The sequence below is a fragment of the Dyadobacter luticola genome (assembly GCF_005860805.1).
GTDB classification, from domain to species: Bacteria; Bacteroidota; Bacteroidia; order Cytophagales; family Spirosomataceae; genus Dyadobacter; species Dyadobacter luticola.
Window position 1 is genome coordinate 288,356 of record NZ_VCEJ01000002.1, and the last position, 57,671, is coordinate 346,026.

The 57,671-nt window shown below is 47.5% G+C and carries 46 protein-coding genes (2 of these 46 running past the window's edge); 35 read left to right on the top strand and 11 right to left on the bottom strand.

Annotation, left to right across the window (positions count from 1 at the left end; all coding sequences use genetic code 11):
• Nucleotides 1-320, top strand: the final stretch of a protein-coding gene (locus tag FEN17_RS01155; protein WP_138363487.1) for a hypothetical protein. 1,858 nt of this gene lie to the left of the window's left edge; only the last 320 of its 2,178 coding nucleotides appear in the window; its start codon lies off the left edge, out of view; the stop codon is at nucleotides 318-320.
• A gap of 21 nt (nucleotides 321-341) precedes the next feature.
• Nucleotides 342-1,997 carry a hypothetical protein gene (locus FEN17_RS01160; RefSeq protein ID WP_138363488.1) on the top strand — a complete coding sequence of 552 codons (1,656 nt, stop codon included), beginning with the start codon at nucleotides 342-344 and terminating at the stop codon, nucleotides 1,995-1,997.
• On the opposite strand, the gene FEN17_RS01165 is transcribed toward FEN17_RS01160, so the two are convergent.
• From FEN17_RS01165 to FEN17_RS01175, 3 genes are read right to left on the bottom strand one after another with little or no spacing between them, the layout of a single operon-like run.
• Entirely contained in the window at nucleotides 1,994-2,815 is an 822-nt protein-coding gene (locus FEN17_RS01165) for a tetratricopeptide repeat protein (protein WP_171037803.1), read from the bottom strand. The two genes, FEN17_RS01160 and FEN17_RS01165, sit on opposite strands and share 4 nt — an antisense overlap.
• Before the next feature lie 35 nt (nucleotides 2,816-2,850).
• Complete coding sequence (locus FEN17_RS01170; protein WP_138363490.1) at nucleotides 2,851-5,478, bottom strand: ABC transporter permease; 2,628 nt, start codon at nucleotides 5,476-5,478, stop codon at nucleotides 2,851-2,853.
• Between the two features lie 3 nt (nucleotides 5,479-5,481).
• On the bottom strand, nucleotides 5,482-5,826 hold the full coding sequence (locus FEN17_RS01175; protein WP_138363491.1) for a PadR family transcriptional regulator: 345 nt from the start codon (nucleotides 5,824-5,826) through the stop codon (nucleotides 5,482-5,484).
• A 201-nt stretch (nucleotides 5,827-6,027) separates the two neighbouring features.
• Here FEN17_RS01175 and FEN17_RS01180 point away from each other — a divergent pair, with 201 nt between their 5' ends.
• The 12 genes from FEN17_RS01180 (at nucleotide 6,028) to FEN17_RS01235 (ending at nucleotide 20,252) form a co-directional block, all read left to right on the top strand.
• Nucleotides 6,028-6,546, top strand: a complete 519-nt coding sequence (locus FEN17_RS01180; protein ID WP_138363492.1) for a GFO_1088 family ECF-type sigma factor — start codon at nucleotides 6,028-6,030, stop codon at nucleotides 6,544-6,546.
• Nucleotides 6,530-7,309, top strand: a complete 780-nt coding sequence (locus FEN17_RS01185) for a HEAT repeat domain-containing protein (protein ID WP_138363493.1) — start codon at nucleotides 6,530-6,532, stop codon at nucleotides 7,307-7,309. Before FEN17_RS01180 ends, FEN17_RS01185 begins: the two co-directional genes overlap by 17 nt.
• 35 nt (nucleotides 7,310-7,344) lie before the next feature.
• Nucleotides 7,345-8,130 carry a DUF4097 family beta strand repeat-containing protein gene (locus tag FEN17_RS01190; RefSeq protein WP_138363494.1) on the top strand — a complete coding sequence of 262 codons (786 nt, stop codon included), beginning with the start codon at nucleotides 7,345-7,347 and terminating at the stop codon, nucleotides 8,128-8,130.
• 23 nt (nucleotides 8,131-8,153) lie between these two features.
• Nucleotides 8,154-8,849, top strand: a complete 696-nt coding sequence (locus tag FEN17_RS01195; protein ID WP_138363495.1) for a DUF4097 family beta strand repeat-containing protein — start codon at nucleotides 8,154-8,156, stop codon at nucleotides 8,847-8,849.
• A gap of 88 nt (nucleotides 8,850-8,937) precedes the next feature.
• Nucleotides 8,938-9,324, top strand: coding sequence for a hypothetical protein (locus FEN17_RS01200; RefSeq protein ID WP_138363496.1), 387 nt, complete (start codon nucleotides 8,938-8,940; stop codon nucleotides 9,322-9,324).
• 410 nt (nucleotides 9,325-9,734) lie between these two features.
• Complete coding sequence (locus FEN17_RS01205; protein WP_138363497.1) at nucleotides 9,735-9,932, top strand: hypothetical protein; 198 nt, start codon at nucleotides 9,735-9,737, stop codon at nucleotides 9,930-9,932.
• A 491-nt stretch (nucleotides 9,933-10,423) separates the two neighbouring features.
• Nucleotides 10,424-11,761, top strand: a complete 1,338-nt coding sequence (locus tag FEN17_RS01210) for a sensor histidine kinase (protein WP_138363498.1) — start codon at nucleotides 10,424-10,426, stop codon at nucleotides 11,759-11,761.
• A 57-nt stretch (nucleotides 11,762-11,818) separates the two neighbouring features.
• Entirely contained in the window at nucleotides 11,819-12,469 is a 651-nt protein-coding gene (locus tag FEN17_RS01215; protein ID WP_138363499.1) for a response regulator, read from the top strand.
• Between the two features lie 430 nt (nucleotides 12,470-12,899).
• Nucleotides 12,900-15,878, top strand: a complete 2,979-nt coding sequence (locus FEN17_RS01220) for a glycosyltransferase family 117 protein (RefSeq protein WP_138363500.1) — start codon at nucleotides 12,900-12,902, stop codon at nucleotides 15,876-15,878.
• Between the two features lie 60 nt (nucleotides 15,879-15,938).
• On the top strand, nucleotides 15,939-17,567 hold the full coding sequence (locus FEN17_RS01225) for an alpha-amylase family protein (protein ID WP_138363501.1): 1,629 nt from the start codon (nucleotides 15,939-15,941) through the stop codon (nucleotides 17,565-17,567).
• A 315-nt stretch (nucleotides 17,568-17,882) separates the two neighbouring features.
• A complete protein-coding gene (locus FEN17_RS01230) occupies nucleotides 17,883-19,145 on the top strand; it encodes an ankyrin repeat domain-containing protein (protein WP_138363502.1) in 1,263 nt (420 codons plus the stop codon).
• A gap of 180 nt (nucleotides 19,146-19,325) precedes the next feature.
• On the top strand, nucleotides 19,326-20,252 hold the full coding sequence (locus tag FEN17_RS01235) for a hypothetical protein (RefSeq protein WP_229208636.1): 927 nt from the start codon (nucleotides 19,326-19,328) through the stop codon (nucleotides 20,250-20,252).
• Here the strand turns inward: FEN17_RS01235 and FEN17_RS01240 are convergent.
• Together FEN17_RS01240 and FEN17_RS01245 are read right to left on the bottom strand one after the other, a co-directional pair.
• Entirely contained in the window at nucleotides 20,227-20,631 is a 405-nt protein-coding gene (locus FEN17_RS01240) for a winged helix-turn-helix transcriptional regulator (RefSeq protein ID WP_138363503.1), read from the bottom strand. The two genes, FEN17_RS01235 and FEN17_RS01240, sit on opposite strands and share 26 nt — an antisense overlap.
• Before the next feature lie 112 nt (nucleotides 20,632-20,743).
• Nucleotides 20,744-21,520 (bottom strand): DUF899 domain-containing protein, encoded by a 777-nt coding sequence (locus FEN17_RS01245; RefSeq protein WP_138363504.1) that lies wholly within the window; start codon nucleotides 21,518-21,520, stop codon nucleotides 20,744-20,746.
• 948 nt (nucleotides 21,521-22,468) lie between these two features.
• On the opposite strand from FEN17_RS01245, the gene FEN17_RS01255 reads away from it, so the two are divergent.
• The 11 genes from FEN17_RS01255 to FEN17_RS01305 all read left to right on the top strand — a co-directional run bounded on the left by FEN17_RS01255 (nucleotide 22,469) and on the right by FEN17_RS01305 (nucleotide 41,522).
• On the top strand, nucleotides 22,469-24,742 hold the full coding sequence (locus FEN17_RS01255) for a M1 family metallopeptidase (RefSeq protein ID WP_138363505.1): 2,274 nt from the start codon (nucleotides 22,469-22,471) through the stop codon (nucleotides 24,740-24,742).
• A 99-nt stretch (nucleotides 24,743-24,841) separates the two neighbouring features.
• Entirely contained in the window at nucleotides 24,842-25,744 is a 903-nt protein-coding gene (locus tag FEN17_RS01260; RefSeq protein ID WP_138363506.1) for a ThuA domain-containing protein, read from the top strand.
• 138 nt (nucleotides 25,745-25,882) lie between these two features.
• Complete coding sequence (locus FEN17_RS01265; RefSeq protein ID WP_229208637.1) at nucleotides 25,883-26,869, top strand: type 2 periplasmic-binding domain-containing protein; 987 nt, start codon at nucleotides 25,883-25,885, stop codon at nucleotides 26,867-26,869.
• Between the two features lie 111 nt (nucleotides 26,870-26,980).
• Entirely contained in the window at nucleotides 26,981-30,010 is a 3,030-nt protein-coding gene (locus FEN17_RS01270; protein ID WP_138363507.1) for a SusC/RagA family TonB-linked outer membrane protein, read from the top strand.
• A 29-nt stretch (nucleotides 30,011-30,039) separates the two neighbouring features.
• Nucleotides 30,040-31,467, top strand: coding sequence for a RagB/SusD family nutrient uptake outer membrane protein (locus FEN17_RS01275; protein WP_138363508.1), 1,428 nt, complete (start codon nucleotides 30,040-30,042; stop codon nucleotides 31,465-31,467).
• Between the two features lie 237 nt (nucleotides 31,468-31,704).
• Nucleotides 31,705-33,129, top strand: coding sequence for a sulfatase (locus tag FEN17_RS01280; protein ID WP_138363509.1), 1,425 nt, complete (start codon nucleotides 31,705-31,707; stop codon nucleotides 33,127-33,129).
• Nucleotides 33,130-33,137: 8 nt separating this feature from the next.
• A complete protein-coding gene (locus FEN17_RS01285; protein WP_138363510.1) occupies nucleotides 33,138-35,480 on the top strand; it encodes an arylsulfatase in 2,343 nt (780 codons plus the stop codon).
• 187 nt (nucleotides 35,481-35,667) lie between these two features.
• Nucleotides 35,668-37,275, top strand: a complete 1,608-nt coding sequence (locus FEN17_RS01290) for an arylsulfatase (protein ID WP_138363511.1) — start codon at nucleotides 35,668-35,670, stop codon at nucleotides 37,273-37,275.
• Between the two features lie 31 nt (nucleotides 37,276-37,306).
• A complete protein-coding gene (locus FEN17_RS01295) occupies nucleotides 37,307-38,671 on the top strand; it encodes a sulfatase family protein (RefSeq protein ID WP_138363512.1) in 1,365 nt (454 codons plus the stop codon).
• Between the two features lie 21 nt (nucleotides 38,672-38,692).
• Nucleotides 38,693-40,075 (top strand): sulfatase, encoded by a 1,383-nt coding sequence (locus FEN17_RS01300; RefSeq protein ID WP_138363513.1) that lies wholly within the window; start codon nucleotides 38,693-38,695, stop codon nucleotides 40,073-40,075.
• A gap of 13 nt (nucleotides 40,076-40,088) precedes the next feature.
• Nucleotides 40,089-41,522, top strand: coding sequence for a sulfatase (locus FEN17_RS01305; RefSeq protein ID WP_138363514.1), 1,434 nt, complete (start codon nucleotides 40,089-40,091; stop codon nucleotides 41,520-41,522).
• Nucleotides 41,523-41,532: 10 nt separating this feature from the next.
• Here FEN17_RS01305 and hemW read toward each other — a convergent pair whose 3' ends face one another.
• A complete protein-coding gene (gene hemW / locus FEN17_RS01310) occupies nucleotides 41,533-42,657 on the bottom strand; it encodes a radical SAM family heme chaperone HemW (RefSeq protein ID WP_138363515.1) in 1,125 nt (374 codons plus the stop codon).
• Nucleotides 42,657-44,726: a TonB-dependent receptor gene (locus FEN17_RS01315; protein ID WP_138363516.1), complete on the bottom strand. Its 2,070-nt coding sequence runs from the start codon at nucleotides 44,724-44,726 to the stop codon at nucleotides 42,657-42,659. Before FEN17_RS01315 ends, hemW begins: the two co-directional genes overlap by 1 nt.
• A gap of 174 nt (nucleotides 44,727-44,900) precedes the next feature.
• Between FEN17_RS01315 and FEN17_RS01320 the strand changes: the two genes are divergently transcribed.
• A complete protein-coding gene (locus tag FEN17_RS01320) occupies nucleotides 44,901-45,413 on the top strand; it encodes a hypothetical protein (RefSeq protein WP_229208638.1) in 513 nt (170 codons plus the stop codon).
• A gap of 71 nt (nucleotides 45,414-45,484) precedes the next feature.
• On the opposite strand, the gene ctlX is transcribed toward FEN17_RS01320, so the two are convergent.
• Together ctlX and FEN17_RS01330 are read right to left on the bottom strand one after the other, a co-directional pair.
• The gene (ctlX, locus tag FEN17_RS01325) at nucleotides 45,485-46,441 is read right to left on the bottom strand and encodes a citrulline utilization hydrolase CtlX (protein ID WP_138363517.1); all 957 of its coding nucleotides are present in this window, start codon (nucleotides 46,439-46,441) and stop codon (nucleotides 45,485-45,487) included.
• A gap of 28 nt (nucleotides 46,442-46,469) precedes the next feature.
• Nucleotides 46,470-47,921, bottom strand: coding sequence for an arginine deiminase family protein (locus tag FEN17_RS01330; RefSeq protein WP_138363518.1), 1,452 nt, complete (start codon nucleotides 47,919-47,921; stop codon nucleotides 46,470-46,472).
• A gap of 258 nt (nucleotides 47,922-48,179) precedes the next feature.
• Between FEN17_RS01330 and sufC the strand changes: the two genes are divergently transcribed.
• The 8 genes from sufC (at nucleotide 48,180) to FEN17_RS01370 (ending at nucleotide 54,445) form a co-directional block, all read left to right on the top strand.
• Nucleotides 48,180-48,938 carry a Fe-S cluster assembly ATPase SufC gene (gene sufC, locus FEN17_RS01335; RefSeq protein ID WP_138363519.1) on the top strand — a complete coding sequence of 253 codons (759 nt, stop codon included), beginning with the start codon at nucleotides 48,180-48,182 and terminating at the stop codon, nucleotides 48,936-48,938.
• A 16-nt stretch (nucleotides 48,939-48,954) separates the two neighbouring features.
• Entirely contained in the window at nucleotides 48,955-50,271 is a 1,317-nt protein-coding gene (gene sufD, locus FEN17_RS01340; RefSeq protein WP_138363520.1) for a Fe-S cluster assembly protein SufD, read from the top strand.
• 98 nt (nucleotides 50,272-50,369) lie between these two features.
• Entirely contained in the window at nucleotides 50,370-51,596 is a 1,227-nt protein-coding gene (locus tag FEN17_RS01345; protein WP_138363521.1) for a cysteine desulfurase, read from the top strand.
• A 48-nt stretch (nucleotides 51,597-51,644) separates the two neighbouring features.
• On the top strand, nucleotides 51,645-52,025 hold the full coding sequence (locus FEN17_RS01350; protein WP_138363522.1) for a DUF5618 family protein: 381 nt from the start codon (nucleotides 51,645-51,647) through the stop codon (nucleotides 52,023-52,025).
• A 12-nt stretch (nucleotides 52,026-52,037) separates the two neighbouring features.
• Entirely contained in the window at nucleotides 52,038-52,466 is a 429-nt protein-coding gene (locus FEN17_RS01355; protein ID WP_138363523.1) for a SufE family protein, read from the top strand.
• A 20-nt stretch (nucleotides 52,467-52,486) separates the two neighbouring features.
• Nucleotides 52,487-52,798 (top strand): SUF system Fe-S cluster assembly protein, encoded by a 312-nt coding sequence (locus FEN17_RS01360; protein ID WP_138363524.1) that lies wholly within the window; start codon nucleotides 52,487-52,489, stop codon nucleotides 52,796-52,798.
• A 24-nt stretch (nucleotides 52,799-52,822) separates the two neighbouring features.
• On the top strand, nucleotides 52,823-53,251 hold the full coding sequence (locus tag FEN17_RS01365; RefSeq protein ID WP_138363525.1) for a BrxA/BrxB family bacilliredoxin: 429 nt from the start codon (nucleotides 52,823-52,825) through the stop codon (nucleotides 53,249-53,251).
• An 84-nt stretch (nucleotides 53,252-53,335) separates the two neighbouring features.
• Nucleotides 53,336-54,445: a vWA domain-containing protein gene (locus tag FEN17_RS01370; protein ID WP_138363526.1), complete on the top strand. Its 1,110-nt coding sequence runs from the start codon at nucleotides 53,336-53,338 to the stop codon at nucleotides 54,443-54,445.
• A gap of 4 nt (nucleotides 54,446-54,449) precedes the next feature.
• On the opposite strand, the gene FEN17_RS01375 is transcribed toward FEN17_RS01370, so the two are convergent.
• Together FEN17_RS01375 and FEN17_RS01380 are read right to left on the bottom strand one after the other, a co-directional pair.
• On the bottom strand, nucleotides 54,450-56,924 hold the full coding sequence (locus FEN17_RS01375) for a PIG-L family deacetylase (protein ID WP_138363527.1): 2,475 nt from the start codon (nucleotides 56,922-56,924) through the stop codon (nucleotides 54,450-54,452).
• 22 nt (nucleotides 56,925-56,946) lie between these two features.
• Nucleotides 56,947-57,516 carry a 4'-phosphopantetheinyl transferase family protein gene (locus FEN17_RS01380; protein WP_229208639.1) on the bottom strand — a complete coding sequence of 190 codons (570 nt, stop codon included), beginning with the start codon at nucleotides 57,514-57,516 and terminating at the stop codon, nucleotides 56,947-56,949.
• 110 nt (nucleotides 57,517-57,626) lie between these two features.
• Here FEN17_RS01380 and FEN17_RS01385 point away from each other — a divergent pair, with 110 nt between their 5' ends.
• On the top strand, nucleotides 57,627-57,671 hold the 5' end (the start) of the coding sequence (locus FEN17_RS01385; protein ID WP_138363529.1) for a C45 family autoproteolytic acyltransferase/hydrolase. 1,650 nt of this gene lie beyond the right edge of the window; 45 of the gene's 1,695 nt are visible here — the first part of the coding sequence; its start codon is at nucleotides 57,627-57,629; its stop codon lies beyond the right edge, outside the window.

Genomic DNA, 57,671 nt, shown 5'->3' on the forward strand with positions numbered 1-57,671 from the left:
AAACCCAGCAGCTTGTGGCTGAGGTACTTGGCTTTCTGGAATATCCGGTTTTAAATCCAGATCAGCGGTCACATTTACAGGGGGCGGGAAGTACATTAAGTCAGCGGATGGCGGAGAGCGGGCCTCTGAATGGTGGTTTGCAGAATTGGCCGGTGATCGCATCGCTGCAAAAATTGGTGAGCGGCAAGACATTAACCCCATTGGAAAAACAGGCTTTAAAAACAGAACTATATAAATATTCGGGCAAATCAATGCTGAGTAAGTCGGGACATTCCAGCGAACAGAAGCTGGAAGCGGCATTCTGGAAGCATTTGCGCTGATTTGTAAATTGAATAATACGAATGATCCATTTTGATTTCGACTGGTCGGATTTACTGAACAAACTGATTTTTGCAGTGGCTGTGTTCATACTGCCGCTGCAATTGTGGCTGCTGGTTTTCAGGAATCGGGCAGCTGGGAAAAATGGTTTTGATCGCAGGTTAACATTAAAATTAATCCTCAACATTATTCTGTGGATCAGCATTTTAGGATTTATTACACAGCCTTATCTGTCTTTGCCAGCTAGCTCAAAAAGCCGGATGCTGGTTGCGAAAGATGTGTCTTCTGACATTGTACAGAAAATTCGGGATAGCTTAAAGGTTGAAACCATTAATGTCGGCGCGCTGGCAAAATCATCTGCGGATACCTTGCTCATTGTCGGCCAAAACTTTGAGCCTGCATTCTTTGCTTCGATTCAACAATTGGAATATCAGCCTGTCCTTCAATGGAATCCGTTTTTTGCGACGGATCAATTTCAAAGTTTGAATTGGAAAGGAGTGGTAAGAAAAGGCGAAATGCAAAGTGTCCGGGGGAGCTTGTTTTCTTCAAAGCAGCAGGTCATTAAACTATTATTTGGTGGGCAAACGCTTGATAGTGTCGCACTGCACCCTGGCTTCCAGGATTTTAAGCTGGAAATTCCTGTCTTCGCACAAGGCCGAAATACTGTGGAGCTCTTGTTGGGCGATCAAATTTCAGATACGCTGCGTTTTTTCAGTCGGCCAGCAGAAAAACTCACTGTAAGTTTTCTTCTGGACAATCCGGATTTTGAAACCCGCGCGCTGGCGACCTGGCTGGGTAAAAATGGGCATGGCGTCCGATATGAAGCAAAGTTGTCGAAGGGGGTGCAATCGAGCCAGAACATCAATGCGGCGAAAGAGTCCGATTTGGTTGTGACGGATGCGGGAAATGCGGGGAATGTTTTGGTGAAAAAAGCCTTGAATGCAGGAAGGAGCATTCTTTTTGTAAATCTGACTAATCCCGGAACTGAAATAGCCACAATCAACCGGGCGCTCGGGACGCGGTTTCAAGTCAAAAAAATCTCCAACGAGCCGAATGTGAAAGTTACATCCGAGTTCAATGCGCTACCTTTCCAATTTTCGAAAGCGCCCTACCAACTGACCACACCTGGATATCCGGTCGTGATCGAAAAGCAAAAGGGGAAAGTGGGAGTCAGTCTGTTGAACGAAACATTTCCGATGCAGCTGACCGGGGATAGTGTTGCCTACGAGCGGGTTTGGAACTCGATTTTGGCTTTGGTTAGGCCGGTTTTGGGGAAAAACTTGGAAGTGCCAGCGCCAGTTTTTGCAGGTTTGCCGACCCGAATTGATCTGAACGGTTTCCCTGATTTGGGAAAGGAAATGCGGATTGGCACTGATACCGTTTATGTTGAGAAGTCCGCATTCAATGAGAAATCGGGCGCGGCTCTGTGGGTGCCACGCGAAAGCGGCTGGGTAACATTAAAAGATTCGATTCCCACCGAAATATTTGTCGAAAGCAACTCGCCTGGCTTCAAAATCGCCCAAATGCGTGACTTTGTAAATGCAAATCATGTCTCGGACACATTGAATCGTAAGGAACTTCGAACAGCCCAAAATGTTGATCGGAAATTGCCGGACTGGTTCTGGTTTTGCTGGTTAATGTTTTGTTTTGCAGTGCTTTGGGTTGAAGCAAAATTCTAGTTTTGTTCTGCTGTAATGCCCAGATCTGCGAGTGTAACCTGCCGCGGATAGGGCACCAGCCATGCATTGGGTTCATTAATTTTGTAGCCCTCCTGCACATACTGCCTGGCTTTTTCGAAATACTGGATTTGCTGCTTATCGCCGGTCGCCTTTTTGATCAGGCTCATATAATAATTGGCAGTGGGATGCTGCTCATATAGCTGCAAACATTCAATCAGTCGCCCCTCGGCGCGGTCCAGCTCGTTATTGAGGTAGTGCATGATGCCGAAGTACAGCAGCGTGTTGTAATGAATGTCATTCCTGCCTTCGCCGCGTTTTTGCGTAGCAATGTCTTTCAAAAAATAAGTTTCCGCCTTTTCATAGTTGCCCAAACCGGTGTAGGCCATCGCAATAAAAAATGAAAATGAGTGGTCCATCGTGAAAGCATTCGGCATAAGCTTTTCGGCTTCCTCAAAGTCTGCAATGGCTTTTTCATAATTCTGTGCAAAAATACAATGCAGATATCCCCGGTAAGGCAGCCACCGCTGCTGGTCCAGCTCGACGGCTTTGTCGATGTTTTGAAAAAGCTTTTCAGGGGCTCTCAATGCAATGTAAGCCAGCGCGCGCGCCTGGTACGCCTCCGCAATGTTGGGGCAAATCGCAATCAGCGAATCGTACGTTTGCAACCACTCTTTGTCGTTGAAAGCAAACTGATGCGCACGTTTGGAATATGCTTTAAAGAGGCTGTCCTGGTAAGTTTTGGAGATGCAGCTGGAATTGTTTTGAGAAAATGCCGAATGAGTAGTTGCTAGGAAAATTAGAATTAGTAGTGTTTTCATTGGCATCGAAATTCAAATGTTGTCACCAGTAAGTCTTACTCAGACCGCAAGCTCTTGATTGGATTCATCAAAGCGGCTTTGATGGCCTGGAAACTGACTGTGAGCAGCGTGATGAGCATGGTGCAGAGGCCGGTTATGATGAAAATCCACCAGGAAATGTTGGTGCGATACGTGTATTTTTCGAGCCAGCCGCTCAGAAAATAGTACGACACCGGCACGGCGATCAGAAAAGCGACACTTACCAGGATCACAAAATCTTTGGACAACATGCCCCAAACATTGGCAACTGTGGCACCGAGTACTTTTCGTACACCGATTTCCTTGGTACGCTGCTCGGCGATAAACGATGCTACGCCAAACAATCCCAGGCAGCTTATGAGTACAGCCAGGATGGCAAAGAAGGTTGTGAGTTTCGCGATTCTCATTTCTTCATAAAATTTGCCGGCATACTCCTCGTCCACAAAACTGTGCTCGAAAGGAACGCCCGGATCATATTTTTTGAAGGCAGCCTCGATTTTAGTTAATGCAGAACTGACGCTGGTAGCGGGGTTGATCCGCAGGCTTACCACACCAAAACCTTCTTTTCCGATCGTGAAAACCAGTGGTCGCACAGGCTCGTAGGGCGAGCCGGTGACCATATCTTTGATCACACCAATCACTTTAAAAGATTCGTCAAACCACTTCATATCTTGTCCGACGGGGTTTTTCAGGTTCATGAATTTGATAGCGGTCTCGTTGAATACCAGGCCGATTGAATCGGAAGCTAGCTGCTTGTCGAAATCGCGTCCGTCGACAAATTTCCAGCCGACCGTTTTTCCGTAATCGTAGGAAATTTCATTGTAATCGAAGTCGGACGACTGGGCCGGATCTTTTCCTTTCCAGACCAACCCGCTGGTACTGGACCAGGAATTGGTTGCCGGGCTGCTGGATGCGCCCATTTCCAGGATCGCGCCGCTGCTTTTGAGCTCATCGCGCACGGCTTCGAAATGATTGATAATGTCGGGCGTAGAGAGATAAACGGTAATTAAGCCTTCGCGGTTGTAGCCGACGGGCCGGTCTTTGGCAAACTGGATCTGCCGGTAGACTACGATGGTACCGACGATCAGAATAATAGAAACCGTAAACTGTACAACCACCAATGTCTTCCTTGGAAGTGCCGCCAGTCGTCCGGCTTTGAATGTTCCTTTTAAAACCTTAACCGGTTGAAATGAAGATAAATATAATGCTGGATAGCTTCCAGCGATGAGCGCTGTCACGGCACTGAACACGATGCTTATGAACCAGAATAAAGGTTTTGTCCACAGCATTGTAAGCTTTTTGTCGGCCACTTCATTGAAGAATGGGAGCATGAGCAGCACGAGCAGGATGGCAATGAAAAAAGCAAATGCGACGACCAGAAAAGATTCACTGAAAAACTGGGTAATAAGCTGTTTTCTGACCGAGCCGACCGCTTTACGGATACCTACTTCCTTAGCACGTTTTTCGGAACGCGCTGTGCTCAGGTTCATGAAATTAATGCAGGCCAGCAGCAGTACAAATGCGCCAATCACCCCAAAAAGCCAGACATTTTCGATCCTTCCGCCAACCCGTACGCCATTTTTAAATGTTGAATAGAGATACCATTTTGCCATCGGGTTCACGAAAACATCCGGCTTGAATTTCTGCTGCTCGGGGCGGATATGTTTCTTTTTCACATCTTTGATCCTTGCTGAAACCTGGTCAATGTTGACGTGGTCGTTCAGCTGCGCGAAAATCTGGTGGCTGTTTGGCCGCCAGGGATCTTCCATCGTTTTCAGGCTCGCATTGTTGGCTTCGTATAAAGTGTAGGGCATGATCACTTCGAGCTGCCGGAAAGAACTGTTGTAAGGCAGGTCTTCATAGACACCCGTCACTTTCAAATCCATTTTATTGTCGACCTTGACAATTTTATCCATCGGATCGGTATCACCGAAAACAGCTTTGGCGGCGCTTTCCGACAGCATGATCGAGTTGATATCTTTCAAACCGGCCCTGGTGCCGCGTATCATATTGAGGGACAGCATTTCAGGTGCCTGTTCGTCGATATAGTTTCCCAGCTTTTTGAGTTTTTTGTCGCCCACTGACAGTACGTGCGGGCTGGTCCAGGTCGACATCACGATTTGTTTAAAATCGCTGCCATAGGTCCGGCGCAGCTCTTCGCCGAGCGGGTAGGGCATCGCCTCCTGCGTCATGATCTCACCGTTGCGGGTCTGGTGCTGCATGACCTGCACAATGCTGTCATAGTTTTTGAAATTCTTGTTAAAGGAAATCTCATCATAAATCCACAAGCCGATGAGCATGGCCACGGCCATTCCCATCGCGAGACCGGTAATGTTGATAAAGCTGTACGCCTTGTTTTTGGCAAGGGTACGGAGCGCGATTTTAAAATAGTTCTTGATCATTTCAGAGCTAAACAGATAAGTGGATGAATAGGGACTTGGTTTTCTTCTAATAAAATAGGGACGAATGTAGCGCAGCGCCATCGCCAGATAGGTAATCCGGGCTTTCGCGTGGTTCTCGTGAGTTACACTTTTGGCATAAACTTCATGCAGGTCACCCAGCACGTCCTCAATGAAATGCGGGGCGATGACGGTGTTTAAAATGGCGTCAATCCAGCGTGGCGGTTGTTTTTCGTGATTTTTCATGGCTCAGGAAAAGCTCAGTTTCGGCTGCATTCTGTCATGCGGGATTGCTTTCCAGAGCTCTGCGCGTAAGTCCTGAATTTCATGTAGGGCGCGGTTGCCGAAATTGGTAATCTTGAAAAACCGTTTTCTCCTGCCGCCGCGCTCAGCCGTGGCGCCGCCCATCTCAGAGGTAAGGAATCCTTTTTCTTCGAGGCGGTATAAGGTGGCGTGCACCGCGCTCAATGTGATCGACCGGCCGGTGGTTTGCTGGATACTTTCCCAAATCGTCACCCCATACGCTTCTTCGGTGCTTGCCGCGACCACCAGCAGGACGATTTCTTCAAATTCTCCCAGGAATGTTCTCTTCATATTTGAAAAGGGTATTAGTTTTAATTATGCAAAACAAATAGTGAGCCAGATTAGCAAATGTGCCTTGGTGCATTCTAAATGATGTTTTTGATAAAATTCTTTGTTCGAAATCGGACAGGAAGTTAACGGTGCGGACATTTTTTGAAAATATTTTCCAGTTGGCTGTAACGAATAGGAGGGCTGGTCGTCTTTGTAATTGAAATGGATTTACAAGCCTTCACACAACGTATTCTTCCCGTGCAGGGACGCCTTTTCAGGCTGGCGCAAATGTTTCTTGGTAACCGCGAGGAGGCGGAAGATGCCATCCAGGATGTGTTGATGAGGCTGTGGACCAACCGGCAGCAGCTGGAAACGTACCAGAGTATCGACGCGCTGGCGGTGCAGATGACCAAGAATTTGTGTCTGGACCGGCTGAAATCGCATCACAAGCAGAAGGTACAGTATAATGTGGATATGACGGAAGTGCAGGCCGCAGAAATGACGCCGCACCGGCAGCTGGAAAATGCGGACAGTGAGGCGCTGATCTACAAGCTGATAAGTGAGTTGCCGGAACAGCATAAGCTGGTGCTGCATTTGCGGGATGTGGAGGAGTATTCTTTTGAAGAAATAGAACAGGTAACCGGGCTGACGAATGCCAACATTCGGACGATTCTTTCGCGGGCGAGGCAGAAGCTGCGCGAGAGTTACCTTAAAGCAAACGACTATGGATCAGGATATTGAAAAGTTATTAGAAAAATATTACGAGGGCGAAACGACCATTGAGGAGGAAAAAGTGCTGAAAAATTTTTTCCAAAACGAGGTGGTGCCCGAACATTTGAAAACCCACGGCGCGCAGTTCGGCTATTTTGTTTCGGCAAGAAATGAACTTCCATCGCTGACATTTAACAGTCAGCTGGCTAATTTGTTGGAGCCACCAAAGCAGGCGCCGATACGCCGGTTTGGCAGCTGGCTGGTGCGGATCGCGGCCGGGTTAGCATTGCTCATCGTCGGGTTTACGGGCGGGTTGCTGTTGCAGCAGCGTAAGGATCAGGGAGATATCGCTTTTTTGCCTAAATCAAAAGATGAAGTTTCCCATCAGGCAATAAAAAGTGTACTGGCCTTTGAAAAAGTAAGCGAGACTTCGGCGAGCGAGCGCATTCAGGCTGTAAATCAGAGTTACAAGCTTTCGGAAGTGGACCAGGACATTACCAGACTGCTGGTAAATACATTGAATTTTGACCCCAATGTGAATGTGCGGCTTGCGGCCTGCCAGGCGCTGCAACATTTTATTAATGAGCCTGAGGTGAGCGAAGCGCTGGTGCAATCCCTTGCTATCCAGACAGATCCGAACATTCAAATCACTTTGATTGAAGTACTGGTTTCGATCAAGGAAAAACGTGCCGTCGAACCTTTTCAGCAACTTTTGCGCGATGAAAAAGTGATGGAAGTGGTGCGGGCCAAAGCCAAGGAAGGTGTAAGTGAACTGACTTCGGCCGACGTTTAAGAGAATTAATCAATTACATATTTTAATCAAAAACCATGAAAAAAGTACTTTTAACGGGTATAGTGACCCTGCTGTGCCTTACCGAAATGAGGGCGCAGGGGCAGGAATTCAGAGCGAAGCTTGCCAATACCAAGGATAAAAAGGTGATCATCGAGATGACTGCCAGCGATGTCAAAATCGAAGGATATGCGGGTGACGAGGTGATCATTCAGGCGGCAAAAAATATGGAAGTGGCGCCCGAGCGGGCCAAGGGTCTCAAACCACTGTATAATTCGGGTGTCGATAACAGCGGGATCGGGCTTTCTGTGATCACGGAGGGAAATAGTGTGAAGATCGAAAAAGTGATGCGGAAGGAAGCGAAGTACACCATTAAAGTGCCGAAGCAGGTGGCTGTTTTCTTCCAGGAAGTGAACTGGCAGGGCGGTTCCAGACTGAATATCAGCGGGATGGATGGAGATCTGGAAATCAAAACCAACAATACAGACATTAACCTGACCAATGTTACCGGCCCCGTCGTAGCCAACTCGACGAGCGGAAATGTGACGGCTACTTTCACTGCACTGGACCAAACAAAACCCACGGCAATTTCTACGATCAGCGGCGAAATTGATGTGACGCTACCGGCGACAGTGAAGTCGGATATGAGACTGCGGTCGATCAACGGGGAAATGTATACGGACTTCGACCTGGGTGTGAAAAGTTCGAAAAACGGCCTGTCGAAAGTGGGCGGGGGAAATGATATCGAGGGTACGACGAATGGCGGAGGGGTTGAATTTCAATTAAAAACAATTAGCAGCAACATTTATATCCGTAAAAAATAGCCATCACTTTTGCATCTGTAGCCATGAAAAAAAACCTCTTAATCATCCTGCTGGCCCTGATCGCCAGCCCATTGTTCGCCCAGAAAATCATTGAAAAGCACTTGCCTTACAAAGACGGGCAGGTAGCCAATCTGAACCTGAAATTTGCCGATAGCATTAAGGTGCGGTACTGGGACAAAGCCGAAGTGTATGTGAAAATCAGGGTGGTAATTAACAATAACAAATTGAATGATGCGCTCGTAGTTACCGATAAGAGCACTGCCGGCGAGCTAAGCCTGGAAGTTGATTTTGACCGTGAAATGGTTAAACAGGGGAAGTGGGAAGATTGTCCGAGTGACAAGGTGAGTAGTTGGAGCAATGATGGTAAAAACCAGCATTACATCTGCAAGGAGCTTGAATACCAGGTGTTTCTGCCCCGAAATGCAAAACTCAAACTGGAAACCATCGACGGTAACATTGACATTCAGGGCACAGGCACACCCATTTTCGCGAAGAGTATCAGCGGGTTTGTGGACATGAGCTGGCCGAAAGCAAAGGGTATCAATGTAGCGATGAAAACCATCACCGGCGAAGTTTATTCCGATTTTGACATTGTATTGAAAGGTAAGAAAGAGTCGCACCCGATCGTCGGGTATATGCTGGAAGGAACGTCCAACGGCGGCGGCCCGGATGTGAAGCTGGAATCGATCAGCAATGATGTTTATCTGAGAAAGAAATAAATGACCATTGATTTTCGTCATAATAAGGGTTAATGTTACAACCAATGTGAGATTTTGCCTGTCTACCATCGGATTTAAAACACTTGTTATGTTCAGAATTACCAGACTTATTTTTATCATAACGATCTTATTGTCAGCCTGTACGGATGGCGATAAGATCGCTCCTACAACAATTTGGTCGGCCGGCTGCGGTACCCTGGCACCCAAAAACGGTGCTTACCAGTTTTCAGGTACCTGCTGCGAATACACCGATCTTCCCAATCTTTCTTTCCGGCAGGGAAAAACGGTGACCGTCGACGGAACATACCATTCATTCACCGGCGCTGGCTTCACGAATGAGCCAGTCAAAATCACGATGATCGTTTCGCCGGACGGTAACAAACTCAAACTCTCGTTCATCGCCTACGGTACTTTGCATGAGTACGACATGGTCCCTGGCGGCGCTAAAATGGTTTGTGATTGTCTTTGTGAATGACCGGTTTGATCAGAAATGTCTCAGGAGCTTTCCAGCGAAGGCTCCTTTTTTTGTGTCGGTTCAAATATATTTTGGGACTAAAAGAAGATTTTGAGTGGTTCTTCGATTTGTCCCATTTTTTAAAACAGGCTTGAAAGCCCCCTTCTCACGAATCGCCGGCCCATGATTTGCTGCGTAACATATGCCCTCAGAGCAGTTACAAACGGTTAAGCAATGCTGCCAACCAATTTTCCAACCGTAAATGCTGTCCCCAGTGAGAGCAGGTTACACCCCTTTAAACCAGCGGTGTCACCACAAAAAAATGCACCGTATAAAATGATTAAATTATAATTGCAGCCAGTTGGATGAGCAGTGTCTTTGAAGATGAATGTTAAAGAGTCATTATGTTTTTAAACCTTAATTACCCTGTTATGAAAACGCAAAGTAAATACCTGGATGAAATCAACCGGCTGCTCGCTGATTACCTCCTTGAAATTGAAAAGTCGGATCTGAAACCGCTGTCAGCACAGGTTTATCAGGTTCAGTCAAAAAATTTCGTGAGATGGATCAATGGTGAGTTCACACCGGGTGAAGTGAAGAAAGCGAAAAAAGCGAAGGAAAAGAACTAGTATTCGTCCCGACCTTACACACTAAATATCCAACGTTCCTTTATTATTTTCCCCAATACAATCAGGTGTTAGCACATTCTCGTGATAGCGCCAGATACCCCTCCGTCGCCTGCCAAGTTAATTCCCCGGTTACTCCACACCGAAACAGCCATACCTCTTAAAACAAAACACCTTCAGGTAACAGCTACCGGAAGGTGTAAGATATACTCAACGTTTATAACAATCTCAGCTTCCCGGATCAGAACCTCCATATCTTTCGCTTCGTCCTGCAGAACCAGAAATAGGTTACAATTATACAAGACAAAAGATAATTTGGGTGTAGTTTGCGATTATTTATCTTGTAGCAATTTCTCTACACCCGTACTTTCGTTTTTTGGTTAGATTTGGCGTTATCGCCATATTTTGGGGTTGCAAGGTTTGTGAATTTTCCATAAACCTGCCTTTTCGTATACAGATCATAGTATAACTGGATAGCTTATAAATCCGCACACATGAATTTTTCATTTTTGGAGTGGCCTGTAAGGAAGCAGTTGGCGCAGGAGAAAAATAATTTGCACCGGGCACGCATCAAAATTTTGTCTTACGCACTGCATTTAAGGTTAGTTACAACCGCACTCCTTCTTGCTTTTTATGTGATTCAGGATGCCAAAGTCCAGATCGTGCGGATCTCGGTACTGTTGGCGGTCGCGATCTTGTTTTACATTGTGGTGTCCATGGGCGCTAATTGGCGGCGGTCTATACACGCGGCAGTACTGATTTTTTTAACAATAATCTGGACAAATCTCTTCGCATTCGAAGGCGGCTTGAACTTGGCCACGCTGCAATATGTGGCAATAATAAGTACCTGTTCATTTTATGGTTTGGGAAACAAATGGGGACTCTCGTACTCGGGGCTCGCGATCACACCATTTATCCTTTACATTATCCTTGGACATTCGGTTGGGCTGATGGTGCCCTGGGGGCCGGAAGGATCGGGTAATTTTGGTTTGGCCGTACTGCTCTTTCACAACTTCATCTTCCTGGTACTGATCAACTATTATTTCTTCAATTCGTTTTACGACACCATACAGGCGCTGGATTCCAAAACGACCGAGCTGACCGCCAGCCTCAATTCACTAGAACAGTCGCGGGTGCGGCAGGATGACGAGTTGCGGCACCAGAAACATTTGCTCGCCAGCATTTCCCATGATATCAAAAGTCCGCTGCGGTTTCTGATGACAACCACCGCGCGACTTGCCAGGAATTATCCCGATTTACCGACCGTGCGGGCGATCAGCCAGTCGAGCAGCCGGCTTTATAACTTCATGAAAAACCTGCTGGAATACACGGAACTGAGGTATAAAAACAGCGTACTGAATCTGGTATACCTCGATCTGAATGAACTCGTCCAGCAGAAGTTCGAAATATTCGTTACCGAGGCGGAAGGCAACTCGGCTATGCTGGTCAATCATGTGCTACCCGGTGTCATCCTCAAAAGTAATCCCCAGCTCATCAGCATTATCCTGCACAACCTGATAGACAACGCAATCAAGGTAACTTACGACGGCAAAATCACCGTTAGCTGTACCGATCACCGGAATGAGCTGCACCTGACCGTAACAGATTCGGGTACCGGCATGGACCCGCGCATCATGGGCTGGATCAACAGCCCGAGCAAAATTCCGGGTACGGAGCACAATGCGCAAAGCTTCGGGATGGGGTTGCTCATTGTGAAAGAGCTCAGTTCACTGGTCGGTGCGAAGCTGCTGGCGGAGCCCAATTTGCCCTCAGGAACATCGGTTCATATCATTTTTTCAAAAAATAGTATAAGTAGTGAATTTTCTACATGAGATTTTGTGGATATTCTCTTACCTTTAAATAAGAAATAGTACTATTTACTTGCGTTAATGAAGACAGTGTTATTGGTGGAAGACCATTCCATCGTGAGAATGGGGGTAAAGTTGCTCATAGAGGATTTTCTGCCATCTGTTAACGTCATTGAAGCCGGCAGCTTTAACGAAACTTTGCGGCATTTACAGTCCAGGTATTTTGATCTGGTGATTCTGGATGTCAAAATTCCGGGCGGCGAAGGCTTTAACATGATCGATAAGATCAAGGCGATACAAAGCAAGGTGAAAGTCCTGATTTTCTCGTCACAGGATGAGGAGCTTTATGCAATCCATTATTTCAAAGCAGGCGCAAGCGGTTATTTGCCCAAAGATTCTTCGAATGAAGAACTGGAAAGAGCAATCACCTCGGTATTGAATGGTGGTACGTATATCAGTCATGTTGTACAAAGCCAGCTCATCACCAGCAGCATGCTTGAAAGAGAAAGCAAGGACAGTCCGCTGGAAATATTATCGAACCGCGAGCTGGAAATTATGGATATGCTGCTGATCGGTAAATGGACAAAGGACATTGCTATTGACCTGAATATCAAGGAAAGTACAGTGAGTACCTACAAGGCCAGGATCTTTGAGAAGCTGGATGTGACCAACATTCTGGAATTGTTCAAAAAAGTGGAAATTTATAAAAAACAGAAGGCAAGAATACATTGACACTCAACGTTAGGCTTTTTTAAAAACCCGGATCGTCTCCGGTAACAGTTAAAAATCTCCTCACAACAACAACGATTTTTTATTTTCATGGAAAGGGCTGTCAATTATCCCAAATCGGCGGAATTGCCTTTTTTTGGCGCTGTTATACTTACAGTAACAATGGGCTCCGCACTCTGGACTTCATTCATTTATTTTATTTACTACCTCTTGCTCATCAGGTAGTTCCCGCATTTGTTCTTTACAAAATCAGTCGCCCGGCAAAATCGGACGACTCATTTTCTTGTCATGTATATCGCGGTTGTTAAAGAAAGTTAAACCGCACATTCCGGCCGTTTGCGTTAACTTTTTTTAAGAATGCGCCTGCCTGCGCTTCCGGGCAGTGTCGATAGTTTTGGGCACGATTTCCAACGCGACCTAAAACACCCGGATCATGACAACGCCTTTTAAAAAATGGAACAACATTACCAGCTGGACTGTATTTGCAGTCGCCCTGGTCACTTACCTGATGACCATGGAGCGCACGGCCAGCTTCTGGGACTGCGGCGAATTTATTGCCTGCGCATTCAAGTTGCAGGTGCCGCATCCGCCCGGCGCACCATTTTTTCTGCTGATCGGCCGCTTGTTTTCACTCCTTGCCCTGGGTGATGTGATGCAGGTCGCTTATTGGGTGAACATGGTTTCGGTTTTGAGCAGCGCATTCACTATTTTTTTTCTGTACAAAACCATTTCGATGCTGGCGGTCAAGCTGGTAGGTAAAAAGACTGATGCGCTGGACAATGCAGAAATGGCACTGATCATGGGCTCGGGCGTGATCGGCGCGCTGGCTTATGCCTGGTCCGATTCATTCTGGTTTTCGGCTGTCGAGGCGGAAGTTTACGGCATGTCGTCCTTTTTTACAGCGATCGTGATCTGGTCGGTTTTTAAATGGGAGCGTGTGGAAGATTCGGCTACAGAGAATCGCTGGCTGATCTTAACTGCTTATCTGGTAGGACTTTCCATCGGTGTACACTTACTCAATCTGGTCACAATCCCCGCATTAGCCCTGGTTTATTATTTTAAAAAATATCCAAAACCAACATTCTTCGGCGGCTCGGTGGCATTTTTGGCAGGGTTGCTCATTTTGGGTATCATCAACTCCGGCATTATTCCGGGGCTTCCCGAGCTGGCTGGCAAATTTGAGATCTTCTTTGTCAATTCGCTGGGGCTGCCTTACAATTCCGGCGTAACGTTTTTTATCGTGCTCTTCCTGGGCACATTGGTCTGGGCTATTCGCTTTTCACATCGGACAGGCAGGGTGATGCTCAATACCGCATTGCTGTCTTTTGCGTTTGTGCTGGTGGGTTACTCTTCCTACGCGATGGTCCTGGTGCGCTCCGCTTATAATCCGCCCATCAATGAAAATAATCCGAGCGGCGTGCTGCGGTTTGTTTATTATTTAAAAAGAGAACAGTATGAAAGCCGCCCGCTACTCTACGGGCCATCATTTATTTCGCGTCCCGTCAGTCAGGACCGGGGCTCGCCGGTTTATATTCAAAAAGACGGTAAGTATGTAATTATCGACTACAAGCCGGTGTACGGCTACGAACCTGGCAGCAGTATGCTTTTTCCGAGAATGTACAGCTCGCAGCCGGGGCATCCGCAGCTTTATCAGCAAATGACAGGTTTGGCGCCTGGTGAAAAACCCACCATGAAACAAAACCTGACCTACCTGTTTTCCCATCAACTCGGGCACATGTACTGGCGTTATTTTCTCTGGAATTTTGTCGGCCGGGAGAGCGACCAGGAAGGTGCGGGCGTAATGCTGCCGTGGGATTCTGTGAAAAAATATCCCTTTTCGATCCGGGAAAACCGGGGCCACAACAACTTTTTTATGCTGCCCTTTTTACTGGGGCTTTTCGGGATCGTTTTCATGTTTTCCAAATCTAGAAAAGATTTGCTGGTGCTCGGGCTGCTCTTTGTACTGACCGGCGCAGCATTGGTTGTCTACCTCAACTCACCGCCCTCTGAACCGCGCGAACGTGACTACATTTACGTCGGTTCGTTCTATATTTTCTGTATGTGGGTGGGCGTAGGTGTGATGGCCGTGGCGAATTTTTTAAATAAAATCATTAAGAAACCAGCCTTACAAGCCGGCATGGCGGTTGCTGCAAGTGTGTCGGTGCCGGTGGTTATGATCGCGGCGGGCTGGGATAACCATGATCGCAGTAACCGGTATCATTCAGTTGATTTCGCCAGGAACCTGCTGAACTCCTGCGCGCCGAATGCCATACTTTTTACCGGAGGGGATAATGATACATTCCCGCTCTGGTATGTACAGGAAGTGGAGGGTTTCAGGACGGATGTGCGGGTTTGCGTGCAGACTTTCTTGGGAGCCGACTGGTACATTCAGCAGCTGAAACGAAAGATCAATCAATCGGACGCGCTGCCTTTCACATTGGATACCAGCCAATACCTCACCGGAAAAAACGAGTATGTGCCTTTCTACGAAATCGCGTCGGTGAAAAATGGTATCAACCTCAAAGAATACCTGGATCTCATCAAGCACGAAAATAAGGCGATACAGGTGCCGCTGACCTCCGGCGAAATGACTTCGATTTTACCTTCATCCACTTTATTTCTTCCTGTCGATAAAAAAGCAGTAGGTGCGATGGGTATCGTGAAAAAAGAATTGGAACCCTATCTCACCGATTCCATGAGCTGGAACATTGGTGACAAAGACCTTTTTAAATTTGATTTGGTTATGCTGGATGTCATCGCGAGCAATAATTGGAAACGCCCGATCTATTTCTCCTCCACGATGGGCTCGACGCATAACCTCGGCTTGCAGGAATATTTGCAGCAGGAAGGCTACGTGTACCGGCTTCTTCCCGTGCGTGTCGAGGGCGCGACGGATGGATATGTCAATTCCGACGTGATGTATGACAACCTCATGAACAAGACTTTCTGGCGCGAAATGAACAACCCGAAAGTATATTACGATGATACTTACAAAGGTGCGCCGGTAGTGACCGCCAGGCTTTCATTTTTGCGGCTTGCGCAGCAGCTGATCGCGGAAAAGAAACTGGATAAGGCCAAAAAAGTGGTGGACAAGGCGATGGCCGTTATGCCTGACGATACCATTCCATTTGACCAGGTATCCGTCGGATTTATAGGGCCGCTTTTTGAGGTGGGTGAAAATAAAAAGGCGCTGGACTCGGCCAGGACGATGGCGCTGCGCTCGGATGAAAACCTGACTTGGATCAAAGAACAAGGTGGCCAGCGCAACCGGGATGTGAATGTGGATCTGTTTATCCTGCAAAGTATTGTACAGGAATGCCGGCGGGCCAATCAGGTGAAGGAAGCGGATCAGTACGAGGCCATTTTCAAAAAACATTTGCTCGCATTTAACATGTACGACGGAGAAAAATAACGTCGGTCGCCTGATGGCATTGCTTTTTTACCATGGGTCAGAAACACAATATTCTGACCCATGCTTGAAGAACTTTGGTATAAAAATGCAGTGATATACAGCCTCGATCTCGAAACGTTTATGGACGGAAACGACGACGGGGTAGGCGATTTTGAAGGACTTTGCAACCGCTTGGATTACCTGCACGCGCTGGGCCTCGACACCATCTGGCTGGCACCTTTCCAGCCGACGCCCAACCGCGATAACGGATATGATATCAGTGATTTTTACGGCGTAGACCCCCGCCACGGTTCCAGTGGCGACTTCGTTGATTTTATACATAAAGCCAGAAAGCTCGGGATCAAAGTCATCATTGACCTGGTTGTAAACCATACCTCCGACCAGCACCGCTGGTTCAAGGAAGCAAGCTCGTCCAAAGACAATCCGAAGCGCGACTGGTATGTGTGGTCGGATAAAAGACCCAAGAACTGGAACAAGGGAATGGTTTTCCCCGGTGTGCAGAAGGCGACCTGGACCAAACATAAAGATTCCAAATCCTATTATTTCCACCGTTTTTACGATTTCCAGCCGGACCTGAATACGGATAACCCGGAAGTTCGCGAGGAGATCAACCGCATTATGGGCTACTGGCTCGAACTTGGCATAGCCGGGTTTCGCGTGGATGCCGTACCTTTTATTCTTGAATCGCCGTCGCTTGATGGTAAGGAAATTCCGCTGCATTTTGAATATCTCAAAGCTATGCGCAGCTTTTTGCAGTGGAGACGGGGCGATGCCGTGTTGCTGGGAGAAGCAAACGTGCTACCGAAAGAAAGCAAAAAATATTTCGGCGAGGATGGTGACGGCATTCACCTCATGTTCAATTTTTTCGTTAACCAATATACATTCTACGCGCTCGCGACCTCGGATTCCACGCCGCTGATCAAAGCGCTCGAGGCCACCCGCGAAATTCCTCAAATGAGCCAGTGGGCGCACTTTCTGCGTAACCACGACGAGCTCGATCTGGGCCGGCTTACCGACGAAGAACGCCAGAAAGTTTTCGAAAGATTTGGCCCCGAGAAAGAAATGCAGCTTTACGACCGCGGGATCCGGAGGAGACTTTCGCCCATGCTCGGCAATCGTGCGCAGACGGAACTAGCTTACAGTCTCATGTTTTCGCTGCCCGGTACGCCTGTAATACGCTACGGCGACGAGATAGGAATGGGGGATGATCTTTCGCTGCCAGAGCGAGAAGCCGTGCGGACGCCGATGCAATGGTCGTCCGAAAGCCAGGGCGGTTTTTCCAAAGCAAGCCACCTCGTCAATCCGGTCATCAAGGAAGGATATTATGCCTATGATCACATGAATGTGGAAAACCAGCGCCGTGACCCTTCTTCTCTGCTCAACTGGATGACTTCGCTGATCCGCCTCCGAAAAGAATGTCCGGAAATCGGATACGGTAACTGGGAGATTATGGAGACGGGATACAAGCAAATCCTGGGGATGAAATATACGTGGAAAAGCAGGGTGCTGCTGATCTGGCATAATTTCGAGGAGAAGTCCCTGGAACTTGTTGTACCTGAGGAGCAAGCGCGCACGGGAAGGCTTGTAGACCTGATGAACAACATTGAAAGTGTGCTCGATGAAAAAGGACGGCATACCATTACGCTCGAAGCTTACGGGTATCGCTGGTTCCGCGCTTGCACCGGCTAATTTCGTCGATATACATTTGTAATAATTATTTAGTAAATACTACACAGCCAAGCCAGGAAAATATTATTTTTCCATTTATTTTTATAGGCAAAATAATCCACTACCCTCTATCTTGATCGTTCGCCCAGGCCGGGCTACTTTGTTCACATCGAACTAGTTTTTGGCGCTTTTTAGGAATATCTGTACAAAGCATAGGCCTCCAAAATGAGGCAGGATTGCGCAGGTTTTTTGTTTGACACCACACCAAATCGTTCTTTTCAAATTGGACTAATCCAACTCAGACTGGATGATGCGGTTTTTTTACGACTCACTTATATGAATACCACAGACGTACTTCCTCTGATAGAAACGCCGACCCTGGATTATTATGAAAGTAAAGCCTGCGAGCTTTTCGAATCCTGCAAAACAGTCAGTAATTATACCATTCAACATATCCGGAAATATCATCCCGACCCGGATAAACTGGCTGACGTAAACCGGCTGCTGCAAAATTTCAGCCTCGACGATGCGCGGCTGATACTGGCACGCGAGCACGGATTTTCTGATCTGGAAACATTTATTTCCCACATTTGTGAGTTAGCTCGTGAAGGCTCGCAGGTGCAGAAATTTGAGCGGGCGGTGGACGCGATCGTTCGCGGCGATGCCGAAACTTTGGAATTTCTCATCGCCTCTGATCCAAGAATTGTGCGCTCACGCTCTTCCAGGGCGCATGAAGCTACCTTGCTGCATTATGTGGCCGCAAACGGACTTGAAATTTACCGCCAGGAAACGCCGGCGAACATTGTTGAGATAGCAGAACTGCTTCTTTCAAAAGGCTGCGAGGTGGATGCGCTGGCAAAGGTATTCGACAATCGCCTGGCAACAACCCTGGAATTAACCGTTTCCAGTGGACATTCTGCCGCGGCAGGCGTGCAGTCGGCTTTGGTTGAAAAGTTGCTGGATCATGGCGCAAAAGTGAATGGTGTGCTCGACGACAGCTCTCCGCTGGTCACCGCCTTGTATCACCGACATGCCGGAGCTGCGGAAACATTAGCAGCTCGCGGTGCCAGGATCGACAATGTGGTAACTGCTGCGGCGATGGGGAGGCGTGAAATACTGGCGCAATACCTCGATGAAAATGGAAAGGTAACTGCCGACGCGCCGATACTGAATGTTGGCTGGCTGCCCAGGATGAAAACACCTCAGGAAAACCTTGAACTGGGATTTGTATGGGCTGCGATGTTGAACCGTGTCGATACTGTTTCTTATTTGCTTGACAATCACATTAACCTGCTTTCCCGTGATCATAAGCAGTGGACAGCGCTGCATTGGGCGGCTTACCTGGGTCACCTGGAAATTGTCGATCTATTGTTAAAAAGGCGGGCGCCGCTGGAAGCAAGGCATGAAATAGGGGGGACGGTACTGGACCAGACACTATGGGCCACGATCAACCGCGGAGTGAGCCCGGACCATGTAGAAATCATCAGAAAGCTGATCGAGGCAGGAGCAAAAATTCACTCCTGGTGGCATTTTGCAACCCTCACGCCGCCGCTGGACGACCGTATTGCCGATTTATTGATGGAGTTTGATAATTCCTGAACTTCATATTTGCTTAACAATCAGTGCATTAAAAGCTTCGCAATTTCTTAATGGTAACAAATCCAGAATGTTATGGATTTTGTTGTTATATATCAAAACTGTGTAGAAAAATGCTGGGAACCGAAGTTGTGAAAACTTATCTTGCAACCGATATATCTCAACCATATTTAGTTTTTACACATGCTTACTTCTTCAATTCGGTTATTTATACCGGTTTTGCTATGCGCATACTGGCTCCTTGTTACACCGCTGTACGCACAAAATACGCTGGAATTTGTGCAGGACGGAATCAATAACAGTTATCCGCTGCCCGTCCCCAAAGGGCCGACCTCTATTCCGCAGACGCTCACATTTTTTCTGAATAACAACGGCAGCACCGACGACGGCATCTATTTTCAGAAGGCCCCTCGAAACATTTCTGTCACATTCAGCTTCGACGATCAGAAGTATGTGACAGTTCCGCAGCATGTTACCGGTCTTACATTCGGTGCTGCATCGGGGGCGAGCAGCAGCCAGATAAAGGCGGTTCCGGTTGTGAACAGCAGTTATTATTATGTAGATACCACCCGGACAATTTTCACGGCGCATCCGAATGGTCCGGTCGGGCGGGGGATCAATTTATATGTCAATGCGGGTTTACAGATTTTCCTTTCCGCGAAGCCGCTGCTGCTGTCGAATGCGCCGAAGTCCGATACGAGCCGGTATTATTATGGAAAATTGCGTTTGCAGTTCAGCCGACCGGTAACAGACCCGGTAATTTCCTTCATGGGCTTGGGCGCTACCACCAATTTTGCCAATAAAAAACTGGGTTTTGCTACTGAGTTGGAGCTTCAAACACCGGGTCTTACCCTCACGAAATTGTCAGGAAACAAGGATATGCTGATTGATCCTTCAAAAAAGAAAATCCTTCACGCTAGAACCATCATCACCGGCGGCTGCGATACCGGTGCAGCCTGTGGCAGCGTAGTAGTGAAAGGCTCGCAAATCACGACTTTGATTTTCGGGGTCTATCTGCGGGCCGACGGCGGTCAGGGCGTTTGGGGAACAGAAAAAGTGACGAATTCCGGCGATATGTGGCACATTACTGTAACACTGCCCGAGCAGTAACGCCCGCTTCCGCTCTTGCATCGCTTCTGATTTTGGCCCGGTGCATTTCACCCCAGTTGATGAGCGAGCTCAGCACTGGATCGAGGGTGTCGCTGTAATCCGTCAGTTCATATTCAATGATAACTGTCGGATCGGTATACACGATCCGTTTTACAAAACCATTCATTTCGAGTTCTTTCAATTCATTGGAGAGCACCCGCGCCGAAATGCCGGAAATACTCCGCTGCAAATCATTGAACCGCATATTTCCTTCTGAGAGGGCCAAAATCACCCGCAATTTCCACTTCCCGCCAATCGCGTAGAGGGCATCACCCATCGCGGCCAACTTTCCGTTGCATTCCACAACCGTGGGTTTCGAATCTTCCTGGTGCTTGCGCATATCTGTTCGCAATCTAAAAGGTCACCACTAACCTTTTGTATACTACTAATATTTAGTTAGTAAAGATAGGTAATTTTGTTGTAAACAAAAACAGATATGAAAGCGAAAAAAGTTAGTGGCAGCAGCTGCCGGGGTCTTTTTTGAAATCTTCGTATTTGTCGTGGTGACGCATCCAGTCCATGATCACGTCTTCATTGCGGCCTTTGGGTGTGAAATCGAGGAAATTGTGGGCGCCGATGAGCACGTCGCCGCCGCGTGCGTAGGCGGAGTAGGTGTGGTAAATGTTACCTTCCTCATCTTTATAAAAAACGCTTGTCCCCGGCGACTCGGTGCCTGAATCGTGCTTGGCGTACTCGTAATTATAGTAAACCTGCCCTTTTTCGATCTGTTCATCAGTAAAAGAAACGTGATAATCGTAATTGAAATCACTGCTGAAAGACGATACCCACTCAAATTTCCACTCCATCCGCTTTTTAAAAGGCAAGATCGTCGCCAGCGGCGCCCTCGAAACTACCACGACCGACACATCGTGGTGCGCCAGATGCAGGTTCGCGCCATCAATGTGATCGGCTAGAAATGAACATCCCGGGCATCCTTCTTCCCACTCCGGGGCAAACATGAAATGATAAATCAGCAGCTGGCTGTTCTTCCCAAAGAGGCCCGACAATGTTACCGGCCCATGCGTACTTTCGAAAGTATAGTTCTTGTCCACTTTTGTCCACGGAAGCGCGCGTCGCTCGGCACTCAGCTCATCTTGCAGCCTCGATAACTCTTTTTCCTTGACCAACAGCTGTTTACGTGCAGTAATCCAATCCTGCTGAGAAACCACAGGATGGTTTGAATACTTTTCCTCTGAAATATCACTCAGCATTTCCTGTTGCTTTTCCATGATTTCAAAAAGTTTGTTTTTTATACAAATCTCACATTTAATTATATAATAAACAGTGTGGAAATAGCCGAATTTGGGGGGCATTTGAGACAATGTGCGGTTGGTGGAGACGCTTCTGGTATGATTGTTTAACATTCCCTGGCAGAATACATAATTGTTAAGATTAATCAACAAACATACAGATCATGAAAACCTTAAAATTCAATCTCATCGCATTAACGATCTTCGGATCGGCAGTAGCTTACGGTCAGACTACTACAACGCCTTCATCGTCATCGTCTTCCAGCAGCTCGCCAAGCTCGACTACGACGCAGCCGGCAACAGTTCCAGGAAGCAATCTGCAGCCTTCAACATTGCCGGGAGCTTCTAAACCAGGCAGCACCACAACGCAGCCAGGTAACTCGACGACACCAAATATGAAGACGCAGCCATCAACAGTTCCACCGGGAACCGTGCCTGATAGGTCTACATCGCCGACTACCACTAATCCGGTAACGACGCCAGAATCATCAAACAACGTTCCAAGAACCGGATCACAGTCAACTACGTCGCCAGGAACAGTACCTTCATCAACACTTCCAGGTACTACAACTCCTAACGCAAACGTACCAGCTACAACCACTTATCCATCGACGACATCGCCTACAAGCACTACACCGTCGACAGCATTGCCAGGAACTTCTACTTCGCCATCGACAACTTCCGGCGGAACGATTCCTAGAAAATAATTGGATCGGATGTTATTGTAACCAAACTAAATATGAAAGCCTGCCAGAGAAATTTGGCAGGCTTTTTTACATGTAGACCTATTTCGTCCACACAATGTGTAGTAATTCTTCAAATAATCCCTCTTAAAATTCTTTTTGTATAATTATTGACAATTTCGCTTGATGTGGGCAACAAGTCGTAAGTTAGTAGTAGAATCCAAACTGAAATGATCCTGCGTGCATGAAAATACATTTGCTACTTATTTTTCTGGTCTTTTTTTCAGCGGTGAAAGCCCAGGAGGCCGACCCGATCACACGCATGATTGAAATTGCAAAAATTGAAAAGCGTGCGCATGAAAAGTTGCACCGTGCTGAAAGAACTTCTGCACTGACCAGTGCTTCCCAAAACTTCAATGTTAACTATTATCGCTGCGAGTGGGAGGTGACGCCTACCGTCCAGTTTATCTCCGGAAAAGTGACCAGCCACTATCAGACTACCGCCGCCGGAAGCAGCATTGCATTTGACCTCGCAAACAACCTGACGGTTTCTTCGGTAACACAAAGAAATGTAGCCATACCATTCACACAGGGCAATAACACATTGACAATCAACTTTCCGGTAGCATTCGGAACGGGGGTGAAAGATTCGGTAACTGTGGTTTACGCCGGGCAACCGACAGGTGCAGATGGCTATTTTACGGTTTCGACGCACGGCAGCGCCGCCGCGGCCAAGCCGGTTTTGTGGACGTTGAGCGAGCCTTTTGGTAGCCGTGAATGGTGGCCGTGTAAAAATGGCCTGGACGACAAAGCCGATTCCATCGATGTTTACATCACACATCCATCGGCTTATAAAGGTGTGGCAAATGGTATACAAGTATCACAAACCAATATTGCGGGCAGCAAAACAGTCACGCACTGGAAACACCGCTATCCGATTGCTTCCTACCTGGTGAGCCTGGCTGTTGCCGACTATACGGTACTCAACAATTCCGTAATGGTAGGGGCCGACAACATTGCAATGCAGACATTCTGCTATGCCGATGGGCTGGCAAATTTTACAAATGGCGCGAACATCGCCATGGATGCCATTTCACTGTTTAGCGCCCAATTTGGCACATATCCGTTCAAAAATGAAAAATATGGCCACGTGCAGTTTGATGGCGGCGGCGGGATGGAGCACCAGACAAATTCTTTTATGACCTCGATGGACCAGGGATTGATCTCACATGAATTGGGGCATCAGTGGTTTGGCGATAAGGTAACGTGCGCCAGTTGGGAGGATATCTGGCTGAATGAAGGTTTTGCCACACATTTACAATATATGTATTCGGAGTACAAGCAGCCGCAGAATACGACCTCCAACCGTACTGCGGTAGTCAATTTCATTACTTCGGCGCCGGACGGCTCGGTGCGGGTGGATAATGTGAATGATATCAACCGGATTTTCGATAACCGGCTCAGTTATTACAAAGGCTCGTATCTGCTGTATATGCTGAGGTGGATTTTGAGTGATAATGTGTTTAAAACCGCGATCAATAATTATCTGAATGATCCTGCGCTGGCCTATGGTTACGCTACTACGGCAAATCTGAAAAGTCACCTGGAAGCGGCCAGCGGCAGAAACCTTACCTATTTTTTCGATCAGTGGTATACGGGACAGGGATATCCTTCCTACCAGGTTCAATGGTATCCGGTGGGCAACAAGGTGCAGATTAAACTTAGCCAGACTACTTCCCACCCGTCCGTGAGCTTTTTCCGTCTGCCTGTGCCGCTTTTGTTCCGAAATACAGTCACCAATGAGCAAAAGCTGGTTACGCTTAATCATACTTTCAGCGGACAAATGTTCAGCGAGGAACTTGGTTTTGTTCCGAATACTGTCATTTTTGATCCCTCGGTGTGGCTGGTTACCCGAAACAATACGATTACTAAAGAGTCGGGGCCGCTGCCAGTAACATTTGTTTCTTTCCAGGCTGAATGTGCGGGAAATGGGGTGACATTGAAATGGGAAACTTCGGAAGAAACCGGCGCCGATCGTTTCGAAATCCAGAAAAGTGCGGATGCAGCCAACTGGGAAAACATTGGTACTGTGAAAGCTGTGGGTGATTCAAAGGTTTTAAACAAATATGAATTCACACATCCGGCCCCTGGTGCGCAGCGGAGCTATTACAGATTACTGGAAGTCGATGTGGACGGGACAAAACAGTACACCCGGATTATCGCCAGCTCGTGCATCGTGCTGGGTGCCGAAAGTCAGCCAGACTGTTTGCATGTGACCATTAAACCCAATCCGGTTAAAAACCGCCTCATTTTTGATGCAGATAATCCCGGTAGCGGAAATTTGCAGGCTGCGATTTTTACGGTGAGCGGCGCACAGCCAAGTGCAGGTCTGAAAAACATACTCGTCAGGGCTAAAAACGACATTGATATTTCTTCGCTGCCCTCGGGTTTATACCTGCTGGTGCTGTCAACCGATGATCAGAAACCTGTTCAAACCGTCCGGTTTTTAAAGGAATAAGTCTAAAGCCGCAGCCCTGTTTTGGCTTGATTTTTATGTATATGTGGGAATCATGTTTGATATAAGGTTACTTATTTTCAAAACTAGAACCTGCGGACCATGAAAAGGATTGTGCTGATATTCATTGTATTGCTTGCTGTTTTTACATTCAAATCATTTGCCCAGAAGATAGAAAAAGTAGCGGGCGGAAAGAAAAAGATTGTTTTCATAGCAGGCCCGGACAGTCACGGGAAAGGTGATCACGAGCACAAAGGAGGCTGTACTTTGCTGGCAAAAGCGATCAATGATAGCGTTCCAAATGCGGAGGCGATCGTTTTTGACGGCGGCTGGCCAAAGGATATCAGCATCCTGGACGATGCCGACGCAATTGTTATGTATGCCGACGGCGGCGACAGTCATATGGTGATTCCGCATTTGGCCGAAATGGATAAGCTCATGCAAAAAGGCGTCGGGTTGGTGGTGTTGCATTTCGCGCTGGAAGTGCCGCAGGGCGAAGCTGGAAACGATTTTAAAAAGTGGATAGGAGGGTATTTTGAAATCAACTGGTCGGTAAATCCTTCCTGGGAGCCGAATTTCGCCAGTTTTCCCGTTCATCCCGTTTCCCGCGGACTGAAACCATTTGCGGTGGAGGATGAATGGTACTACCACATGCGGTTCACGGAAGATGAAAAAAACATCACGCCGATCTTACAAGCATTACCTCCCGAAAAAACATTGAACCGGCCCGAAGGCACACATTCCAGTAACCCGGCAGTGCGGGAAGCCGTGATTACCAAAAAGCAGCCGCAAACTTTGGCCTGGACTTACGAGCGTCCCGACGGAGGTCGCGGATTCGGATATTCCGGCGGACATGCGCATAAAAATTGGAAGAATGATAACATTAGAAAACTCGTACTTAACGCAATTTCCTGGTCGGCCAAAATCGACATTCCCGACGGCGGAATTCCGTCAGCTACACCCACCGATGCCGAGTTGAATGCACTCACAAAACGCATTAATTAGATTTGAAAAGCGCATTTCATTGAATTTAAAGAAACTTCTTGCTATTTAAATTTCTTTAAATTTACTTTGTCTATCAAATTAGTAGATTTCTCTTTGTTAACCACCAGCATAAGAGAATTAACAAAATCATTTTCACTGATGAAATCGATGGATGTTTATTCGTCGCAAGGAAAACTTGCGTCCAGGGTGGTTAACTTTTCTTCGCGCCGGATTTTATTTCTGGCACTTGTATTCACGTTATTTTCCGGCCGCGCGTTTTCACAGGAGACCGCCGACAACAAAGTCATTATCACCGGCGTACGGTTTGCGTACCCGCTGGTAGAAAAATGGATCAAAGACTACACGGCTGCAAATCCAAAGGCGCAAATTGTGATCGAAACGCGGACGATCACCGACCCGCAAAAATATGACCTGCTGATCGAAGCTTATGAACAGGAAAAAGCAGTGAAAGACTCGCGTGAGTACATTTCGGTTGGGAGATATGCCCTGCTGCCGGTCGCAAATTCTAAGTCGAACTTTGCGAAGGAATATGCTGATAAAGGCCTGACAGAGAAGACTTACAAGCAGATTTTCTTTCACGACATTTATGCTGAAAAAGACAAATCACTTCCCCAGGATTACACCATTTACACCCGCCTCCAAAAAGCCGGCGCACCGCTGACATTCGCTAAATATTTCGGTTACGAGCAGCAGCAAATCAAGGGAAAGGCCATTGCAGGTGCCGACGAGCATTTGATTAAAGCGCTTTTAAAAGATGAAACCGGCATCAGCTACACCACGCCCGGCCTGGCGTATGATCTTCAAACCAGAAAACCACTGGACGGAATCACCATTATTCCTGTCGATCTGGACGGAAACGGCCGCGTTTCCAAAGAAGAAAAATCACTCGGCGACCTGGATCAGGTGCTGACAAGTCTGGAAGCGGAGAAAATCAAGAATGTGCCGATTGAATATGTCCATTTCTCGATCGACAAACACAATTCTAACCCGGAAGCCAAGAAATTCCTGCTTTGGGTGGCTGCCAATGCAGAGAAGGATCTGCGCCAGTTTGGTTATCTGAAACCTGATGCTAAGAGATTGGAGCAGGAAAAAGAAAAGCTGGAAAGGTTCGCTGCTGTAAAATAATCCGAGCTTACGTATAGCGTGTGCCGTCAACTTGCATGTTGGCGGCGGAAGAATTCTTGTGCCCTTCTTAAATTCCCAACAACCACCATTTTTCAACCTGCTTACATTTGAATGAAAAAGTACGTGTACCTCACGGTCCTCCTTGCCTTGTTTTTAACATCGGCAAAGGCGCAGGAAGTAGTGACCGGAATTGTAAAAGACGCCTCGGGGCAGACCATCCCGGGCGCAACCATTATCCTCAAAGGAACTTCCAAATATGCCGCCAGTGATGTAGACGGAAAGTTTAGCATTGCCGCTCCGAAAGATTTTCCATTTACCCTGCAAGTCAACATTACTGGCTACCAACAGAAGGAGATCGATATTTATGAATTGTCGGAAGAACCTGCGGAAATTACCTTGAAAACCGCGAATGTGCTCGATGAAGTAGTCGTGATCGGGTATGGTACGCAGAAGAAAGGTGACCTTACCGGCTCCGTATCTTCTGTGCCGCAACTCGTTCTGAAACAGCCGATCAGCTCCTTTGACCGCGCACTGCAAGGTGCAGCGGCAGGTGTGCAGGTGACGCAGACTTCGGGCCAGCCGGGCGCGGCGGTGAGCATCCGCATACGTGGGGGAAATTCGATTACGGGTGGGAATGAGCCACTTTATGTCATTGACGGATTTCCGGTTTATAATAGTAACGCCGATGCCAGCGCGGGCGTGACTGCCGGGCCGAGCATTAATGCATTATCCAGCCTGAATCCAAGTGATATTGAGTCGATTGAAGTTTTAAAAGATGCTTCTGCGACGGCGATTTATGGTTCGCGCGGCGCAAATGGCGTGGTTTTGATTACCACCAAAAAAGGAAAGGCCGGACAAAATACTTTGACTTACGACGCTTACTACGGCACGCAAAAAGTACTGAAACGGGTGGACGTGATGACCAGCGCGAAAGATTGGGCGGTCCTAAAAAACGAAGCCCGCGCCAATTCCGGCAAAGCGCCATATTATACTCAGGATCAGATCAATGCATTGGGTGAAGGTACAGACTGGCAGGACGAAGCATTCCGCTCGGCAAGTATCCAGAACCACCAGATTTCCCTGACCGGCGGCGACGACCGCACGCGGTATGCGATTTCAGGTAATTATTTCAAACAAAATGGTGTACTGCTCAACACCGATTTCGAAAGATACTCGGGACGGATCAACCTTGATCGCGATTTTTCTTCCAAATTTAAAGTAGGGGTTAATTTAACTGCCAGCAAAATCAGCTCCCAAGTGGCGAATGATGGCATTGTAAACGCATTGCTCTCCATGCCGCCGACCGTAAATGTGCGCGACGCCTCGGGAAAGTATACCTATCAAAGTGAATTCGAAACGCCGCTGGGCAACCCTATCGCGACTTTGGAAAAAGAAATTAACAAAACGACCACGTACCGGATGCTGGGGAATGTGTATGGCGAATACACATTTTTCGACGGGCTGGTGGCGAAAGTTTCCTTCGGCGCGGACATCTTGAACAACAAACAAAACCGCTACATTCCTTCGGACATTTACCAGGGCGCCAACTCTAACCCGACCGGAAAGGCTTACGTAGGCTCCAAATTTGCCAACACCTGGCTGAATGAGAACACATTAAGTTACTCGAAAACATTCAATCAAAAACATTCGATCAGCGTGGTGGCTGGGTACACACAGCAGGCATTTTCAGTGGAAAGTGCGATTGCAGGTTCGCAGGCTTTTGTCACGGATCAGTTGACTTACAATGATTTAGGTAGCGGGTCGGTGTACACGCAGCCCACTTCCGGCTCTTCTTCCTGGGCATTAAATTCCTATTTGGGCAGGATCAACTATTCTTTTGACCAAAAATACATTGTGACCATCAGCGGCCGCGCGGACGGTTCCTCACGGTTTGGAAAAGACAACAAATGGGGCTACTTCCCCTCTGCCGCAGTGGCCTGGAATGTTTCGCGGGAAGATTTTCTATCATCGTTCAAAACGATCAGCAACCTGAAATTGCGCCTGAGCGCCGGAATCACAGGTAATCAGGAAATCGGGCAGTATTTGTCGCTGGCTACATTGGGCTCTAACACCTATTTCTTTGGTGGGCAGACTTACATTGGTTTCGCGCCAAACCGCATCGCAAACCCGAATCTGGGCTGGGAAACGACCGCGCAGTACGACGGCGGTATCGACTTATCCCTGTATAAAAACCGCATCAATTTCGTTTTTGACGCTTATTACAAGAAAACGACCAACCTGCTGCTGAATGTGCCGCTTCCGTACACGACCGGGCAGAGCACATCCTTGCAGAATTATGGTTCAGTAGAAAACAAGGGAATTGAGCTGGGGATCAATACTGAGAATGTAACCGGCTTGTTGTCATGGAATACCAATTTTGTTTTTTCTGTGAACCGCAACAAGGTTTTGACTTTGGGCGATGGCGCGGACTACATTATCTCCGGTGCCAACATTGCCAAAGTGGGCCAGCCGCTGGGATCTTTTTATGGATATAAAACAAATGGTTTGTTCCAGAGCGGCGACGATATTGCCAATCTGCCAACAATCAACCCGGCCACAACCAAACCCGGCGACCGGCGATATGTGGACATTAACGGTGACAACAAAATCACCCAGGCCGACGATCGCACATTAATCGGAAATGCCCAGCCAAAGTTCCAGGGCGGGATTACGAACACTTTGTCCTTCCTGAATTTTGACCTGAGCGTGTTCCTGCAAGGTAGCTATGGTAACAAACTTTTCAATCAGAACAGACAACAACTCGAACTCTTGACGGGTCAGCAGAATGCGTCGGTGGCGGCATACGATCGCTGGACGCCTGAAAATCCGGGCAATGAAGTGCAGCGTGCATTTGAAGATCCTGCCCCGGTGAATACCAGCCGGTATGTGGAGGATGCGTCTTATCTGCGGCTCAAAAACATTACGCTGGGCTACAACCTGCCGAAGAGCATCACCTCGAAAATCCATTCGAGCCAAATCAAAGTGTATATCTCCGCTGCCAACCTGGCTACCTGGACGAAATACACCGGTTTTGATCCCGAAGTGAGCCGCAACGAGCAGAGCACATTGGGCCAGGGAATCGACTACAGCGTGTATCCTTCTTCCAAATCATTTCTGGCAGGTTTGAGCATTTCATTTTAAGGTTAAGGCCTGATCTAACATTGAAAATCATGAAAAAAGTACTCTATATATTATTGGGGATTTTCAGCTTTACGTCCTGCACGGATCTGAATGAAAATCCGTCTTCCCTCATCACTTCCGAACAATTTTACAAAACCGAAAGTGATGCTATCGCAGCGGTGACGAGCGTCTACAATGCTGCGCTGAACAACGGCGGGCTGACGATGTACAACCGTCTCGTGCATTTGGCTTTCGAGATCATGTCCGATGATGCGATTGCCGGTTTGCGAGTAACCAATGCCGATGTCCGTACGATTTCGGTACTGGCACATTCCACGACAAATGACCGTGTGGACGAGCTTTGGAAAGAAAGTTACGCCGCCATCATCCGGGCAAACATTGCTATCGAGCGCATTCCGCAAATTGATATGGACCCGACATTGCGGACGCGGCTGGTGAATGAATCGAAGTTTTTGCGTGCTTTAATGTACTTCAATCTGGTAAGGCTGTGGGGCGATGTACCGCTGATTGTTCTGGAAAACACTTCGCTGGGCAAAGATGCGATCCAGGTTTCGCGCACGCCGAAAGAAGAAGTATATCAGCAGATTATCAAGGATTTGACCGACGCCGAAGCATTGCCGACTTCATTTTCCGGTGCCGATGCGGGCCGCGCGACTGGTGGCGCAGCGAAATCAATTCTCGCGAAAGTATACCTAACCCGCCAGGAGTGGGATAAGGCGGCGGCGAAAAGTTTGGAGGTGATCAACGGACCTTATGGTTATGATCTTTTTGAAAATTTCGCCGACGTTTTCAATGTCGCGACCAAGAATGGGAAGGAGCATATTTTCTCTGCACAATTTAAATCCAATGTCAACGGTCAGGGAAACCGGCTTGCTTCGTCGGCTACGCCGGTAGGGATACCCGGTGTAGCTGCAGCAGGCACCGACGAGCCGCATCCTGACGCATACGCACTTTATTCGGCCACCGACAAGCGTCGCGACGTCACATTCTTCACATCACTCGTAAGTCCTACCACCGGCAAGGAAGTCACATTCCCGCCGCGTTTTTACAAATATTTTGACCCGGCCCAAATCGGTAACCCGACCGAATCGGCCAAGAATGTACCCGTAATCCGCTTCGCCGAAATTCTTTTGATTTACGCCGAAGCTGTAAATGAATCCAAAGGCCCAACCGCCGACGCCTACGCCGCAATCAACCGCGTCCGCAAAAGAGCAGGGCTCGCAAACCTGGCTGGTTTAACAAAAGACACCTTCCGCGAAGCCATTTACCTGGAAAGACGCCTGGAACTCATGTTCGAATTTCAGCGCTGGTTTGACCTTGTGCGGACAAGGAGGATGATCGATGCCCTGCATAAGGCTGGCAAGACGAATGCTGCCGAGAAGCATTATTTACATCCGATCCCTCAGCGTGAAATGGATCTGAACCCGAAGCTGGTGCAGAATCCGGGGTGGGGGTGATTAAAGTTGTCATGCTGAGCGGACCGGGCCGCCGGGCGGTCGAAGCACGCTACTGGTTAAGCACAACGCTTTTACATTTTGCCCAGCCAGAAACGTGCTTCGACTCCGCTCAGCATGACAAAATAAGGCGTTCATGATGATAGCATTAGGGCTTTCGCAATTAAAATATTACAGCACTTATCAAGACAATTTAAACGCTGCAAAAACCAAAAGATCTGGCCTGAACCAAAAAATTAAATGAAATACATAGCATTAATCCTAACCTTCCTTCTCACAATCACCGAGCAAGCCCAGAAGCCGGAGCGTCCCAACGTACTCTTCATCCTCGTCGATGACTGGGGGTGGACGGACCTGAGTTCTGCGGGAAGTAAATACTACGAGACCCCCAACATTGACCGCCTGGCTTCGCAGGGTTTGAAGTTTACCCAGGCTTATTCCGTCGGGCCGAATTGTGCGCCTAGCCGGGCTTCGCTGATGACGGGGAAATATACACCTAGACATGGGATCTATACGGTTGGAAACTCGGATCGCGGGCAGTCGGTGGACCGGAAGTTGGTTCCGATCAAAAATAATACAGTGTTAGATCCGGCTTTTACGACGATTGCTGAGGAGTTTAAGCATGCTGGTTATCAAACTGGTTTGATTGGTAAGTGGCAGCTGGGTGAGAAGGAGGAGCATGCCGATGCGCATGCCCAGGGTTTTGATTTTGCGATCGGGAACAGTGAGGGCACGCCTTCTTATTTTTATCCTTATTCAAAAAACGGAAAACCTACGCCGCATGAAGGCATAACCTCGGGCAAGGAAGGTGAGTATATTACCGACCGGCTGACCGATGAGGCCGTTAAATTCCTCGATTCCAATCAGAAAAAGCCATTTTTTCTCTACTTATCCTATTTCGCGGTGCACACGCCGGTGGAAGCGAAGGAATCGATCATTGCCAAATACCGGGCTAAAAAGGGGGATGAAAATCACAATAACCCTACTTATGCCGCCATGATCCAGAGTGCCGACGAAGGGATCGGGCGGGTCTTGAGAACATTGGATTCTTTGAAACTAACCGAAAATACTTTGGTCGTTTTCTTTTCGGACAATGGTGGTCAGGGCGCGAATACGAGCAATTATCCGCTGCGCGGCTCGAAGGGAATGTTGTATGAGGGCGGAGTCCGCGTGCCGCTGATTGTGAAGTGGCCAGGCAAGACCAAAGTGGGTTCTACCACAGATACACCGGTGATCGGGGTCGATTTTTATCCTACATTATTGGAAATCGCTAACATTCAGAAGCCGATGAATAAGGAGTTTGATGGGCAAAGTTTTGCGCCGATTTTGGTACAAAAACAAACTCCTGCCCGAGACATTTTCTGGCATTTTCCCGCTTACCTCGAAGCTTACAAAGGTGATAAACGGAACAGCGATGCATTCCGGACGCGGCCGGTGAGCACGATACGGTCGGGGGATTTCAAGCTGCACCAGTTTTATGAAGATGGGCGGGTTGAGCTGTATAACATTCGGGAAGATATTGGTGAAACAAAAGATCTTTCCAAGTCTAATCCAGTCAAATCCAAAGAGTTAAAAGATAAGTTGAATGCCTGGATCGCGAAAACCAATGCGCCGATCCCGACCCAGCTTAACCCCGAATTTGCCCCCGCATCCACAGGAAAATAAATGATACCATGAAAACAGTTCTAAAAATTGTAGCCTCCGCGCTGGCAGGCAGCTTGCTGGCCGGGCAGGTTTTGGCGCAAAACAGTCCGCAGCAACCTTGGAATGGAAAGCTGGGAAAAACTTTGCAGGAATCGACGCCGTATAAGATCGAGCACAATCCCAAAGCCCCGAAAGGCGCGCCGAACATAGTCTGGATCTTGATCGACGATGCCGGATTTGGCGCGACGACTGCATTTGGCGGACTTGTTGAAACACCTAACATTGACAAGCTGGCGAACCAGGGATTGCGTTTTACCAATTTCCACACGACGGCCATCTGCTCGCCAACCCGCGCCGCATTGCTGACCGGCCGGAACCATCATTCTGCGCACGTCGGTTTGCTGACACCGGCTGCGGTGGATTATCCGGGTTATGATACTTTTATGCCTTTTGAAAAGGCGACGGCAGCCGAGATTTTGCGGGAAAACGGTTACAGCACATTTGCACTGGGAAAATGGCATTTGACGCCGGTGGTCGAAAATTCGCAGGCGGGGCCATTTAACCGTTGGCCGACCGGTCGCGGCTTTGATCATTATTACGGTTTTCTGCCCGGCGCAACGGATCAGTGGCATCCCGAACTTTGGGAAGATGCGACGAAGCTGGACATTGAGCCAAATACCAAACATTTAAACGAACTACTTGCGGATAAGGCGATTAAGTACATTGCCAATCAGAAATCCGTCGATGCGGAGAAACCATTTTTCCTTTACCTCGCGACTGGCGCGACACATTCACCACACCAGGTTTCAAAGGAGTGGATTGATAAGTACAAGGGAAAATTCGATGCGGGTTGGGATAAGTACCGTGAAGTGGTGATCGAAAACCAGAAAAAACTAGGCATTATCCCTCAAAATGCGGTTTTGCCAGAGCGAAATCCGGGCGTGAAAGAATGGGCTACCTTATCTGAAAAAGAGAAAAAAGCCTATGCGCATTTCATGGAGGTGTATGCGGCATTTTATTCTTATACCGATTACGAAATCGGCCGGATCGTGAATTATCTGGATCAGATTGACCAGCTGGATAATACGGTGATTGCAGTGATTTTGGGCGATAATGGTGCGAGCAAAGGGGGTAGCGAGCATGGTACGATCAGCCCGCAGATCAACCGGCTGCAAGGCGAGGCGCGTATTGATGCGATCCTGAATGCAAGAGATTTAATCGGCACCGACGAATCCAGCACCGATTATCCGATTGGCTGGGCTGCCGCGGCCAATACACCTTTCCGCTACTGGAAGGCCGATGCCAATACCGAGGGCGGCACGCGCAACCCGATGATTTTATATTATCCCAAAGGCATCAAGGACAAGGGTGGCATCCGTAATCAGTATGGTCACGTGATCGATATTTTGCCCACCACATTAGAAATGATCAAAGGAGAATCGCCGAAGCTGGTGAATGGTTACAAGCAGGAGCCGATCGAGGGAACCAGTCTGGCTTATGCGATCGACAATGCGAAAGCGCCGTCAAAACATAACATTCAATATTATGAGATCGCCGGTGCGCTTTCGATTTACAAAGATGGATGGAAGGCTTCGAAAGGGCATGATGTGTGGGAAGGTCTGGAAGCCGGCACCGGCAAAGCGGACCCGACGGGCGGGAAAGTGGATTTCAGCCGGGATACCTGGGAGCTTTATAACTTGAATGAAGACTTCAACGAGCGCAACAACCTCGCCGCCAAAAATCCTGCGAAACTGAAAGAATTGCAGGCCGTTTTCGACCAGGAAGCGAAGAAATATAATGTATATCCACTCAAAGATTTCACCGCCCACGACATGCCTTCGGGTCGGACGGTTTATGGCAAAATGCCGAACATTACCTTGTTCCCCGGCGTGGATAATTTGGTGGGCGTGAGCAGTCCGCTTTACGACGGGCGATCATTTACGGTGAATGCGGAGGCTGAGATTGTTACCGGAAATGAAGAGGGCGTTTTGTTTGCGGTGGGAGGGGAAAAGAGCGGGATCAGCCTGTTCGTGAAAGACGGCAAATTCCACTATACCCATAAAACTGCGAAGGATGTTTTCAATGTCTCTTCCGCTAATGTTATCCCGAAAGGAAAAGTGAATTTCAAGCTGGTTTACGAACATTCCGGCCCGGCTGAGGCTGGTAAGTCAGTCGGCAAGGAAACGGTTTATATCAATGATGAAAAAATAGGGGAAAGATCCTTTACCGCCGCCCAGGCGCAGATTCAGGGGCCGAGGAATTTGGATGGTACGGACGTGGGACGCGATCAGAAGAATGCGGTTTCGGATTTGTATAAGGTGCCATTTTGGTTTACGGGGAGGTTGAGGAAGGTGACGATTGCTTATCCGTGAAATGAAGGTCGCTTAAATTTTAATTTCCTTTTGTCTTGCTGTGTTAACGTCGTCATGCTGAGCGGAGTCGAAGCACGCTACTGGCTCGGCACAACGCCTTTTTTACACTGTGCTCACCGGTAAAAGTGCTTCGACTCCGCTCAGCATGACAAGGAAAAAAGCAAAACACCATAAATATAAAATCAACATGAAAAAATATAGCATAATACTACTCCTGACGCTTTTCACGCTCAATATCGCTTTCGCCCAAAAAAAACCAAACATCATCGTCATCCTGGCTGACGACCTGGGCTACGCCGACCTCGGCTGCTACGGAAGTGAAATCCCGACTCCTAACCTGGACAAACTTGCCCAAAATGGCGTGCGGCTGACGAACTTTTATAACACAGCCCGCTGCTGCCCGACGCGTGCTACGTTGCTGACGGGTGTGTACGCGCATCAGGCGGGGATTGGGCATATGATGGATGATAAGGGTGCGGAGCATCCGGCTTATCGGGGGCAGCTGAACCGTAATAGCGTGACGATTGCGGAGGTGATGAATACGGCGGGGTACTTTACGGCGATGACCGGGAAGTGGCATGTGGGGCATCAGCATGGGGTGTATCCTTCGAACCGTGGTTTTCAAAGGTCTTTGCATGCGCCGGTGGGTGGGTTTTATTATCCCGATGGAAAAAATGCGAAGGTGTTTTTGAATGGTGCGGAAATTCCAAATGATTCGGATAAGCTGCCAAAAAGCTGGTATTCTACGGATTTGTGGACGGATTACGGGTTGCGATTTATTGATGAGGCGATTGGTGAGAAAAAGCCATTTATGCTTTACCTGGCACACAATGCACCGCATTTTCCTTTGCAGGCTGCGGAGGAAGACATTGCCAAATTCAGGGGTAAGTATCTGAAAGGCTGGGAAAAGCTGAGACAGGAGCGCTATGAAAAGCAGATCAAGCTGGGCCTGATCGATCCTTCCTGGAAGCTGCCGCCGATCAATCCCAATGTTACTAAATGGGAAAGTCTGAGCGACGCGGAGAAAAAGCGCTACGATGACATGATGGCGATTTATGCGGCGGTGATTTACCGGCTGGATAAGAGTGTCGGCGACCTGGTGGCTGGCTTGAAAAAGCGGGGCGTTTTTGATGATACGGTCATTCTTTTTGTGTCGGACAATGGTGGAAATGCTGAGCCGGGGATCGAAGGAAAGTACGAAGGCGACAAACCGGGTGACTCACAATCTGCTGTTTTCATTGGTCAGGGCTGGGCGGAAGCAGCTTGCACGCCTTTCTGGGCTTACAAGCACCACACGCATGAAGGTGGCATTTCTTCGCCGGGCATTATCTCCTGGCCAAATGGTATTCCGGCTGCGCGCAACGGAAAATTTGAAAAACAGCCTGCGCACATTGTCGATATCATGGCAACATTGGTCGATCTCGGCGGGGCGAAATATCCGACTACATTTGAAGGAAACAACATTCAACCTCTGGAAGGCACCAGCCTGAAACCGGCATTCACCGGAAAACCCATCAACCGCAAAAACCCGATCTTCTGGGAACACGAAGGCAACCGCGCCATCCGCGACGGAAAATGGAAGCTCGTAGCGGAAAAAACCGAAAAATGGCAACTCTACGACACGGAAAAAGACCGCACGGAGCTCGATGACCAATTCGAAAGACAACCTGAAATCGCTAAAAAGCTAGTCGCGAAATACGAGGAATGGTACAAGCGGGTAGGAGCGGAGGAATATGATAAAACATTCAAATGGTTTTATGACTATGACAAGGCGAAGCAGCAAGCTGGAAATTAAAAAGACAACACCTGACCATACCTGACAACATATGACCAAGTTTAGCCCATTCCTAACATTCCTCCTGCTGCTCACCCCGGCAGTTGTTTTTGCCCAAAAGAAATCCCCCAATATTGTCTTCATCCTCGCCGATGACATGGGGCGGGAGTGTATCGGGGCTTATGGGAGTACTTATAAGACGCCCAACATTGACAAGCTGGCGAAAGAGGGGCTGAAATTCAATTACGGATTTGCGCAGCCGCTTTGCACGCCCACGCGGGTGCAACTTATGACCGGGAAGTATAATTACAAGAATTACTCGCAGTTCGGGCATCTGAACCAAGACCAGAAAACCTTTGCGCACCTAGCGAAAGAGGCAGGTTATGCTACGGCGATTGCCGGAAAATGGCAGTTGGGCGCGAATAACAAGCTGCCCAAACATTTCGGTTTTGACCAGTATTGCCTCTGGCAGCTCGACAAGCCGCGACGTGACGGCGAGCGTTATGCCAAACCTTTGATCGACAAGGATGGTGAAATCCTGAAAGCGACGGATGACGATTACGGCCCCGACATTTTCGTGAATTATATGCTGGATTTTATTGAAAAAAATAAAAACGGCAAGTTCCTGGCTTACTATCCGATGGCTTTGGTGCATGATCCTTTTTACCCGACGCCCGACAGCAAAAGCTGGAAATCGGATGTGGCGGGCAGGCAGAAAAGTGACACGCTGAACTTCCGCGATATGGTGGCTTACTCGGATAAGAATGTGGGTAAGATCATCCAGAAATTGAAAGACCTGGGCATTTATGAAAACACGATCATCATTTTTACCGGGGATAATGGTACCGGTCGCCCGATTGTGACGCCGATGAAAAATGGCAGCACGGTGAAAGGCGGCAAAGGACTGACGATTGACCGCGGCCACCACGTGCCACTGATCGTGAACTGGGGAAGCGGCAGATACAAAACCCACGAAACCGATAACCTGATCGATTTTACCGATATGCTACCCACCCTGGCGGAGGCAATGCAGGTGAAAGTCCCGGCGGAATGGGACACTGACGGTCACAGCTTTTTGCCACAGATCAAAGGAGAAAAGGGCAAGCCGCGCGACTGGATTTTCTCACATTACCAGCCAATACATTCCGAGGCGGCAAACAAGCAGTCGGCGCGGTTTATCAGGGACCATCATTTCAAGCTGTATTCTGATGGTCGTTTTTATGATTTGGAAAAAGACATTGAAGAGAAAAATCCGGTTGCAGAAGGTAAAGCGGGAGCCGCGGGAGAGAAGCGTCGTAAAGTTTTTCAGGCTGAGCTGGCCAAGTTACCACCTTGGAAATTTGGCGATCCAGGCATTCCAAAGGTGATTCTGCCGGGATTAGAGCCGGATCCGGCATTTGCGGATAAAGCGGATTAACAGCATTAAACATTGAATCAGATGAAATCGAAATATGCATTTTTAGCATCGCTGACATTTTCCTTTGCGATTTTTACCCAAACATTTGCCCAGAAAAACCAACCGAAATACAACGTCCTCTTTATCGCAGTTGATGACATGAACGACTGGATTGGTCCTTTTGGCGGGTATCCCGGCATCAAGACACCGAATATTGATAAGCTGGCGAAAAGGGGCGTGATTTTTACCCGGGCGTACTGCTCGGCGCCGGCTTGTAACCCTTCCCGCGCCAGTTTGCTGACCGGCGTGCGGCCTTCTACTTCCGGGGTTTACCATAATAATCAGCCCTGGCGGCCGGTTTTGAAGGATGCCGTGACCTTGCCGCAATATTTCACAGCCAATGGTTATGAAGTGGAAGGTGCAGGGAAAATCTATCATGATGTTTTCAATGATGAAGCCTCGTGGCCAAAATATTTCGGTGTTCCCAAATCTCCCCAGCCGCCTGCCAAGCCTGTGAATGGTTTCTCGAATTTCGATTGGAGTCCGGTGGATGCGAAGGATGAGGATATGGGGGATTACAAGATTGTCAGTCAGGGAATTGATTTTTTTGGTAAAAAACACGAAAAGCCATTTTTCCTGGCGATCGGATTTACGCGTCCGCATTTGCCGTGGTATGTACCGCAAAAATATTTTGATATGTACCCGCTCGAATCGATCAAAAAGCCGAAAGTGATCGACAATGATCTGGGCGATGTCCCGTCGGCGGGGATAAAAATTGCAAAGCCGGAAGGCGACCACAAGTTTATCCTGGAAAATAAACAGTGGGAAAAAGCGGTGCAGGGTTATCTCGCCAGCACAACTTTCGCGGATGGACAGATCGGGCGGCTGCTGGATGCTTTGGAAAAAAGTGAGTATGCCAAAAATACGATCATTGTTTTCTTTGGCGACCACGGCTGGCATCTCGGCGAGAAGGAACATTGGCGGAAGTTTGCCTTGTGGGAAGAAGCTTCGCGCGTCCCTTTTATCGTGTATGCACCGGGTTTATCCAAACCTGGCGCGGTTTCGGAACGCACTGTGAATCTGATGGATATTTACCCAACATTAACCGAACTGTGTAATTTGCCTACGAAAAAAGGCCTGGAAGGAAACAGCATTGTGCCGCTGCTGAAAAATCCAGCGACGGCCTGGGACCACTCTTCGGTGACGACGCACGGTTTCGGGAATCACGCGGTACGGTCGGAAAAGTACCGGTATATCCGCTATAATGATGGCTCGGAAGAACTTTACGACCACGATACTGATCCGCAGGAGTGGAAAAATTTGGCAAAAGACGAAAAATATGCCGCTGTGAAGGCGCAATTGGCAAAATCATTGCCTGCCGTAAATGCCAAAGACGCGCCCACCGTGAAAGAAGGCAAAGAATAAACCTTAAAATCTTATGATCAGAAATTACCGTTTTGCTACGGCAATCCTATCTGTTTTGGCTTTGACGCCGGTTTTACATGTTCAGAATAGCTACGCGGGGGAGATTGAAGAGGAGAAGGCTAAACCGAAATACAATGTGCTGTTCATTGCTGTGGACGACCTCAATAATGATCTGGGATGTTACGGAAATACATTTGTAAAAACGCCTAACATTGACCGGCTGGCGAAACGCGGCGTGAAATTCAATCGTGCCTATACGCAGTTTCCGCTTTGTAGCCCCAGCCGCTCTTCGCTGCTGACAGGTATGCGGCCGGATGTGACGAAGATTTACGAGTTACAGACGCATTTCCGGAAGACTTTGCCGGATGCGGTGACGATCCCTCAGCTTTTTAAAAACAACAAATATTACAGCGCCCGCGTCGGGAAAATATTTCATTACGGCGTGCCGGGGCAAATCGGTACGGATGGGCTGGACGATCCGATTTCGTGGGACCAAAGGGTAAATCCGAAAGGCCGCGACAAAACGGAGGAAGCATTGATCAAGAACCTGACACCTGACCGCGCGCTGGGCAGCGCACTTTCGTGGCGAGCATCGGAGGGAACAGATGATGAGCAGACGGACGGGATGATCGCCAATGAAGCGATAAAAATTATGACGGAGAAAAAGTCGGAACCTTTTTTTCTGGCGGTCGGATTTTTCAGGCCGCATACGCCTTATGTGGCTCCGAAGAAATATTTTGATATGTATCCGGTGGAAAAAGTGCCGCTGCCAAAGGAAATTCCAAATGATCTGGACGATGTGCCCGATGCCGCATTATTTACCAAACCGCCGCATTGGGGCTTGTCGGTGGATGACCGGAAAGAGGCTCTGCGCGGTTACTATGCCACAATTTCTTTCATGGATGCGCAAGTAGGGAAGGTTTTGGACGCATTGGATAAATTGAAACTGACTGAAAAAACGGTGATCGTGCTGTGGAGTGACCACGGCTATAATGTGGGCCAGCACGGGCAGTGGATGAAGCAGAGCTTGTTTGAAAATTCGGCGAGGGTACCATTGATTTTCTCAGTTCCAGGCGGGACAAAAGGGAAAACTTCTGCAAGAACGGTGGAGCTGCTCGACATTTATCCCACGTTAGCCGAGCTGTGCGGCTTGACAGCCGACCAGAAATTGCAGGGAAAAAGCTTGGTGCCGCTGCTGGAAGATCCCGGTTTTATATGGGACAAAGCAGCTTACACACAAGTGAAAAGAGGGCAGATCATGGGCCGGAGCGTTCGGAATGAGCGGTTTAGATATACCGAGTGGGATGAAGGAAAAGCTGGTGTGGAACTTTACGATCACCAGAAAGATCCTAATGAATTTACCAATCTGGCCAAGGACAATAACTTCATCATTACGGTGGGTGAGATGTCGGCGCTGCTCAAAAAGGTGTATCCGGCTTCGGAGTAATCGCTGCATGTCAGTCAATAAAAAGGTCACTGGCGATGCGGTCGGCGAAAAGTTTGCCTGCGCTGGTCAGGAAAAGTGAGTCGCTGTCTTCCCAAATCCAGTTCAGTCCCGACATTTTTTCCAGGTCGTTTTGGTGGGTTCTGTAGAATGTGCCTTGCGACAATGTCTCCAATTTTTGTTTGTTCACGCCCCATTTTGTTCTGAGGCCAGTCAGCAAATATTCATTCGTCTGATCGGCTGGGGATAATGTTTCGAATGTTGCCGGGATTTCGTTTTTCAAAATCGCTTCCAGGTATTTCGCATTATTGGAAATATTGTATTCCCGGCTGACACCATTGTAGGAATGTGCACTTGGTCCGATTCCTAGATATGGCTTTTGTTTCCAATAGGAGCTGTTATGCCGGCTATAATGCTGGTCGCGGGCGAAATTGGAAATCTCATATTGCTCGTAGCCATTTTCTGCCAGGGCTTTGACCAGAATCTCAAATTGCTGGGCTGCGAATTCTTCATCGATCGGCTTGATCTTTTTCTTTTTCAACCAACTGCCGAAGGCAGTTTGCGGCTCAATGGTGAGGCAGTAGGCAGAAATGTGCGAAACATTCAGTTCGAAGGCTTTTTCCAGATCACTTTTCAGAACGTCATGGTTGTCGGCCGGAATCGCATAAATCAGGTCGATAGAAATGTTGTCAATCCCAATTTCCTGCGCAATCCTAACGCAGTTTCCAGCTTCGTCGGCGGAGTGAATGCGGTTTAGGAACTGTAAATGCTGGTTATTAAATGATTGGATACCAATGCTCAGACGGTTAATTCCTGCGTCGAAAAGTTGTTGCAGCTTTTCCCGGTTAAGGTCGTCGGGATTGGCTTCCAGGGTTATTTCGGCGTTTTCGGCAACATTAAAATGCTGGTAAATGGTGCCGATCAGCTGGTTAAATTCCTCTTTATCAAGCATGGAAGGTGTGCCTCCGCCGAAGTAGATGGTTTCAATATTCCCCTCTGGCAGGTAGGATTTCCGCAGTCCGATTTCCGCTGCAATCGCATTTACAATCGCTTTTTTATTGGCAAGGTTGGTGCTGAAATGGAAATCGCAGTAGTGGCAAGCCTGCCTGCAAAAGGGAATATGGATGTATAAATGCATTATCTGTTACTTTTCCGCCACTCCCAGCCGACTTTCACGCCCGCCCAGAGGTTGTTTTTAGGCGCAGCATTGTAGAACCGGTTTCCAAATGCATTAATGTCATAGCCCAAACTGTAAATATCAGCTTTCACTTTTTCCGCGGAGACCGACAACTCGCTGTAAAAATGTCCGCCCCAGCTTTTCTTCCAGCTCGCACGGCCGATGTACTGGTTATAAGCCGAATTTTTAATGGTATTGGCATCATTCAGATAAAATGAGTCGCCCGACTGATAGGTTGCAAAGAGTGAGAAGCCGTATTTGAACAACATATCGAGGCCGGTAGTTTGGCTGAATCTTGGCACGCCGGGGATCAGTTTTCCTGACAAATCAACATCCGCTTGTTTCAGGTTTTCAAAAGTATACCGCGTCCAGGTGCCTGCATTCCATAATTTCAGCATTAAAGGTGAGTCTGATGAATTGATAATGTCGTAAGCGACTGTCCATTCCAGACCTCTTTGTTTGGTTTTTCCGGCATTGATAAAATATTCCGCACCCGCTTCATTCGTACGGCGCACGATGGATTGTCTTAAGCCAAATTGATACAAGCTAACTTCCCCCGAAATCCGCGTCCCTACACGCCGAATGCCGATTTCTGCGTTTTTGCCGCGCTCGGCTTCCAGGTCTTTCCGGAAACCGCCTGCCGAGGGGCGAACTTCCTGCAAGGTAGGAGGGGAGAAGCCGCCGCTGTAAGATGCAGTAACTGCCCAGTTTTTTGCAAAAACCTTATTTAAAGCAAACCGCGGCACAAAAATGCCGTCAAAGTTCTTCTGGTCCTTGTTGTACGGCAGCGGGAAAAATCTTTCGTACTTATATTTAAATGTATTGTAGCTCACGCCCGCGCTCAATGTCAGGTCAGTGAAAAATGTTGCTTCCAACTGACTAAAAACTGAAAGATTAGTGGTTCTCAGATCTTCCACCGTCTGCTGCTTGTCCGGCGCGCCGCCAATGTTATCGTAATTCCGCTGCGCCGATTTTCCATATTGCCATTCAAAGCCGCTCGTCCAGTTGGTTTTCACATCGCCAAACTGCGACCTGTTTTGCCAGATATTTCTGCCACCGATGCCATTTTCATCTCTTTTTTCATAATTGGAAATAAAAGGATTCGCGAAGTCGGTATAAGTAAGGTATAATGCTGTGGATTGTGTCCAGGAATCTGAAAGCGGCAGAACGTAATTTCCGCCAAGAAGCGCCATTTTGGTATAGATCGCTGCTTGCTGGGCTTCACTGCCGGGTAATGTTGGCGTGGGCTGCCTAGCCAGTTTCGGATTTGTCTGGTACTGTGCCAGGTTAATTCCGCCGGGTGTCTGGTAGTAAAGGTCGGAGTACATGCCCAGGAGCGACAATGTACCTTCGCCAATTTTGGAAGAAGAAGTAAAACGGAGCGCGTCGCGGGCCATCGCGCTGTGGTTGCGGTAACCATCCTGCTCGCTATGACCATATTGCAAAGAAATATCGCCTACTTGAACCGTCGTATTGCGGCTTTGAAAACCATATTTTCCAACACTTACACTTTGCTCGACGCGGTTTAATAAAGCATTATCGGTATGACTTTGCAAAAGAACAACCCCGCCGGTACCTGCTCCATAAATGCTGCTTCCCGGCCCTTTAATCACCTCCATACTCTGTACAGCGCTGTAATCCAGGGAGTTTAGCGGTGTATTGCCGCTGGCGTCAGTAAACGGAATACCATTCCAGTAAAACTTCACATTTCTAACGCCGAACGGCGAGCGGATCAGACTTCCGCGGACTGAAAACCGGTAGCTGCCCGGCGAGCGCTCTTCCATTTTCACACCCGGAACTGTGTTGACAGCATTGGCCCAGGTATAGCTCGAAAATCTTTCGAATGTACGCGGCGTGAGCAGTGCGACGGTGGCCGTGGTAGTCAGCGGATTGGCTTTGGATTCGAATGCGTTGATGGTGACTTCCTGCAAACTGCGGGCTTTGAGTGTATCCTCAGCAACCTGCGCATTTACAAGTGTATTCGAAATAAAAAATGTCAGGAACAGGCTAGGAACGTAAAATCGGGACATAGGGGTTAGTCATAGGTCGAAAAAATGTAAGCTATAATTAAAGGGCCATAGGCGCCTTCACTACTTGAATTAAACCCACTGCGGTATTTCGAAGTTCAAATCCGCCTGCTTTGAGAATAAAATTCTACAACCGCAGGATCTTGCGGCGTATAGTGGTCTGGTAGGATTTTTTTATTGGCAGCACAGACGAGTTGTCACAAAACATCAACACCAAATTTAATCTCAATTATGAAAAAGATCACCTGGTTGGTAGCTTCCCTGATGCTGATGGGAACCGTAACATTTACAAGCTGTTCAGAAAAAACAAAGGATTCGGCAAACGAAACTGTTGAAGAAGCCAAAGATGATATGGATGAGAATGTAGCGGATGCAAAGGCAGATATCAAAGAGGCAGGCGATGACTTTGAGGCAAAAGTGAAAAAAGACAAGGCGGATTTGAAAGAAAATATCGACGAAGCCGTAGCTAAAATTGACGCTAAGATTGAAGAGGCAGACGCCAAAATGGATAAGGCTGCTGAAAAGGAGAAAGCGAAATGGAAAGAGCGCAAAGCTGAGTTAAATAAAGAAAAAGAAGATCTGAAAGAATCCTGGAAAGAGACTGAAAACGAAACAGCCGACAAATGGGATAACTTCAAAGCCAAAACTCAGGCGAAGCTTGACAAGGTGAAAGCAGATTTGAAAGATTAAGTAGAATTAAGAATATTTAGGGTTAGGAAATAACAAAAAATGCTCCTCTTGGGAGCATTTTTTGTTTGTAGTCATTTCCGCGGCAGGTGGATTTCTGTCATCATGCACCGTGCCGATCCGCCGCCATATCCCTCAATCACAGTAAGATCGGTGTGGACGAGCCGGGCGTAGTCGCTGAGGACTTGTTTTTGTTTTTGGGTCAAGCTATCGTAGGCCTGGGTGGACATTACCAGAAATTTGTCGCCGCGGGTATTCCGCACCATCAGCATATTGCCCGCAAAATGGCGCACCTGTTCCAGTGTTATTTCTACAATGTATTTGTTGGTTTCTTCCAGCGCCGATCTGACCATCAATCTTTCGTCGGGATTCTTGATCGCTTCGAGGCAGACCACCGCGAAAATGTCACCGATGCACATCAGCACATTGGTATGGTAAATCGGCTTATCATTTTCATCCGAGGCGGTAAATGCCACGATTTCATATCCCATCGCATCAGCAAATGCATCCAATACCTCGGGATGCGTGCGCGGCGAAAGACAGGCGTAAGCGATTTTATACCGCCGGTCGAGCACCATGCTTCCGGTACCTTCCAGGTATTTTCCTTCGGACTCAAAGTGCGTCAGGTCAATGATTTCCTCGACCTTATAGGAATTCCTTAATGCAGCAATAATGTCGTCCCGCCGCTCCAAACGACGGTTTTCCGCCATCATTGGGTATAAAACGACTTTTCCGCTCTGGTGAAATGATACCCAGTTATTGGAAAAAATAGCATCGGGGCGGTGCTGCTCGTCATTATCGCTAAAAACCTGGACGTCAAGCCCAATCCGCGCAAGCTGCTCGATCATCAAATCAAACTCCTCCTGTGCGGCTTGTTGCGCGCTTTCGCCGTTTTGAAGGACAAAATGCTCCTGCTGAAATTCGTTACTCGCAGCAGTTTCGGCATTGAAGCCAAACCTGACCGGCCTGATCATCATGATCCGGGCCGTAGATTGCGGCTGTATCTGGGCGGATGAAGTGATGGTTCGCATAGGCGTTTTTTGGTAAGTCTAAATTTAATCAAAATTCCCGCAAAAGCGGCATGCTCATGCAATGTGATCCGCCCCGCGCGCGGGAAAGTTCGGCGGAGGGAAGCATGATAAACGTGTCGGTCAATGTGTCCGGTGATAGTTCATTTGCTTCAAATTTTTGAAGTAATTCTTTGGCGCTGATAATGTTAAAACCTTGCTTCCTGAAAGCGTCCAGCGTTTTATCGTTCCGGTCATAACCGATCACAACACCTTCTTTCAATGCCAGCAAATTGCAGGAGTCGGTCCACTGCTCGCGCTCGCCGTAAGGAAATTCGTTGCCGCCGGAATAGATGAATTTGACGGGTTCGGTCACGCCTAGATCGTCGCGACTGATCTCCGAAAGCAAGTCTTCGAGGTTTTCAATCTCGCGTGGCAGCTCATTTCCTTTGGTAAATTGTAAAATCCGGAATGCTTCACGATGATCGGCCGGCGCGAAAAAATGCAGTACGTCTTTTTTCCTGGCCTCGTCACCAAGCCTGGCGAGTGACGCGAGCAGCACCCACACATTCTTTTTAACCTGGGTGAAAATTGTGTCAATGTGCATGTAATCCCGCTTTTTCGGGATTTTGATGATGGAAATTTTCTGGACAATGTTCTTATCAAAAAGAATTTTCATCACCTGCTGCGCCGCGTAAAGGGAAGTTCTTTCACTGCAACCGATCAATAAATGATTCGGCGCGACCATCATCACATCGCCACCTTCCAATGTACAGCGGTGAAAATCACTCGCTTTTTCATCATCCGGTAAAAGAAAATGCCGCTCATTCTCGGGAATTTCGATCAGGTTTTTGCGGATATGCCCGAAAATCGGATGATAGAAAAAAACAAACTGCGCCAGGATGGATTCTCGAGTGCGGGCTGTTTTCGCAGGTTTGTTTAATAATATATGATCATTAATGACGATGCCGATATCTCGGGTGAAAATTAGGTTTGGCAGCGGCGCAAAAAGCATTCTTTTATCCGAAAATGAGCCGGAAATGAAGATTTTGGCCAGCTCATGCGGGGCGCAGGTGTTCAGTTCTTCCTGGACCTGGTACGAACATCTTTCAATACCACATATTGCCGCCGTGAGCTTTACACGGGTTTGCTGGTTTTCCAGGATTTCTTCCAGAAGTCGCTGGATGTCTACCACATAGTCCGAAGCGAAGTAATTTTCGGAGCCGGGAATGAAAAAGGAGCGCGTCGGGTCACTGTCTATTTCGGCGAGCCGGCCCTTGATTTTTTCGGGATCCAGAAAATAGAGCAGCAGTTTTACATAAAAGTCGTATTCACCCCGCCGCATGGTGTCCAGGTGCACAATGTCCTCGAAAAGCCAGTCCTGCGCCTTGCTCGGCACCACCTTTCCAAGTCCACGATCAGGGCTGTGGATGAGCAGTCTTTTTAAGGTACCTGTTTCAGTGCTGACATTAATTGGCAAAGCGGACTGTATTTCAGTGGTCATGAATGAAGTGTTGGAATGCGATGTGTGCAAAGTAAATCTTTCTTTTTCAAATAAAAATATGGACAGATTCAACTCCCTGGCACTGTGGGTATTTGATTCATAAATATCGCTTCTGCGGGAACGAGTGGAAGTTTAAAAGGGTTGTAGAATAGAGGTAGCTTACGTATTTCAAGGGTTTCGACGATTTTCTTTTACGGGCAATCCGTGTTACTTTTGCGGTAAATTACCAGGAACTACATTCTAAGTATAAATTCAATTATGCTCTCTATTAATGACTTACGTGCCTCAGTTGAAGGTAAGGAAATATTAAAAGGCATCAACCTGGAAGTAAAGCCGGGTGAAGTGCATGCGATTATGGGGCCAAATGGTTCCGGAAAAAGTACCTTGGCGTCTGTTTTGGCAGGTAGGGAGGAATATGAAGTTACCGGAGGAAGCGTAGTGTTTGATGGTAAGCAATTGTTGGAGTTAGCACCTGAGGAAAGAGCTGCAGAGGGAATTTTTCTCGCGTTCCAATACCCGGTAGAGATCCCCGGCGTGACAACCATCAACTTTTTGAAAACAGCTGTCAACGAAATCCGTAAGTACAGGGGTGAAAATCCGCTGGACGCCGCACAGTTCTTGAAAATGGTGCGTGAAAAAGCCAAGTTGGTGAGTATGAATGATTCACTACTGAAAAGAGCTTTGAATGAGGGCTTTTCGGGTGGTGAGAAAAAAAGAAATGAAGTGTTTCAGATGGCGGTGCTTGAACCCAAGCTGGCCATCCTAGACGAGACCGATTCTGGTCTGGATATAGATGCTTTACGTATTGTTGCAGAAGGTGTTAACTCACTTCGTTCTCCGGAACGCGCGACCATCGTTGTGACCCACTATCAGCGTTTGCTGGATTACATCGTCCCTGATTTTGTGCACGTGCTTTACAAAGGCAGGATTGTGAAATCGGGCCCGAAAGAACTGGCGTTTGAGCTGGAAGAAAAAGGTTACGATTGGATCAAAGCAGAAGTTGAAGCAGTAAGCTAGTATCAAAGACTTATCAATGATTACCGAAACAATAGATTTAAAAACCAAGCTGATCTCTGACTTCCACGCCCGCGAGGCGGTGATGAATGGTGAAGCTTCGTCCGAATTTCATCAGAAAAAGCGTGCGGCGCTGGCGCAGTTTGAGCGTTTGGGATTTCCCAGCTTGAAAAATGAAGAGTGGAAGTACAGCAATGTCAAAGATCTGATCAGCGCTTCCTACCAGTTCAATGCAGCAAGTTCGATTGCGCTTTCCGACTTGGAAGATCTGAAAATCCCTGAGCAGGAGGCGAATATCATATATTTTATCAACGGACACTATTCTTCGGAGTTGTCCCGGCTCATTTCTCCTGAATCTGAAATTACGATCAGTTCACTTTCGGAAGCGTACAAAAAAGATCCTGCTTTGGTAAACTCTTATTTCAATGAGTTGACAAAGGAAGATCAGGATGCATTTACGTCATTGAACACAGCATTTACCCAAGACGGGATTTTTATTAATGTACCTGATAACCGGACTGTTACGCATCCGGTAATCCTGCGTTTTGTTAGTGACGCACGCAGCCAGAATGTGGGAAGCCAGCCACGTAACATTATTCATGTGGGCCGGAATGCGCATGTGAAGCTGGCCGAGGCATTCAGGACTTTGGGAAGCGAGCGTTCTTTTACCAATTCCGTGACTGAAATATATGTCGGCGAAGAAGCTGGTGTAGAATATTATAAAGTGCAGAATGAGAGCGAAAATGCGTATCACATCGGCACTACGCACGTAAGGATGCTGGACCGCTCGCACTTCTATGCAGGCACCGTCACTTTGAACGGACGTTTCACCCGCAATAACCTGAACATTGTACTCGACGGCGAGCGCTGCGACGCGCACATGTATGGATTGTACTTTCCAGACGGAACGCAACATGTTGATAACCATACCGTAGCCGATCACCGCAAGCCGAATTCTGAAAGCAACGAGTTGTACAAAGGCATTTTGCGGGATAAGTCGAAAGGTGTTTTCAACGGAAAGATTTTCGTACGTCCCGATGCGCAGAAAACCAATGCATTTCAGTCCTGCAAAAACATTGTTCTATCGCCAGATGCGACGATGAACACGAAGCCGCAGCTGGAAATTTTTGCGGATGATGTGAAATGTTCGCATGGTACGACTACCGGCCAGATCGATGAGGAAGCACTTTTCTATATGCGTTCCCGCGGGATTTCCCGGCCTGAGGCGATGGCGCTTTTAATGTATGCTTTTTGCGCGGACGTGGTTTCGCAGATTAAAATTGATTCTATCCGGACTTACCTGGAAGAAGTGATCGCAGCGAAACTGGCGTCATAAGAAATATCAGGCTTGCCTGGACCTATTTATTGCACCCAACCGGTGTGGCCCAACCTACAATTCTTTGGGTTGGGTTTTTTTCTAAACTTTGATTTGCGATGAGCCACTCTCTTGATATACAAGCCATCAGAAATGATTTCCCGATTTTAAATGAGCTGGTAAATGGAAAGCCGCTCGTTTATTTCGACAATGCTGCCACGACTCAGAAACCTCGATTGGTTCTGGATGCGCTTTCGGGATATTATGAGCATTACAATGCCAATATTCACCGGGGGATTCATTTCCTGGCGGAAAAGGCAACTTCGGCTTTCGAACAATCGCGCCACAGGTTGCAGGCGTTTCTGAATGCGGCTCATGCGGAGGAGATTATTTTCACCTATGGAACAACTGACGGGATCAATCTGGTAGCGTCCAGTTACGGACGGACGTTTTTGAAAGCGGGTGATGAGATCATTATCTCTACCATGGAGCACCACTCCAACATTGTGCCCTGGCAAATGTTGTGTGAGGAAAAAGGCTGTGTCCTGAAAGTGATCCCGATCAATGATGAGGGTGAAATCCTGATGGATGAGTACGAAAAGCTGCTGACGGAGCGCACGAAGTTTGTTTCTGTAGTGCACGTTTCGAACTCGCTGGGTACCATTAATCCGGTGAAAGAAATCATCGCCAAAGCGCACGCAGTAGGCGCCAAGGTTTTACTCGATGGTGCACAGGCCAGTTCTCACTTGACCATTGATGTACAGGATCTGGATTGCGATTTTTATTCACTTTCGCTGCACAAAATTTACGGCCCTACCGGAATGGGCATTTTGTATGGCAAAAGAGATTTGCTGAACGCAATGCCACCGTATCGTGGTGGTGGTGAGATGATTAAAGAAGTTACATTTGAGAAAACCACTTATAATGAGCTGCCTTATAAATTTGAGGCAGGCACGCCTAACATTGCGGATGTAGTCGCTGCTAAATTTGCGCTGGACTATGTGGATACGCTGGGTAAACCAAACATCGCGGCTTATGAAAATGAGCTGCTGAAATATGCGACGGAAGCTGTCAGTGAAATTCCGGGACTTAAAATCATCGGTCGCGCGAAGGAAAAAGTAAGCGTGCTTTCTTTCGTAATCGACGGTATTCACCACCAGGATATTGGTGTTTTGCTTGACCAGCAGGGAATCGCAGTAAGAACAGGCCACCACTGCACGCAACCTTTGATGAACCGGTTTAATATCACCGGAACCTCCCGCGCCTCATTTGCCGTTTATAACACAACCGAAGAAATCGACAAGCTGATCGTCGGTTTGCATAAAGTGCAAAAGATGCTTGGATAATTTTGCTTAAATTAACCCTCGGATTTTAAACTAAAACTATATACACATATGCCCAACACAGTACGAGAAGCAAAGCGGTACCTGAATAACGCGAAGGAGATTTTAAGAGAGAAAGCAAAGAAAGAGGATGGGTTTTATCAGGATAAAAAATATGTAAAACTGGCGGGGCATGCTGCCTATACCGGAGTTTTGGTTGCGCTGGATGGATTATTTGAGCGGAAAGGTAAAGGGCGCAAAAATGTAGATTGGTACCTGGAAAATCTTGGAAAAACCGACAAAAAGCTCCTGGCTTCATTCAATGCGGCTTATGATACTTTGCATTTAGCGATGGGTTATGATGGCAATCAGGCAGCAGGCGTTTCAGCAGCGGGTATCAATTTGGCCGAATCAATTATTACTTGGGTTGAAACCAGAACTGCGACTGCATAATTTAAAATTACAATGACGATTAACGAGATACAGGACGAACTAATTTCGGATTTTGAATTGTTTGATGAACAGTTGGACAAGACACAATATATTATTGATCTCGGTAAAAAGTTGCCGCCGATTGATGAGAAATACAAGACCGATGAATATCTGATTCATGGTTGTCAGTCCAAAGTTTGGCTTGCTGCGGAGTTTCGGGATGGAAGGTTGTATTTTTTAGGTGATGGTGAGCCTACTGCGCAGATTGCCAAAGGTTTGATTAGCATTCTGATCAAAATTTTATCAGGCCAGAAACCTGAGGATATTGCCAATGCAGATCTTTACATTATGGAAAGAGTTGGTATGGGAGCCTTGGTAACATCCCGGAGATCAGGCGGTTTGGCGGCGATGATCCAAAAAATGAAGGGTTTCGGGACGGTTTATTCCCAACTGGAAGTTTAAGATTTTAAACTAAATAAGAAATGTCAGAGTCAGATTTGAAGGAAGAAGTAGTACGGGCGATCAAAACCGTTTATGATCCGGAGATTCCGGTGGACGTTTATGAACTGGGGCTTATCTACGATTTGAAAGTTTTTCCGGTGAATAATGTGTTCGTTTCCATGACATTAACTTCTCCTTCCTGCCCGTCTGCCGGGACATTGCCGGGTGAAGTGGAGCAAAAAATCAGGGAAGTGGAAGGTGTAAATGACGTGAGTGTGGAGTTGACTTTCGATCCGCCTTATTCAACAGAAATGATGTCGGAAGAGGCGAAGCTCGAATTAGGATTTATGTAAATAATAACTTTAAACAATAAGAATATGTATCCACCACAGTTAGTGGCTCCAATGAAAGCCGAATTGGTGAATGTTGGTTTTCAAGACCTTACATCAGCGGAAGAAGTTGATAACTTCATGCAAAATACAAAAGGTACTGCCCTGGTTGTTATCAACTCAGTGTGCGGTTGTGCGGCAGGAGCGGCCCGTCCGGGCGTGAGAGCGGCGTTGTCACGCAGCGAAATTAAGCCGGATCATCTGGCGACTGTGTTTGCAGGCGCTGACGTGGAAGCTACCGCTAAAATGCGTGAGTATACTTTGCCTTATCCGCCATCTTCGCCAGCCGTAGCGCTTTTCAAAGATGGTGAGCTGATCCATTTCGTTGAGCGTCACCACATTGAAGGTCGTTCTGCTGAGATGATCGCGCAACATTTGCAAATGGCATTTGAAGAATTTTGTGCTGAGGAAGCATAATTCTGCCAGTTTTTGATTTGCGGCTACTTTCTACTATCTTGAAAGTAGCCGCACTTTTTTACGATACATTTCAATCCGCTTACCATGCAAGGACATCGTTTTTCGAAATTCATTCCAGCTGAACAAGGCGCAAACAGCAAATTTGACCAGCTTTTCGACATATTTCAGCAGCTTTTGCTGATGACTTCCGGCGATGTAAGCGAAGCAATGTCGTGGCTGAGCGAACTTGACCGACAGTATAACCTGACCAATGATTCGTACGGGATCGGGGATTTTTTTGACGATCTGAAAAAGAAAGGCTATATCACCGAGGAGAAGCAGGAAGGTGAGGGTAAGCTCATTATGACGCCGAAAGCTGAAAAAAGCATTCGCAAAAGTGCATTAGATGAGATTTTTGGTAAACTCAAAAGATCAAAGACCGGTGGAAACCACCACACGCCGCACATGGGCGTGGGCGACGAGCTGAGCAGTGACATCCGCGATTTTCAATTTGGCGACACATTGGACCAGATCGCGATGACAGAATCGATCAAAAATGCGCAGGTGAACCACGGTATCGGAGATTTTATGCTGATGGAAAATGACCTGGAAGTGGTAGAGCGCGAGCAAAAAACGACTACTGCGACGGTCGTCATGATCGATATAAGCCACTCAATGATCCTGTACGGCGAGGACCGCATTACGCCTGCCAAGAAAGTAGCATTAGCCCTTGCAGAGCTGATCAGAAGCAAATACCCCAAAGATTCGCTCGACATTATCGTCTTTGGAAATGACGCCTGGCAGATCCAGATCAAAGATTTGCCTTACCTGGAAGTTGGGCCATACCATACCAATACAGTTGCTGGCTTAGAGCTGGCGATGGACATTCTGCGCCGTAAAAAGACCCGTAACAAGCAGATTTTCATGATTACCGACGGAAAACCGACTTGTTTGAAAGAAGGTATCCGCTATTATAAAAACAGTTTTGGTCTTGACCGAAAGATCATTAACAAAACATTGACGCTCGCCGCGCAATGCCGCAGATTGGACATTCCGGTCACGACATTCATGATCGCGACGGACCCTTATCTGAAACAATTCGTGCAGAATTTCACGCAGGTAAATAACGGCCGCGCTTATTACAGCAACCTGCAAGGTTTGGGCGGATTTGTTCTCGAAGATTTCCAGCGCAACCGCCGGAAAAACGTAAAATAGCTTCCTACTTTTTGCCGACAGAAATCATGTTGGCAAAAAGCCGGTAGGCGCCGGTCACACCCGCAGGCAGCTCGCGGAAAAACGACAAGCCGGTGTAAATGTAATGTCCTTTGCCATATTGTGCATACAGCATGCCGCCATCTTTGGGCGTCTCACCTTTATCATTCGCCGAGAAAATCGCCTTGTAGTTTTCCTTATCCCAGTTTTGGGCGTAGTATAAGCCTCTTTCCTGGATCCAACCCTGGAAATCTTTTTCGGTAATTTTATTCGGGAAGTTTAAAATCGGGCTATCCGGAATCAGCAGCCGCATTTCGGCATCTTCTTCGGTTACCCTTTCTCTACCAAGTTCTATGTTGTAAGGCCCGATTTGCTTCACTTTTTGTCCGGGGATTGTATACTGGACGACCATCGTGCCACCATTTTTGACGTACTCCATCAGTTTTTCCTGATAATTTGGAAGGTAATCTTCTGTATTGTAAGCTCTTACGCCCACAACAATCACGTCATAAATACTTAAATCTTTTGACAAACCAGCCTCGCCCAACATCGTCACCTGGCAATCCATTTGCCGCAATGCCGTCGGCCCATCATCGCCGGCGCCGGCAATGTAGCCGATGTTTTTTGCGGTGGTTTTAACGTCGATTTTTGCCAGTTTGGCTTCGGCTACCGGGAAAATGGTTTGGCTTGGAATGTGGCGGTACGCGATTGTCCGGATGGATTTGTCGTACCTTTTTCCATCTACCGTCGCGATGGCTTTTACTGAAATTTCCTGATTACCAGCGGGCGGGGTTACGACGAAAGCGACATATTGCTGCTGATATTTATTGTTTAGATTAAATTCTGCCGATTCTGGTACCGACTTCCATCCAGCCGGAAGTTGAAGTTTGATTGAGCCCTTCACTTTTTCATGTTGCGCCTGGACAATGATGCTGACTGTCTTCGCATCAGCAGAAGGGAAAATGTAAACCGGCTCAGCAATGTTGGCGGTGACGGCTGGCCGGATTTCGAAAGGGCGGTAAATTTCTCCCTCTGCCGGATCAGCGAATTTATATATCCAGGACCTGGTGATAGCCAATGTTTGTCCGCCAATTTCAAAAGTAAATGTTGTTTTGGTTTCAGGGCGATTTTCAGGATAACCGATATCCTGCTGATTATCAATCTGAAAAATGCCTTTTTCCAAAGGTTTTTCCAGCCAGTAAGGTTGACTGATCTTTAATGTTGCCGGCAGATTTGCGATGACCGGAACATTGTACAAATTATTTGTTTCAAGGTTAATGTTGGTAAGACTGTCGTTGTCTTTGCCTGTAAATTTCAGCGAAACCAGTTTTACAGGATAGTCAGACCTTTTCACAACTGAAATCCTGACAGGCGCCTTATCCCCGGCGGCGGCTGAAAAATCATTCGGATTGGTCTCAAACCAAAGCCCGGCACATTGAATGATCAAATCTTTTACTTCCTCTTTTTTGGCTTTTACATAAATGTTGGAAGAATCAAGCCGGTTGAGTTCTGCATTAATTTTCAGTAAGTCAGGGATCGAAGCGGACGGTTTGCTCACAACAAAGCTCTTGATCGTCTGCGTCACCAGGGCCTGCACCTTTTCACTTCCTTTTACACGTTTCCACGAAATGTCCACGCCGTCGAAAAGTCCCTTTTCAGCCTGTGTGCCCTCTTTATGCAAAAAGTAATCTGTTCTCGAACCACGCTGCGGTGAACTTCCGAAACCCTGGCTTCTGTGCTGGCTGCGGCTTTCGGCGGCGATTTCAGTGTAGGATTTACCAAGAATGTTGTTGTACCCGCCGATTTCAATAGATATGTAGGGCAGCTTTTCTTCCGACGGTTTGTTGTTGGTGAAATTCGGTGTATAGCTATTCCAAACCAGTCTTTTGGCCTGCCAGGGTTTTACGAATTTCAGTTGATCGGGGTAGGAGTTGGGGTCTGCCGCCAACTTGAAACCTTCTTCTGCGAGGTAAGCGGAAGTCTGGTGATGACCGTGGCCGGCGCGCGGATCGGGTGGGAAGCGGGTAATGATCACGTCGGGTTGAAATTTGCGGATCATCCACACGACGTCGCCCTGCACTTTGTCTTTGTCCCAAAAATTCAATGTTTCTTCACGGGTTTTAGAAAAACCAAAATCATACGCTCTTGAAAAAAACTGCTGCGCGCCATCAATTCTCCTCGCGGCCAATAATTCCTGCGTGCGGATCACACCAATGTTGTATCCCTGCTCGGCACCGATGAGATTTTGCCCGCCATCGCCACGCGTCAGAGAAAGGTATCCTGTCCTAACCATCTGATCTTTTGACAGATAAGACAACATTAATGTATTTTCATCATCCGGGTGCGCGGCAATGTAGAGCACGGAGCCGACGACATTCAATTTTTTAATGTTTTGAAAAATTTCGCTGGAAGAAAGCGAGGGGACTTGTGCGGATAATTTGAATGTGGCAAGGAGCAAAAGCAACGTAAAAAATCTCGGCATGTCGGGCTAGGTTTGTGGTGGTTCAAATGGTCCAGGTCAGGACGTAATTTTCAAAATTTTCATACTGGACCTGCACAGTCTCAGTCTCGTTTTCATTCAAAAGCTTAACTTCAATTTGCCCGTTTTGGTTGCCGGAAAACGGATTTGTAATAATATGTTTTTTAAAATCCAGGTCAATGTTACCGGCGTATTTGAAAACTGCTTCTTTCGCAGACCAAATCGTATGCAGCTGCACATTGTTTTCCAGATCAGCCCAGATTTGCTCGGCTTCATTCAGGAAAAAGTCAGCGCCTTTCGAAATGTCAGGTTTAAGTTGCTGGATATCAATTCCTACTGATTTTTTTTTATCCATATAAACACTCACAAAATCACCGGAATGTGACATGGAAAGAAAAAGGTCAAGATCTTTAACAAAGGGTTTGCCATCATCATGATACCCGATTTCTACATCTTTTTGCAGCATATTTTTCAGCAAAACCCTGCACGCAAGCCACTCCTGCTTCCGGATATCCTTTTTTTTATTATTCAAAATCTGCTCGTCATTTGCTGACAAATCAAGCATTTCCATCAATTCCGGCCAGGATTCTGTCATTTTCCAAAGTCCAAGCATTGTATGATCGGACGGCTTTTTTATATAACTGATCCCCATTTATTGTTAATTTTGAATCCGGCGGGCCAAATTTTTTGCCTGTTTTCCCTGATATGTGGCCCAAGAATAAAATACTCAGAAACGTTCTCAAAACATTT

What these genes read in the sequence shown, in the direction of transcription:
- FEN17_RS01255 (WP_138363505.1), top strand. Translation starts at nt 22,469, where the DNA reads ATGAAAATACATTTGCTACTTATTTTTCTGGTCTTTTTTTCAGCGGTG.
- FEN17_RS01185 (WP_138363493.1), top strand. Translation starts at nt 6,530, where the DNA reads ATGGATCAGGATATTGAAAAGTTATTAGAAAAATATTACGAGGGCGAA.
- FEN17_RS01240 (WP_138363503.1), bottom strand. Translation starts at nt 20,631, where the DNA reads ATGCGCAAGCACCAGGAAGATTCGAAACCCACGGTTGTGGAATGCAAC.
- FEN17_RS01290 (WP_138363511.1), top strand. Translation starts at nt 35,668, where the DNA reads ATGAAAAAATATAGCATAATACTACTCCTGACGCTTTTCACGCTCAAT.
- FEN17_RS01230 (WP_138363502.1), top strand. Translation starts at nt 17,883, where the DNA reads ATGAATACCACAGACGTACTTCCTCTGATAGAAACGCCGACCCTGGAT.
- FEN17_RS01350 (WP_138363522.1), top strand. Translation starts at nt 51,645, where the DNA reads ATGCCCAACACAGTACGAGAAGCAAAGCGGTACCTGAATAACGCGAAG.
- FEN17_RS01235 (WP_229208636.1), top strand. Translation starts at nt 19,326, where the DNA reads ATGCTTACTTCTTCAATTCGGTTATTTATACCGGTTTTGCTATGCGCA.
- FEN17_RS01195 (WP_138363495.1), top strand. Translation starts at nt 8,154, where the DNA reads ATGAAAAAAAACCTCTTAATCATCCTGCTGGCCCTGATCGCCAGCCCA.
- hemW (WP_138363515.1), bottom strand. Translation starts at nt 42,657, where the DNA reads ATGCATTTATACATCCATATTCCCTTTTGCAGGCAGGCTTGCCACTAC.
- FEN17_RS01225 (WP_138363501.1), top strand. Translation starts at nt 15,939, where the DNA reads ATGCTTGAAGAACTTTGGTATAAAAATGCAGTGATATACAGCCTCGAT.
- FEN17_RS01275 (WP_138363508.1), top strand. Translation starts at nt 30,040, where the DNA reads ATGAAAAAAGTACTCTATATATTATTGGGGATTTTCAGCTTTACGTCC.
- FEN17_RS01200 (WP_138363496.1), top strand. Translation starts at nt 8,938, where the DNA reads ATGTTCAGAATTACCAGACTTATTTTTATCATAACGATCTTATTGTCA.
- sufD (WP_138363520.1), top strand. Translation starts at nt 48,955, where the DNA reads ATGATTACCGAAACAATAGATTTAAAAACCAAGCTGATCTCTGACTTC.
- FEN17_RS01210 (WP_138363498.1), top strand. Translation starts at nt 10,424, where the DNA reads ATGAATTTTTCATTTTTGGAGTGGCCTGTAAGGAAGCAGTTGGCGCAG.
- FEN17_RS01220 (WP_138363500.1), top strand. Translation starts at nt 12,900, where the DNA reads ATGACAACGCCTTTTAAAAAATGGAACAACATTACCAGCTGGACTGTA.
- FEN17_RS01160 (WP_138363488.1), top strand. Translation starts at nt 342, where the DNA reads ATGATCCATTTTGATTTCGACTGGTCGGATTTACTGAACAAACTGATT.
- FEN17_RS01305 (WP_138363514.1), top strand. Translation starts at nt 40,089, where the DNA reads ATGATCAGAAATTACCGTTTTGCTACGGCAATCCTATCTGTTTTGGCT.
- FEN17_RS01270 (WP_138363507.1), top strand. Translation starts at nt 26,981, where the DNA reads ATGAAAAAGTACGTGTACCTCACGGTCCTCCTTGCCTTGTTTTTAACA.
- FEN17_RS01365 (WP_138363525.1), top strand. Translation starts at nt 52,823, where the DNA reads ATGTATCCACCACAGTTAGTGGCTCCAATGAAAGCCGAATTGGTGAAT.
- ctlX (WP_138363517.1), bottom strand. Translation starts at nt 46,441, where the DNA reads ATGCGAACCATCACTTCATCCGCCCAGATACAGCCGCAATCTACGGCC.
- FEN17_RS01190 (WP_138363494.1), top strand. Translation starts at nt 7,345, where the DNA reads ATGAAAAAAGTACTTTTAACGGGTATAGTGACCCTGCTGTGCCTTACC.
- FEN17_RS01165 (WP_171037803.1), bottom strand. Translation starts at nt 2,815, where the DNA reads ATGAAAACACTACTAATTCTAATTTTCCTAGCAACTACTCATTCGGCA.
- FEN17_RS01180 (WP_138363492.1), top strand. Translation starts at nt 6,028, where the DNA reads ATGGATTTACAAGCCTTCACACAACGTATTCTTCCCGTGCAGGGACGC.
- FEN17_RS01330 (WP_138363518.1), bottom strand. Translation starts at nt 47,921, where the DNA reads ATGACCACTGAAATACAGTCCGCTTTGCCAATTAATGTCAGCACTGAA.
- sufC (WP_138363519.1), top strand. Translation starts at nt 48,180, where the DNA reads ATGCTCTCTATTAATGACTTACGTGCCTCAGTTGAAGGTAAGGAAATA.
- FEN17_RS01205 (WP_138363497.1), top strand. Translation starts at nt 9,735, where the DNA reads ATGAAAACGCAAAGTAAATACCTGGATGAAATCAACCGGCTGCTCGCT.
- FEN17_RS01315 (WP_138363516.1), bottom strand. Translation starts at nt 44,726, where the DNA reads ATGTCCCGATTTTACGTTCCTAGCCTGTTCCTGACATTTTTTATTTCG.
- FEN17_RS01170 (WP_138363490.1), bottom strand. Translation starts at nt 5,478, where the DNA reads ATGAAAAATCACGAAAAACAACCGCCACGCTGGATTGACGCCATTTTA.
- FEN17_RS01300 (WP_138363513.1), top strand. Translation starts at nt 38,693, where the DNA reads ATGAAATCGAAATATGCATTTTTAGCATCGCTGACATTTTCCTTTGCG.
- FEN17_RS01215 (WP_138363499.1), top strand. Translation starts at nt 11,819, where the DNA reads ATGAAGACAGTGTTATTGGTGGAAGACCATTCCATCGTGAGAATGGGG.
- FEN17_RS01360 (WP_138363524.1), top strand. Translation starts at nt 52,487, where the DNA reads ATGTCAGAGTCAGATTTGAAGGAAGAAGTAGTACGGGCGATCAAAACC.
- FEN17_RS01375 (WP_138363527.1), bottom strand. Translation starts at nt 56,924, where the DNA reads ATGCCGAGATTTTTTACGTTGCTTTTGCTCCTTGCCACATTCAAATTA.
- FEN17_RS01355 (WP_138363523.1), top strand. Translation starts at nt 52,038, where the DNA reads ATGACGATTAACGAGATACAGGACGAACTAATTTCGGATTTTGAATTG.
- FEN17_RS01370 (WP_138363526.1), top strand. Translation starts at nt 53,336, where the DNA reads ATGCAAGGACATCGTTTTTCGAAATTCATTCCAGCTGAACAAGGCGCA.
- FEN17_RS01175 (WP_138363491.1), bottom strand. Translation starts at nt 5,826, where the DNA reads ATGAAGAGAACATTCCTGGGAGAATTTGAAGAAATCGTCCTGCTGGTG.
- FEN17_RS01295 (WP_138363512.1), top strand. Translation starts at nt 37,307, where the DNA reads ATGACCAAGTTTAGCCCATTCCTAACATTCCTCCTGCTGCTCACCCCG.
- FEN17_RS01280 (WP_138363509.1), top strand. Translation starts at nt 31,705, where the DNA reads ATGAAATACATAGCATTAATCCTAACCTTCCTTCTCACAATCACCGAG.
- FEN17_RS01260 (WP_138363506.1), top strand. Translation starts at nt 24,842, where the DNA reads ATGAAAAGGATTGTGCTGATATTCATTGTATTGCTTGCTGTTTTTACA.
- FEN17_RS01265 (WP_229208637.1), top strand. Translation starts at nt 25,883, where the DNA reads ATGAAATCGATGGATGTTTATTCGTCGCAAGGAAAACTTGCGTCCAGG.
- FEN17_RS01285 (WP_138363510.1), top strand. Translation starts at nt 33,138, where the DNA reads ATGAAAACAGTTCTAAAAATTGTAGCCTCCGCGCTGGCAGGCAGCTTG.
- FEN17_RS01345 (WP_138363521.1), top strand. Translation starts at nt 50,370, where the DNA reads ATGAGCCACTCTCTTGATATACAAGCCATCAGAAATGATTTCCCGATT.
- FEN17_RS01380 (WP_229208639.1), bottom strand. Translation starts at nt 57,516, where the DNA reads ATGACAGAATCCTGGCCGGAATTGATGGAAATGCTTGATTTGTCAGCA.
- FEN17_RS01245 (WP_138363504.1), bottom strand. Translation starts at nt 21,520, where the DNA reads ATGGAAAAGCAACAGGAAATGCTGAGTGATATTTCAGAGGAAAAGTAT.